The organism is Streptomyces sp. NPDC031049 (assembly GCF_055571015.1).
This window is the reverse complement of sequence record NZ_JBVIGC010000003.1, coordinates 277995-334604: the sequence shown is the minus strand read 5'-3', so window position 1 is coordinate 334604 and position 56610 is coordinate 277995. Positions and strand designations below refer to the sequence as shown.

Genomic DNA, 56610 nt, shown 5'->3' with positions numbered 1-56610 from the left:
CGGCACGGTCACCAGCGCGACCAGCGCCAGGATCCAGGAGACGTAGAACATCATCGCCAGCACGCCGATGATCGTCAGCACCGAGTTGATGAGCTGGCCCATCGACTGCTGGAGCGTCTGCCCGATGTTGTCGATGTCGTTCGTCGCCCGGGACAGCACCTCGCCGCGCTGCCGCTTGTCGAAGTACGACAGCGGCAGCCGCGACAGCTTCGTCTGCACGCCCTCGCGCAGCCGGAACATGGTCCGGTTGACCGCCCGGTTCACCAGCCGGGTGGCCACCGCCATCAGCAGTCCGGCCACCGCGAACGTGCCCAGTGCCAGCAGCAGGACGTGACCGACCGCGCCGAAGTCGATGCCCTCGCCCGGGACGAAGTCGGTGCTGCGCAGCATGTCGGCGACGTCCCCGTCACCGCGCTCCCGCATCGACTGGAGCACCTGCTCCTTCGTCGCACCGGCGGGCATGTCCCGTCCGACGATGCCCGCGAAGACCAGGTCGGTGGCGTGGCCGAGGATCTTCGGCCCGATCACGTTCAGCCCGACGCTGATCACCACGCACAGCAGGAGCAGCCCGATCGTCAGCCGCTCCGGCCGGAACTGGGCGATCAGCCGCTTGCCGGACCCGGTGAAGTCCATCGACCGCTGGTCCGGGCCGCCCCCGGCCATCATCCGCGCCGCGGGCCCGGCCATCAGGCAGCCTCCGCTTCCGTCAGCTGGGAGAGCACGATCTCCCGGTAGGTGTCGTTGCCCGCCATCAGCTCCTGGTGCCGGCCGGTGCCGACGACCCGGCCCTCGTCCAGGACCACGATCCGGTCGGCGTCCCGGATGGTCGCCACCCGCTGGGCGACGATGACGACGGTCGCCTCGGCGGTCTCCGCGGCGAGCGCCGCGCGCAGGGCGGCGTCGGTGGCGTAGTCGAGGGCGGAGAAGGAGTCGTCGAAGAGGTAGATCTCGGGGCGCTGCACCAGCGTCCGCGCGATCGCCAGTCGCTGCCGCTGGCCGCCGGAGACGTTCGTCCCGCCCTGCGCGACCGGCGCGTCGAGACCGCCGTCCAGCCGTTGTACGAAGTCCTTGGCCTGCGCCACCTCCAGCGCGTGCCACAGCTCCTCGTCCGTGGCGTCCGGGTTGCCGTAGCGCAGATTGGTGGCGACGGTGCCGGCGAAGAGGTACGGCTTCTGCGGCACCAGCCCGACGGTGCGCGCCAGCAGCCGCGGGTCCAGCGTCCGTACGTCCGTGCCGTCGACCAGCACCTCGCCGTCGGTGGCGTCGAACAGCCGGGGGACCAGCCCGAGCAGCGTGGACTTGCCGCTGCCGGTCGAGCCGATCACGGCGGTGGTCTCGCCGGGCCGTGCCACCAGGTCGATGTTCCGGAGCACCGGCTCCTCGGCGCCGGGGTAGCGGAACCCGGCGCCGCGGATCTCCAGATGCCCGTGCCGCCGCAGCTCCGTGACCGGCGCCACCGGCGGCACCACGCTGCTCTCGGTGTCCAGCACCTCCTGGATGCGCTCGGCGCACACCTCGGCGCGCGGCACCATCATGAACATGAAGGTGGCCATCATCACGGACATGACGATCTGCATCAGATAGGCGAGGAACGCGGTCAGGTCGCCGATCTGCATCCCGCCGCTCGCGATCCGGTGGGCGCCGAACCACACCACCGCGATCGACGACAGGTTCACCACCGTCATGACCACCGGGAACATCAGCGCCAGCAGGTTCCCGGCGCCCAGCGCCACCTCGGTCAGATCGGCGTTGGCCCTGCGGAACCGCTGCTGCTCGTACTCGTCGCGGACGAAGGCGCGGATGACGCGGTTGCCGGTGATCTGCTCGCGCAGCACCCGGTTCACCGTGTCCAGGCGCTCCTGCATGGCCCGGAACAGCGGGCGCAGCCGCCGCACGATCAGCGTCACGCACACGCCCAGCACGGGCACGACCGCGACCAGCACCCCGGACAGCGGCACGTCCAGGCCCAGCGCCAGCACCACGCCGCCGACGCACATGATGGGCGCCGACACCATCAGCGTGAACGTCATCAGCGCGAGCATCTGCACCTGCTGGACGTCGTTCGTGGTCCGCGTGATGAGCGAGGGGGCGCCGAAGTGTCCGACCTCACGCGCGGAGAAGGACTGCACCCGGTCGAAGACGGCGGCGCGCACGTCCCGGCCGAGCGCCGCCGCCGTACGGGCGCCGTAGTACACGGCCCCGACGTTGCAGACGACCTGGGCCAGCGAGATGACGATCATCAGGGCGCCGTGGCCCAGGATGTAGCCGGTGTCGCCGAGCACGACACCCCGGTCGATGATGTCCGCGTTCAGCGTCGGCAGGTAGAGGGTGGCGCAGGTCTGGAGGAACTGAAGCGCCACCACCAGGGCGATGGGTTTTCTGTAGGGCCCGAGATGGGCCCTCAGCAGTCGTATGAGCACACTGGTCTCTCGGGATCGGCGACAGGGGCGGGGACGGTTGGTTGCCCCTGGCCCCTATCGTCGGGCACTCCACCGGTGTTACCTCAACCGATTAACCCAACAGGGCCACCGCCCGGCCCCTACGGACGGAACGCCCCCGGATGGGTCTGCTCCCGCACCGACACGAACTGCTGGCGCACCGCCTGACCGACCGCCAGTTCCTCGCCCGGCTCCAGCACCTGCGCCACCGCGCCCTGCCAGGCCGGCGGAGTCCGCGCGTCGAGCGTGCCCTGCGACGCCCCGAGCGCCCACGCCGCCTGCCGGGCGGCACCGACCGCCGCGTAGTCCGCGGGCTGCGGTACGACCACCTGCACCCCGAACAGCGAGGGGGCCGCCGCCTGCACGGCCGGCAGTTCGGCCGCCGGGCCCAGCAGGAAGATCCGCCGCACCTCCACGCCCCGGCCGCGCAGCACGTCCAGGGCGTCGGCGAGCCCGCACAGCATGCCCTCGAACGCCGCCCGCGCCAGGTGCTCCGGCTTCATCGACTCCCGCCGCAGACCCGCCAGTGTCCCGGCGGTGTGCGGAAGGTGCGGGGTCCGCTCGCCCTCCAGATAGGGGAGCAGCACCAGCCCGTGCGCCCCCGGCGTCGACTTCATCGCCAGCTCGGACAGGCTCTCCAGATCCGGCACCCCGAGCAGCTCGGCGGTCCCGCGCAGGGCCCGTACGGCGTTCAGGGTGGTGACGACGGGCAGGTGCATGCCGGTGGCGTCGGCGAGGGAGGTGATCATGCCGGTGTGGTCGACGAGGGCCTCGGGATGCACGGCCATGACCGAACCCGAGGCGCCGAGCGACACCACCGCGTCGCCCAGCCCGATGCCCAGCCCGAACGCCGCGGCCTGGGTCTCGCCGGTCCCGGCGGAGATCAGCAGCCCCTCCGGTGTGGTGCCCGCCGCGTCGGCCGGGCCGATCACCTCCGGCAGCATCGCCTGGTGGCCGAGGGCCAGCTCCACCAGATCGGGCCGGTAGCCGCCGGTCGCCGCCGACCAGTACCCGGTCCCGGAGGCCCCGCCCCGGTCCGTGGTCCGCCTGACCGGCCGCCCGAGCAGCTGCCACACCAGCCAGTCGTGGGCCTGGAGCAGAACGGCCGTGCGCGCGGCGGCCTCCGGTTCGGTCCGCGCGAGCCAGCGCAGCTTGGTCACCGGCTGCGCGGCCTGCGGCACACAGCCCACGGCCTGCGCCCAGGCCTCGCGCCCGCCGAGCGCGTCGATCAGATCGGCGGCGGCGACCTGGGCCCGCTTGTCGGCGCCCACCATGGCGGGCCGCACGGTGCCGCCCTGGGTGTCCAGCGGCACGACCGCGCCGGACTGCGCCGACACGCCGATGGCCTGCACGCCCTCCAGCAGCCCGCCGCCGGCCGCCTCGCCCAGCGACAGCAGCCACGCCTGCGGGTCGACGTCGGAGGGGCGAGCGCCGGTTCCCTCCGGGGGGTGCGAAGGGTGCGGCGCGTAGCCCTGCCGCAATACGGCGCCCGTGTCCGAGTCACAGACGACGATGCGAGTGAAATCGGGTGAGCTGTCCAGCCCGGCGACTATCCCCATGGCGAAAATTCTGCCGTATCGCGGCGCCCGGCTCGGCCCGTGGGCGCCGCGGGGGTGCGGTCAGGTGTTGCTGGTGCCCCAGTCGTCGCTTCCGCTGCCGTTGGCGGAACGCTCGCGCAGGGTGCGGACGCGCTGGGCGACCGAGTCGGGCATGCGGTCGCCGACCTTGTCGCTGACCACGTGGTAGGCCTTGTCCGCGTAGTGGCGGCCCTGCTGGGCGGCGGACTCGGCGGTGTTGCGGACGGCCGGGTTCTGCGCCACCTGACGGGCGGCCTTCCGCAGCTGCTCGTAGCGCTCGCGCCCGGCCCTGGTGCCCAGGACGTATCCCACGGCGAGTCCGACGACGAACGTGAGCCGGTAACGCATGGCAGCCACCCTTCCCTTGCCTGTCTACGGTGCCGGGGAGGTACCGATTGGCGGAGCACCCCCCTGCTTGCGCTAATGTATGTGTCGCAGCGAGCGCGCGCCCCCTGGCGGATACCCAGGGAGGTACGTCCGATGCATCGAGACATTCCTCGGTAGCTCAATTGGCAGAGCAGCCGGCTGTTAACCGGCAGGTTACTGGTTCGAGTCCAGTCCGGGGAGCTCGGTCCTCCGTAGCTCAATTGGCAGAGCAGCCGGCTGTTAACCGGCAGGTTACTGGTTCGAGTCCAGTCGGGGGAGCATGCTGAACGAGGACCCTCCGGGGTCCTTTTTCATGTCCGGCCCGACCTGCGGGAACCGGACGGACCGCGGCGGAGTCCTCAAGGTCAGGAAGGTGCCGTGGAAGCCGACCATCCGAGGCAGGAGATCGTATGAGCGGCTATGCTGCGGCAGACGGCGCGCACACATGTACGCGACACGCCGCTATGGGGCGGTAGCTCAGCCGGTTAGAGCAGCGGACTCATAATCCGTCGGCCGTGGGTTCGAGTCCCACCCGCCCCACTCTCGTTCTTACGGGCAGAATCGATCTGACCTGCGTCGGGGTGATCGGCGTCGGGATCGGCACCGTGCCCGGGGCCGATCCTTCCCGCGGGGTGGTCACAGGTGCTCACGCGCGCCGGAAGATCGCTCGGACGGAGTCTTCCGAGCCGGGGGACGAGCGCCGCGGCCGGCTCCGCGACGGCACCGGGCCGCGGGGGCCATGCATCTCCTCTTCCGCGCGACCGGAGGGCGCCGGGACGAGGACGTCGCAGCCGACGGGCCGTCAGGAACCTTCGCGGCTAGCGTTCCGCCGGTTTTTCCAAGCCCAGCATGTCGAGGGCCGAGTCCATCTCCGCCTCGAACAGGAGCCGGGCGTTGGCCTGCGGGCCGAACTGGCCGTAGACCTCCAGTGCCACCGGCCCGTACATGCGGCTCCAGACGCGCAGTGAGGCCAGCAGTGCCTGCGGAGGCAGGTGCGGGAAGCACTCGCGGGCGAGGTCGGCGAGGGAGGGGACGAAGTCGCCCCACTCGGCCCCGGCCCGCTTGAGCCTGTCGGGCGCGGTCGGCCACGCGGCGTCGACCAGGCCGAGGAGGATCATGCAGCACCGGCGGGCGGCAGCGACGACGATGTCGGCGGTGGGGGCGTAGCCCGGGGAGCTGTCGCCGTAGGTGAGGCGGAACTCCGCCGGGTGTGTGCGGGCCCACTCGCGGAAGGTGTCGGCGACGGCGAGGAGCCGGGCGGCGGTGGCGTCCTCGGGGAGCGCGTCGCGGGCGGCCTCCTGCTGGTCGGCGAGACGGTTGTAGGTGTCGGCCGCGAGTGTGGCGAGCAGGTCGTCCCGGGTGTCGAAGTAGCCGTACAGGGCGGCGGCCGTCATGCCCATCTCGCGGGCGATGCCGCGCAGGGTGATCCCGGCGACGTCGCCGGCGGCGAGGAGTTCGAGGGCCACCTGCTTGATCTGGGCGGTGGTCTCCATCCGCAGGCGTTCGCGGCGCGACATGGTCGGCATTCGGGGGCTCCTCCTCCAGCACACGGCGAGTGGTCGTTTTCCCCCGCGGAAACACCGTTCACTTACCTTACCGTGTTGGGTATCCCGGTCGTCGCGGCCGCCGCCCTTCTGCCGTGCTTCAGCGCGCACGCCGCCAGGACCACGCCCAGGCTGCCCAGGCTCATCAGCAACTGCGGCCGGGTGTCCGCGGTGAACAGCATCGACAGCAGGACCGCCGTCAGCGCGAGGATGACGGACCAGGTCACGTACGGGAATCCCCACATCCGGAACGTCAGCCGTTCGGGCCCGGTGCGCTCGGCGCGGAGGCGCAGGACCAGTTGGGAGACGGCGATCCCGAGGTACATGAGGATCAGCACCGCGCCGGTCGAGTTGAGCAGGAAGGGGAAGACCCGCTCGGGGACGGCCGCCTGCGCGGCCACGGCGGCGCAGCCGGCCACCGTGCCGAGCAGGACGGCCGGCCGGGGGCGGGCGGCCCGGCGGGGCGCGTCACCGTGCGCGGCCAGGGTGGCGAGCATCCGTGAGGAGGCGTACAGCGTGGAGTTGAGCACCGACAGCAGGGCGGTGAGGATCACCACGCTCATCGCGGTACCGGCGAAGGGAACCCCGATCCGGGTCAGGGCGGTCACGTACGGGCTCTCGGCGCCGGAGACCGCCGGCCACGGCACGATCATCAGCACCAGCAGCACCGAGCCGAGGAAGAACACGAGGATGCGCCAGACGATCTGCCGGGTCGCCCGGGCCACGGCGCGTGCCGGGTCGGGGCACTCGGCGGCGGCGACGGCGACGATCTCGGTGCCGCCGAAGGCGAAGATCACCCCGACGGTGGCGGTGAGGACGGCTCCGAAGCCGTGGGGCGCGAAGCCGCCGTACGCGGTGAGGTTCGCCGGGCCCGACCGGTCCGGCCCGGGCGCGCCGCCACCGCCCAGCAGGTACGCCGTTCCCAGCGCGAGGAAGGCGACGATCGCCGCGATCTTGACGAGGGCGAACCAGAACTCCGCGTCGCCGAAGCACCGGGAGGAGTGCAGGTTCACGGCCGTCAGGGCGGCGAGCAGCACCAGGCTGAACAGCCAGGCGGGCGCCTGGGGCAGCAGGCCGTGCAGGATCTGCCCGCCGGCGATCGCCTCGATGGCGACGATCGCGACGAAGGCGTACCAGTACAGCCAGCCGACCGTGAAACCCGCCCAGTCGCCGAGCGCGAGCCGGGCGTAGTCGGCGAAGGACCCGGCCATCGGCCGGGCCGCGACCATCTCGCCGAGCATGCGCATGAGGAGCAGTACCAGCGCGCCGGCCAGGGCGTAGCTGATCAGCGCCGCCGGACCGGCTGCCCGGATGGTCTGCGCCGAACCGACGAACAGGCCGGTGCCGACCGCTCCGCCCATCGCCATCATGGTCAGGTGGCGGCTCTGGAGCGCCTGCATTCCCGTCCTCCCGTCAGGGCGTGAGCGATCGGCGCGTGGCGGCCGTCGGTGGTGGTGTGGAGGGCCGCCGGGACGCGGCCGGCCTCGGCGTACCCGCCGGGGTGGAGCGGGCGCGGCCCCGGGTGGCGCCCGTCCCGGAGGGCCCGGCCCGGTCGGGCGATCCCGGTCGCCGCGGTGGCGGTGGGAACCGTCCGGAGGCCCCGGCGGTCCTGGTGCGGTGCGGACATGTCGTCCTCCCTTGCGGGGTGCGGGGTGCGGGGTGCGGGGTGCGGGGTGCGGTGCGCTCGTGCGCCCGTGCGCCCGTACGCGGGGTGGGGTGTGCGGTACGCCGTACGCGGGGTCCGGTGGCCGGGGCGTCCCCGGCGGTCAGGGGCGGGCCGGCGTCAGGCGTTGGCGCCGCCGTCGACGGTCAGCGTGGTGCCGGTGACGAAGGACGCCTCCTCGCTCGCGAGGTACAGCACCGCACTCGCGATCTCGGGAGCGGTGCCGTAGCGGCCGAAGATGTTCTGGCCGCGCTGGAAGTCGGCGGACGGGCCGTCGGCCGGGTTCATCTCGGTGTCGATCGAGCCGGGCGCCACCTGGTTGACGGTGATGGAGCGCGGCCCCAGGTCGCGGGCGAGGCCGACGGTCAGGCCGTGGATCGCCGCCTTCGACATGGCGTACGGGGTGAAGCCGGGCGCCGGGACCTGGCTGGCCAGGCAGGAGCCGACGTTGATGACGCGTCCGCCTTCGGGCATGGCCGCGGTGGCGGCCTGGGCGGTGAGGAAGGCGCCGCGCACGTTGATGTCCAGCGTGCGGTCGAGGGTGTCCAGGGGCACGTCGGCCAGCGGCGGGCAGCTCATGTCCGCGTAACCGGCGTTGTTGACGAGGATCCGGATCGGGCCCAGCCGGCGTACGACCTGCTCGACGGCCGCGCGGATGGCGTCCGCGTCGGCGGCGTCGGCCTCGACGGTCAGCGCGCGCCGGCCGTGGGACCGGACCTGCTCGGCCACCGCCTCGGCCTCGTCCTTGCGGGAGCGGTAGGTGATGGCGACGTCGGCGCCGTGGGCCGCGAGGGTCCGGGCGATCTCGGCGCCGATGCCGCGCGAGCCGCCGGTGACCAGGGCCGGGCCGTGGAGAGTGGTCGTCACACTGTTTCCTGTTCTGTGCGGGGGGTGGGCGAGGGGCGCGCTCATACCGCGGCGTGCTGCTGACCGGGGGCGGCGGCGGGGGTGCTGTCCTTTCCGGCCCGCAGGTCGGGGAGGAGGGTGAAGATGCCGAGGAAGGCCATCACCACGCCGAGGATCAGCGGGGCGCGCAGTCCGTACGCGTTGATGCCGACGCCGCCGAGCCAGGAGCCGATGACGATGCCGAAGGTGATGAACGAGGAGTGCACGGTGTTCACCAGGGGGCGGGCGTTGGCGGTGCGCTGGACGCGGGTGATCATGCAGGGGTTCATGGTGACGCCGACGAGGCCGATGCCCATCATGAAGATCAGCGCGGGCACGGTGACCTCGGCGAAGAGGGCGAAGCCGGCCAGGAAGAGGACGTTGAGGCCGAGCCCGGCGAGCTGGGTGACGATGGTGTGCTTGTCGGCGAGCCGGCCCACGACGGAGTTGCCGACGACGGTCGCGGCGCCGTAGGCGACCAGCAGCCACGGCACGGCACCCTCGCTGAAGCCGGTGAGCTCGGTGAGGATCGGCGTGAAGTAGCTGAAGGCGGAGAAGGTGGCGCCGATGATCAGCGTGGAGGTGGAGAACACCAGCCACAGGCGCGGGTTCTTGAAGACGCGCATCTCCTCCTTGACGGAGGGGCCCGCATGACCCTCGGCCGCCCGGACGGAGGGGACGCCGACGACCGTCGTGAGGGCCGCGACCACGGTCAGCGCGGAGATCGCCCAGAAGGCGGCCCGCCAGCCGAACTGGCCGCCGACGAAGGTGGAGATCGGCAGGCCGAGCAGGGTGCCGAGCATCAAGCCGTTCATGGCGGCGCCGATGGCCTTGCCGCGCACCTCCGGCTTGGCGATCTCGGCGACGACCGAGAGCGAGACGCCGAAGAAGGCGGAGGAGGCCACACCGGTGATGACCCGTCCGAGGGCCATCGTCCAGTAGTCGGTCGACAGCGCCGCGAGGACGTTGCCGGACAGGAAGACGGCGAAGAGGACCATGAGGGCGCTCTTGTGGGGCAGCTTGAGCACGGCGGTGGCCAGGAACGGCCCGCCGAGGGCCATGGCCACGGCGAACGCGGTGATCAGGTAGCCGACCTGGGGAATGGTGGCGCCCAGGCCCTCGGAGATCTGGGGCATCAGACCGGCCACCACGAACTCGCTGGTGACCATGGCGAAGATGCCGAGGGCCAGGACGTACACGGCCTTGGGCACGGCCGTCACAACCTTTCTATAGGGGGGATCGCTCCGGAACGGAGGGCGCACGCGGCCCTCGGAGCGGGCGGGGCGACAGGGCGGGGGCGGCCGGCGCTCCGGCCCCGGGCGCAGTGCTCCGGCGGTGGGTCGGCCGGGGCTGTGGCCGGGCCGGCCGGCGCGCGCTCAGCCTTCTTCTTCGAAACTCGCCGGGGACACGCCGTACCGCGTGCCCACCTCCGCGACCCCCGGCGGGTCCTCCACCGGCACCGGCACGCCCGGGGTGGGAGCCACGCCGGCCTCCAGGAAGAAGTCCTCCACGCCGCCCGGCGTGAAGATGAGCAGCAGCTTCGCGGCGTGCAGCGAGTGATTGCGGAAGTGGTGCGCGACGCCGCGGGGTACGAAGACGAAGTCGCCCGTGGCCGCTTCGTACGTGCTGTCGCCGACGCGGATCGTCAGCTGTCCGTCGAGGACGTAGAACGCCTCGTCCTCGTTGGCGTGCCGGTGCGGCGGCGGGCCGCCCCCGGGCGGGACGGACGCCTCCAGCACGGCGATGGAGCCGCCGGTCTCGGCCGCGCCCGCCTTGACGCTGTAGACGTCACCGGACAGCCAGGTCGCCTTGCCGCCGCCGGCCGGGACGTGCAGGACCCGTCGTACCTCGGTGGGCACCTCGGCCTGCCGGGTGGCTTCGTAGAGGGACATCGCTCACCTCACCGCGATCGTTTCGCCCATGAGCGCGAAGGCCGGGTCCTCGACCGGCACCTCGCGTCCGCCGCACTCCACCGTGACCAGCCGCAGCCAGTCGCCGTCCCCGCAGGCCACGTACAGCCGCGTACCGCGGCGCACCAGCGTGCCGGGCGGTGCCTCGCCCGCCTCCGGGCGCCCGCCGTCCCCGAGGGCCGCCGACAGCACCCGCACCCGCCCGCCCCCGGGGGCGGTGAACCAGGCTCCGGGGCTGCGGTAGGCGGCGCGGACGTGGCGCTCCACGACGGCCGCCGGCAGGGCGAAGTCGAGCCGGTAGTCCTCGTCCCGGGGCCGCCCGTAGTAGGAGCGGCGGGTCATGTCCTGCGGGGTGCGCACCAGCGTGCCCTCGACCAGGTGCGGGATCAGCTCCAGCAGCATCAGGACGTTGGCGCGCTCCTGCATGGTGCGCAGTTCCAGGCCGGTCTCGTGTCCGGAGAGCGGGATCTGGTGCTGCATCAGCAGGTCGCCGTCGTCGAGTTCGTGGCCCATCTCGATGGCGGACACGGCACTGACGGGCGCCCCCTCGCGGACCATCCAGTAGAACGGGGCCAGGCCCGCGAACTCCGGGAGCGGGGAGGGGTGGAAGTTGACGGAGGTACGGCGCGGCAGGGCCAGCAGCGGCGGCCTGAGCAGTTGCTGGAAGTTGCCGACGAGGAAGTAGTCGGCCTCCAGGGCGGCCAGCGCCTCGACGTGGTCGGCGTCGTTGACCGACCGGGGCCGCAGCACGCGCACACCCAGGGCGTGGGCCTGCTCGGCGACGTCGACGCTCTCCTCGTCGCCGGTGAAGTAGGAGCACAGCTTCCCGTGCGGGGAGGTGACCACGGCGGCCAGTTCCACGTTCGGGTGGCCGTGCAGGATGCTCAGGAAGGGAGAACCCAGCTTGGAGTTGACTTCCGTGAACAGCACGACACGTATGGAATCCATGACGGTTGGACGCTTCTTCTCTCTGCGATGCTCTGCGGTGAACCGGTCGCGGTCCGCGGTCTAGAAGAACGGTGACGTGGAGCGACCGCCGAGCAGGACGTTGCCGGTCAGCTGGAGCACGGAGTCCTGCGCCACGGCGTGCTGGCACATCGTGTTGGCGTCGCGCAGCCAGCGGTCCAGCGGGTGCGGCTTGTAGACGGACGAGCCGCCGACCAGGTCGAACAGCTCGTGGACGATCGAGCGTGCGGTACGGAAGGCGTGGCGGCGGGCGATGGCCGTGGCCACCCGGGCGTCGTCACTCAGCTCGTCGCCGGAGACCAGGGCGTCCCACTGCACCCGGAGCGTGCTGTAGACCCCGGCCCGGGCGGCGATGAGCTCGCCTTCCAGGCGGGCGATGGCGGACTGGACGCGGTAGTCCTCCCGCCACGGCGTGCCGGTCTCGCGATCGGTGCGTACGGCGGCGAGTTCGCGTACGTGGTCCAGGGCGGCGCGTGCCATGCCGAGCGGGATGCCGGGCATCTTGCGCAGGATCGCGTCCGGGGCCGCGTGCAGGGGGCCGGGCCGCTTGGGCTCGGAGAAGGAGAAGGAGCGCTCCTCGGGCACGAAGAGGTCGGTGCAGGAGTAGTCGCGCGAGCCCGAGCCGGCCAGGCCGGTGGTGTGCCAGGTGTCGTGGAACTCGTACGCGGCGGGTTCGGCGATCATCACGCGCCAGTGCGGGCCGCTGCCGGTGACCGGGTCGGTCTCGACCTCGCCGTCCGGTCCGTACACGTGGACGCCCGCGCCCAGCCAGTCGCAGTGCGAGGAGCCGGAGCCGAACTTCCAGCGGCCGGTCACCCGGAAGCCGCCGGGCACCCGGACGGCCTTGCCCTGCGGGTAGATCCAGCCGGAGTTGGCCATGTCGAGCGAGGGCCACATCTCCCGGGCGACCTGGTCGTCGAGGTAGCCGGAGTAGATGCCCGAGTCCATGCCGATCATGGCGCACCAGCCCACGGAGGCGTCGCCGGTGGAGAGGATCTCGATCAGCTCGGCCTGCTCCATCGAGGTCATCTCCGGACCGCCCCAGGTCTTGGGCATGGCCGCGCGGAACACGCCGGCGGAGCGCAGGAGTTCGACGATGTCGTCGGGCAGGCGGCGCTCGGCCTCGATCCGGGGCGCGTTCTGCCGCAGGACGGGGACGAGTTCACGCGCGCGGTCCAGGATCGCCGCGGGCGTGTCGGGTGTGTGCTGGGTCATCACGTTCTCACCAGGGGTGCGGGAGGCGGGTGCGGAAGGGCGGGACGGGGTGGTGGTCATGCGTAGCGGCCGGCGGCGATGACCCGGTGCGGGTCGGTGGCGTCGCGCAGCGCGCGCTGGAGGGCGGTTTCAGCGCTGTCCGCGGCCCCGGCACCGGTACGGGCACGGGCGCGGGCGTGGTCCGCGTCGAGGCGGTACGGGCGGAACCCCGCCTCGCCGAACCAGGCGTGGGCGAGGTCCAGGGCCCGGTGGGCGGCGGGGGCCTGGGCGCCGTGATCGAAGGGGAAGGAGACGACGAGGTCGATCACGTCGGCGTCGAGGGCGTTCACCGTGGAGCCGGGGCGGATGCCGGTCGCCCGGTGGATGCGGTCGAGGATGTCGAGCGCGCGGACGACGCAGGCGCCGTCGAACGGCAGGAACGGCAGGAAGAACAGCCAGCCGTCGCCTTCGCCGTCCACGCGGTCCGCCGTCGTGCCGGTGGCCGAGGCGAGCATCCGCTCGTTGTGCGCCACGGAGCCGTTGTAGGCGGCGTGCACCACGTGGGCGACGACGTCCTCGTCGGCCGGGGGTGCCTCGTCGCTGGAGGCGACCGAGGTGAACAGGCCCGACTCGGCCATCTCGGCCAGCAGGACCTCCTTCAGGGCGGCGGCGGAACGCTCGGTGCCCTCCACGCACAGATGGGCGACGTACGTACCGGCGGTGTCGCCGCCTCCGTAGGTGGCGGTGGAGGCGGTGTCGTACACCTTGATCACGCCGGCGACGAGGCCGTTGGCCTTCCAGCCGCGCAGCGCGTCGACCGCCGGCGCGAGCACCTCGCGGTGGAACCCGGCGCGTACGGTCACCTGCCGCTGGGGACGGGGCACCAGCCGGACCACGGCGGCGGTGACGACGCCCAGGTCTGACTGGGTGAACAGGTGGAGCAGCGAGGGCCCGAGGCCGAGCGGGTTGAACGCCTCGCCCTTGCCGTGCGCGGCGTCGTCCGGCCACCAGCCGACGTGCGCGATCTCGCCGTCCGGCAGCACGACCTCCAGGCCGAGCAGGTCGTCGGTGCGCTGGCGGCGCAGGCCCACGCCGCGGTCCACGGCGTTGCCGAGGACGCTGGTGTGGCCGGAGGACGCGGTGACGTTCAGCAGCCGTCCCGTGCCGGCCAGCCGCTCGGACAGCTCCTTCTGCGTGACGCCGGGCTCGACGACGGCGTAGCCGGCGTCGGTGTCCAGGGCGCGCACCGCGTCGAGGCGGTCGAGTTCGAGGCGTACGACGGGGCCGGCGGCCGGTTCCTTGGAGCCGAGCCCCCAGTTGCGGCCGGTGGAGACGGGGTGCAGGCCGGGCAGTTCGGCGCCGGACGCGGCGGCGGTGCGGAAGGCGTCCACGACCTGGCGGACGTCCGCCACCGAGCCGGGGCGCACGACGGCGTGGGTGGCGCGCGGCGCGAAGGCGGAGACGTTGCGCGACGGCGGCAGGGGAGCGGCGGAGTCGTGGTGTACGGCGTCGGGTCCCAGGGCCGCCTGGAGTTCGTCCAGTACGGGCTTGAGATCCGGGAAGTGACTGTTCTCGGGCATGCCTCGACCTCGAAGGAGACGTGGGTGTGCGAAGAGGTGGGTGGTGGGGCGCTTCAGTGCCTCGGGTGCTCGGGTGCTCGGGTGCTCGGGTGCCTCAGGCGTTTGAAGCGGGGCGGTCGGGTGCGGCGTCCCCGAGGTAGACGGGTGAGAGCGGGCCGCGCGCCACGACGTGGGCCAGGACGCGTACGGTCCGGGCGGGCGCGCCGGCCCAGGCGGCGTCGGCCGCGCACAGCGCGGGTACGTCCCAGCCGTCCTCGCGCAGGGCGAGGGCGGGGGTGTCGCCGACGAGGTCCGGGCTGCTGGTGAAGAACAGGCTCACCACGTCGTCGCGGGTCAGCGCGTTGCGGCCGAGCAGCTCCCCGACGAGGTGCCGGGTGGCGGCGGCGATGTGCGCCGGGGTGTCCTCGGTGACCGTCGTGGCGCCGCGAACCGCCGACACGCGGGGGGTGGCGGCTCGGGTGGCGGCCGGGGGTGCCGCCACGCGGGAGGCCGGCCCGTGCGCACGCCCGGCGGTACCGCTCATTCGGCGGCCGCCGGCGCGGGGGTGAGCCGGCCCCGGTGGAACAGCAGCGCTCCGCCGGCGTCGTCCCCGGCCCGGACGTGTTCGACGCGGCCCAGGAAGAGCGTGTGGTCGCCGCCGGGGAACCGCTCCTCGGTCCGGCAGCAGAGGGTGGCGAGCGCACCGGGCAGGAACGGGTACGCGGCGTCGTCGTCGGTGGCGAAGTGCTCGCGCAGCCCGTGCCCGAACGGTTTGTCACGCGAGGCGAAGAGCCGTGCCAGGTCGCCCTGGCGGTCGGAGAGCAGGTGCACCTGGAACCGGCCCGTGGCGTCGATCACCGGATAGGTGCGGGAGGACCGCATCACGGAGACCAGAACCCGGGGCGGATCCAGAGAGACGGAGACGAACGAGTTGGCGGTCATCGCCGCGGCTTCCTCGCCCTGCCCCGACGACAGCACGGTGACGCCGGTCGGGAACAGGCGCATCACGGACCGGAGATCATCCGGAGCGGACGCGGGTGCGGGCATGGCAGTGCCCATGGTTGTGGCCACTTCCCCCTCCTCGGAGTTATCGGCAGAAGGAAACTTAACAGGGTTTAGACACCCTGGAAAGCAAGGTCATCAGGGCCACAACTTGCTCATTGCCAATACGAAACCCTCTCTTGACCTTTAACTTGAGGGCTCCTTGCGGTTGCGGTGCGCTGACAGGCCGGGCCCTCGGCGTCGCGGGGGACCGGCGCGGAGGACGCGGTGACGTGGTGCGGTCCGGCCCGTGAGGGCGGCGGTGGTCGTGGAGGTGGGGCGGGGGGACCCGCCGGCCGGTTCGACGGTGATGCCCACGGCCGAGGCGGCGTTCGCCGAGCCCTCCACGGCGAGGGCCTGGCCGGTGCGGTACGCGTCCAGCAGACCCGCCGGCCGCATACCGCCGTCGACCTGGTACCACGCCGGGTAGGCCTTGCCCGGCGGGGGAGCGGGCAGGTCCACCGGCAACACCGCCTGGTCACGGCGGTCGGAGACGACGACCGTGGCGCGTGAGCCGTCCTCCAGGCGAACCGTGCGGGTGCCGGCGTCCGGAGCGCCGAGCACGGCGATGGGCTCGTCCAACTGCCCGCGGGCCTGCCGGGCCTGGGCGGTGGCGTTCTCGGCGCGGTCGTGCTGCCACACGGCGATGCCGCCGAGCGCCGCCGCTGCCCGGCAGGCGGCCAGAACGGAAGCTCGATGCGCTCGACCGGCGCTCGCAGCGGTAGTGCGAGGGCCGGGAAGGCGAGGGCCGGTAGCGCGAGGGCCGGGAACGCGCGTGCGCGCCCGGTCCCTCGCCTGTCGAGGCCGGAGGGCGCCGCGGACGGAGCCGTCCGCGGCGCCCCGCCCGCGTATCCGGAGCGGTGAGCCGGACGCGGGCCCGGTCACGGTCCGCGGACTCGGTCCGCGGACCGGTCGCCCGGAGTCTCCTGCCGCTCACCGGTGCCACCGGATGTCCCTCCTCCGCGCGGACGCGGCTGTGCCAGCAGTACCGCGACGAGGATCACCAGGACGCCGGTCAGCTGCGGAAGCGACAGGGTCTCGTCTCTGAACACGTATCCGAGGAGCGTCGCGACCGCCGGGCTTCCCAGGGCGAGGAACGAGACCGCCGGGGCCGGCAGGCGTTCGATGCCGCGGAACCACACGGCGTAGCTCACGATGGCGCCCAGGCAGATCAGATGGGCGAACCCGGCGGCGTTCGCCGCGGTGAGGGTGCTCGGCAGTCCTTCGACGGCCGGTGTGAAGGGCAGCAGCACCAGTCCGCCCGCCGTGAGCTGCCAGCCGGTGAAGGGCAGCAGCCCCACTCCCGCGGGACGGCCCCACCGCTTGGTCAGGGTGATGCCGGCGGCCATGCAGGCCGCGCCGCCCAGCGCGGCCGACAGGCCCACGGCGTCCAGCTCCCGCGGCCCCTCCGTCACGAGCAGCAGCACACCGGCCGTGCCGAGGGCGCAGGCCAGCCCCTGCGTCCACCGGATCCGGTCCCCGAGGAACAGGGCCGCCAGGACCAGGACGAGCATCGGCTGCGCCGACATGATCACCGCGGCTGTGCCGCCCGGGAGGCGGTAGGCCGCGACGAACAACAGGTAGTTGAACGCACCGAGGTTGAGCGTTCCGAGCACCAGGGACCGCCACAGCCAGATCCCGGCCGGCAGCGTGCGGGTGAACGCCAGGAGGATCAGGCCCGCGGGCAGCGTGCGCGCGGTCGTGGCCAGCAGGGGGCGGTCGGGCGGCAGCAGCTCCGTCGCCACCAGGTAGGTGCTCCCCCAGATCGCCGGCGCCAGTGCCGTCACGCCCGCCGTGAGAAAGGGCCGGTCGTTGTTCCTCATGCCGTACCGCCTCCGTCCGCTCCGCGCCGGCCGGAAGGCCCGGCATCGAGGGAATCGGCGCACGCTCAGTCTCGGCGGGCCCTCAGCCATGAGTCCAACACATGCTTGTCACTTCATCCATCGCGATTCACGATGGATGCATGGAGCTCCAGCAGATGCGCTACGTCGTCGCCGTGGCGGAGACGAACAGCTTCACGCGGGCCGCCGAGCGCTGCCTGGTCGTCCAGTCCGCCCTCAGCCACCAGATCGCTCGCCTGGAACGCGAACTGGGCGCGCGGCTCTTCGAGCGCACCAGCCGCCGGGTCCGGCTCACCCAGGCCGGCGAGGCGTTCCTCCCGGCCGCCCGCCAGTGTCTGGAGGCGGCCGAGCGCGCCGTCAACGAGGTGGCGGCGGCCGTCGGCGAGGTGCGGGGGCGGCTCGCCGTGGGACTGATCCCCAGCGTCGCCGCGGTCGACATCCCGGGCGCGCTGCGCGACTTCCACCGGCGGTACCCGTCGGTGCGGATCGGTCTGAGCGTCGGCGCGAGCGACGAACTCGTGGAACAGGTCAGGCAGGGCGCCATCGAGGTCGCCTTCCTCGGCTTTCCGACCACGGCGCGGCCCCAGGGCGTCCACGCCCGGGAACTCGCCCGGGACCGGCTGGTCGCCGTGGTCTCGCCCGGCCATCCCCTCGCCGGAGAGACCGAGGTCAGCCTGCGGCGGCTCTCCTCGGAGGTGTTCGTCGACCTGCCGGCCAGGACGGCCGGGCGGGCCCAGTCCGACCTCGCCTTCGGCGCCGCCGGCCTCACCCGGAACGTCGCCTTCGAGGTGACCAACGCCGACTACCTGGCACGCCTGGTGGGGGAGGGGCTCGGCGTCGCCCTGCTGCCCTCCGCCTACGTGCCCCAGCTCACCGGCGTGACCACCATCGAGGTCACCGACGCGCCGGCCCGCGTGGAGTACGTCATCTGGAGCCGCGACACCCGTACGCCCGCGGCCACCGCCTTCCTGGAGCTGTTCGGCGTGCCCGTCACGCCCGGCGCCGGCTGAAGCGGTCCAGGGCGGTGCGCAGCGCCTTGCGTACGTCCTCGGGCGGGGCGGGCCCGTCGTCCACGGCGCCGGCGGTGACCACCGCGGCGACGGTGCGCAGCTTGGTGTTGGACAGCTGCGAGGCCTCCCGCAGGATGTGCCACGCCTCCTCGGACGTACAGGCGTGGACGGCCATCAGGACACCGCGCGCCTGGTCGATCACGGGGCGGGAGTCGATCGCCTGCCGGAGCTGGCGCACCTCCTCCCTGAGGTCCGTCAGATCCCGGGAGCGCTCCGGCGCCGGCGGGTCGGCGGCGCGGCGCAGCGGGTCGGCGGCGTCCAGGTCCGCCAGCCGAAGGGCCCGGTGCGGCTGGACGGTGAAGTTCGTCACGGCGACCGGCACCCCGTGCCGCAGCCCGTAGTCGCCCAGCAGGTCCAGGAACCGCAGCCCCGCCGTGTCCATGAAGGCGACGTCTCTCATGTCCACGTCGACGCGGGTGAGCCCGGCCGGCAGCCCGGCCAGGGTCTCGGCCAGGACGTCCACGCACCCGTGGACCAGTTCCCCCCGGGGAAGGAGCAGCGCCCGGTTCCCTTCCACCCGGCCCTCGATGACCAGCGCGGCCGGCCTCCCGCCCGGCCGTGGTGGTGCCGCTGAGGTCATGTCACCGCCCAGTCGCCTCACGTCCGCCGTCCCCCGGCGGACTCCGTCGATGCCGTACCCCCGTCGCCGCCCGTCGGGCCGCGCCGCACATGCGCCTGCCCGCCGGCATGCGGAGTACACCCGGCGTCCGGGAGTGAGGGGGGCCGGTCGGGGTAGAGACCCCTCGTCCGGGAGCATGGGAGACGAATCGTGGGCACTCGGGGCGAGGTGCCGGGCACAGCGGCCGGTGGAGCACCGGCGCTGACGGTGTCGCCGCTGGCCGGGCGCAGGGGCGTCAGGGCGGCGGGGGAAGTGGGACTGGCCACGCGCGAGACCTGGCAGCGCGTCCTGGAACAGGCGGTGAACGCGCACGGGGACGACGGGAAGGGCGACGAGGGTGAGGACGTGTACTACCTTGAGCTGTCAGCGGTGACGTTCGTCGACGTCGCCGGGGCCGGGGAGCTGGCGGTCGCCGCCCAGCGGCTGCCGGACGGCCGCCGGCTCGTGCTGAACCGGCCGCCGGCCACGCTGTGCCGGGCCCTGGAAATGCTCTGGCCCGACCTGCCGGCGATCGAGGTGTCGATGTCATGAGGACCGTGGGCGCACCGCCCCCCGAGGCCGCCGATCCCTTCGTCCATCCCGCGCTGTTCTACCGGGACGACGACGAGTACCTCGCCGGTACCGTGCCCTTCGTCCGGGACGGACTGGCGGGCGGCGAACCGGTCGCCGTGGCCGTGCCGGGGGAGCGGCTGGAGCTGCTGCGGGACGCCCTCGGGGACGACGCCCGTGCGGTGCGGCTGCTCGACATGCGGGAGGCCGGGCGCAACCCCGGGCGGATCATCCCCGGCGTGCTGCGGGCCTTCGCCGACGCCCAGGACCCCGGCCGGCGGGTGCGGATCATCGGCGAGCCCATCTGGGCCGGGCGCACCGACACCGAGTACCCGGCCTGCGCCCAGCACGAGGCGCTGATCAACGCGGCCTTCGCGGGGCGCACGGCGACCATCCTGTGCCCGTACGACGCAGTGCGCCTGGACGAGCGGGTCCTCGCCGACGCGCACGCCACCCACCCCACGGTCATCACCGACGGCTCCGCGACCGCGCGGGACAGCGCCGCCTACGACCCGTCCGGCGTCGTCGCCCGCTACAACGAGCCGCTGCCGCCCGCGCCGGGCGGGCTCGTCCTCGCCTTCGACCGGACGTCGCTCTCCGACGCCCGGCACGCCGCCACCGCCGAGGGCGCGCGGCTCGGTCTGAGCGGGGTCCGGCTGGACGACCTGGCGCTGGTCACCGCCGAACTGGCCACCAACAGCGTCGTGCACGGCAGCGGCAGCGGCGTGCTGCGGGTGTGGGACGAGGACGGCAGCGTGGTCTGCGAGGTCCACGACGGCGGGCGGCTCACCGACCCGCTGGCCGGACGCCGGCCCGCCCCCCGCGACCGGCGCGGCGGACGCGGGCTGCTGCTGGTCAACCTGGTCTGCGACCTGGTGAGGATCCACACCTCGGCGAACGGCACGACCGTACGCTGCTGGCTCGCCCTCTGACGCCGGGTCACCGCCGGCCGGCCCTCTTACGGCCGGTCACCGCACCCGCACCGGCGCGCACGGCGCGGCGGCCGTACCCCTCACAGAGGCGACTGCCACGTCACCGTCGTGTCCGGGCCGCCGTCGTCGGTCACCGTCAGCCGCACCGCGGCCCGCCCGTCCGGCAGGGTCGCCGTCACGTCGACCCCGACCTCGACGCGGGACACGGCGGGGCGGCGGGCCGCCCCGGCCAGCGCCCGGCGCAGCGCCGTGAGCAGCCGGTCCGCGACCCGCTCCGGTACGCGGCTGTCGACGGCGCCCGTGAAGTGCACCGCCGGCGGGGACCCCAGCCGCGCGGCGGCCGTCGCCGTCTCCCGCAGCACCCTGCCGCGTAGCCCGGCCGGCCGCTCCGCCGGCGGCTGCTGGAGCGCGATGATCGCCGTGCGGACGTCCTGCACCGTCGACCGGAGTTCGTCCACCGCCTGCCCGAGGATCTCGCGGACGTCGTCCGCGCCGGGGCGGCGCCGCGTGGACTCCAGCGTCATCCCGGTGGCGAACAGCCGCTGCACCACCAGGTCGTGCAGGTCCCGGGCGATCCGGTCGCGGTCCTCGTAGACCGCCAGCCGCCCGCGGCGGCGCTGCGCGTCGGCGAGGACCAGGGCGAGTGCCGCCTGGGAGGCGAACTGCGCCGCCAGCAGCCGCTCGACGTCGGTGTACGCGCGGTCGCCGCGGCGGCGCGGCAGGGCCAGGGTGCCGATCAGCCGGCCGCTCGCCTGAAGCGGCAGCATCATGCTCGGCCCGAACCGGTGGCGCACCTCGGTGGTCATCCGCGGATCGGTCGCCGAGTCGTCGACGAACACCGGCTCGCCGCCGAGCAGGTGCTCGAGGACCGGGCTGCCCGGCGCGATCGTGGCGCCGACCAGGCCGCCGGGTTCGCCGGGTGCCGACGCGGCCACGATCGCCATGCCGCCCTCGGCGGTGGGTTCCAGGACGACGCCCGCCGAGGCGCCGGCCAGCAGCCGGGCCCGTTCGGCGACCGTCAGCAGCGCGTCACCGGCGGCGCGCCCGGTCAGCAGCGCGGTGGTGACGGCGGCGGCGCCCTCGATCCAGCGCTCGCGCTGCCGGGCCGTCTCGTACAGCCGGGCGTTGCCGATCGCGATGCCGGCCTGGGCGGCCAGGACCCGCACCAGCTGCTCGTCCTCGGCACCGAACGGGCCGCCGCCGGGCCGGCCGGTGAGCCGCAGCTCGCCGAACTCCTCGTCCCCCACCAGGACCGGCACCCGCAACCGGTGGGCCGTCGGCCCCGGCCCGGACGACGGCCCGGCGCCGGTCCCGGTCACCGGCGCGGCGGTGGCGCGGATCTCGGTGAGGCCGTCCGGGCCGGGCGCGGCCGTGGTCAGGACGGCGTGGGCCGCGCCGGTCAGTTCCACGGCGCCGTCCACCAGGTGCCGCAGCGTGCTGCGCAGGTCCAGGTCGGCGGAGACGCCGAGGACCGCCTCGAGCAGCCGGGTCAGCCGGCGGGCGTTGCCGGGCGGAGGGCCGGTCATGCCGTCGGGGCGCACCGGCGCCGGGTCAGTCGGCCGACGTCGGGTTCAGCGCCAGCGGCTCGACCTTGCCCTCCAGCATCGTGCCCAGGCCCTGGACGGCGCAGATGTCGGGCCGTTCGGCGATGTGCACCGGCATGCCGGTGGCCTCCCGCAGCATCTGGTCGAAGCCGGGCAGCAGCGCACTGCCGCCGACCATCATGATCCCGCGGTCGGCGAGGTCGGCGACCAGGTCCGGCGGGCAGTCCCGCAGCACCTTGCCGATCCCGTCCAGCACGGCCGTCAGCGGCGTCTGGATCGCGTCCCGCACGGCGGCGGTGTCCACCTGCACGCTGCGGGCCAGTCCGGTGGCCACGTCCCGCCCGTGGATCTCCGTGGACGCCGGTCCCTGCGGGGTGAGCCCGTTGCCGGACAGGGCGAGCTGGAGCGGCCGTACCGACTGGCTGGGCAGGACCAGCTCGTGCTGGTGGCGCAGGTGCTGCACGATCGCGTGGTCCACGGCCTCGCCGCCCACCGGGATCCGCTCGGCGGTGACGATCGAGCCGAGCGAGAGCACCGCGACCTGCGTGGCGTGCGCACCGCACACCATGATCATGGTGGCCTCGGGCTGCTCCACGGGAAGCCCGCAGCCCACCGCGGCGGCGATGAGGGTGTCGACCAGCTCGACGCGGCGCGCCCCGAGCCCGACGAGCGTCTCGATCGCCGCGCGCTGGGCCAGCGGATCGGCGTCGTGCGGGGTGCAGGCGGCGGCGCGCAGCCGGGGCTTGCGGCGCAGCGCCCGGCGGATCTTGTCGCCGAGCAGGTGCCGCAGCATCCGCTGCGCCATCTCGATGTCGACGACCGTGCCGCCGTGCACCGGCCGGACGACGCGGATGTAGCCGGGGGTGCGGCCGGTCATCTTCTCCGCGAACTCGCCGACCGCGATGAGCGCGCCGGTACGGGTGTTGACGGCGGCGGCGGACGGCTGGTCGACGACGAGACCGGCGCCCTTGACGTACACACGGGTGCGTGCCGCCCCCAGGTCGACGGCGAAATGGCAGCGCCGCAGCTGTTCCAGACTGGCGGTCATGCAGATCCTCCCGAGAGCGCGGACCGAGCGGGCCGCCGGGTGGCCGGCCTCCCTCGCATCGTGCGGGCGGCCGGGGGCCCGGCGCCCGCTGGAGGGGGCCGGGAGGGGGGCCGCTGAATGGGGGGTGCCGGGCGGTCAGCGGTTCTCGGCGGCGGTGACCAGCGGACCCAGGTCCGGTACGAGCAGCACGTCGGCGTCGGCGGCGCGCAGCCGGCGCAGGGTGCCCTCCCCCTGCCCGTGGCCGATGAACGGCATCCCCGCGGCACGGGCGGCGGACAGCTCGGCTACGGAGGAACCGATCAGCACGCACTCGCCCGCGTCGGCGCCGAGCCGGTCCAGGGCCCGGCGCAGCACGTGCGGTTCGGGCATGAGGTGCGCGAGGCCGGCGTCCCGGCCGTGGACGCCGCCCGTCACATAGGCCAGCAGCTCCTGCCGCCACAGGCAGGTCTCCACCGGCACCGCCGCCCGGTCGGTCACCACGGCGAGGGGCACCCCGTGCCCGTGCAGGCCGCGCATCAGCCGGCGGACGAGGGGAACGGGCCGTGCCGTGCGCGCCGCCCGCTCCTCGTGCCGGTCGAGCAGCCGGCCCACCTCACCGGCGAGCCGGTGCCCGGTCAGCGCCCGGGCCAGGTCCAGCGTGCCGGTGCCCGCGTCCGGGGTGACCCGTGGCACCGGCACCCCCGACAGCGCCTCCTCGGGGCTGCGCTCCTCGGCCAGGAACCGCATGACGTCCCGCAGCACCTCCCGCTCCGCTCCGGGCAGGTACAGTCGCGCCACCACGTCGTCGAAGCCGAGGAGGACACAGCGGGCGTCCCGCAGCACCTCCTGCGCCGTGCGCCCCCGGCCCTGCCCCGCCGGAGCGGCCCGGCCGGCTCCGGACCCGTCCCCGGCCGGCTGCACCCGGTGGTACCAGCCCGACTCGTCGGCCAGGGGCCGGAACTGCCCCCGCGGGCAGGCGCCGGCGTCCTCGACCTCGTCGTAGTAGACGGCGTCCGACACGACGACGACCGCCGGTGCCCGCGTGGCCCGCACGGCGGCGTCGACCGCCTCGGCGCCGGCCCGGAGGATCTGCTCCTCGCTTCCGTCCGGCCAGAACTCCACCTGCCAGAACTCCGCCAGCAGCCGTCGGCCGTCCAGCCGCGCGAGCCGCTCGGGCAGCCCCTCCACGGTCGCCCGGAGCAGTCCGGCAGCCGGCACCCGCGGCTCCAGGGCGACCAGGACGCCGGTGTCGTCCGCCAGCAGTTCGTCCTCGCCCCACGGCCGGCCGTCCGTCAGCAGTTCGCCGACCAGTGCGCGCAGCGCCGCCCGCGGCTCGTCGCCGTGCGGACCGTCGAGGAGGGTGAAGCGGGCGACGGTGCGGTAGTCGGTGTCGGGCTCCCCCTCGACGTCGTCGAGGTCCCCGAACTCCGCCAGGTCGTCCAGGCCCTCCGGCTCCTCCCTCTCCTCCAGGTCTTCCCAGTCCTCCGGGTCCTCCCAGTCCTCCGGGTCCTCCGGGTCCTCCGGTTCGTCGTCGGGGACGCGCAGCGGGCCGCCCTCGTCGCCGCCCGGTGGGTAGCCCCACGCGGCCGCGTACGCCGGACCCTCCTCCGGTGTCTCCTCCTCGTCCGCCAACAGCGGCGTCCACAGCTCGTCCTCCGTCGGGAACGGGCCCTCCGGCAGCTCGTCCGGGGCGGACAGGAGGTCCGGGTGGAGCGGCTCGGCGGGGGTGCCGCCGTCGCCGGGGTCGTCCACCGGGTCGCGGTGGTCCGCGCGCAGCTCCCGTCCGAAGGCCAGCAGCTCCGGGCTGCGCCCGCCGGACAGCTCGTACTCCTCGTACACCTCCAGGGCCTCCTCCACGCGCCCCAGGCGGCGCAGCGCGATCAGGTACAGGCGGCGGAAGTCGTTGCGGAACGGGTGCGCGCCGAGCAGAGCGGACAGATCCGTGGCCGCGCGGTCGGCGTCGCCCAGCGCGAGGTCGAGTCCGGCGCGTCTGGTGTGCAGGGCGAGGCGCAACTGCACCAGGCGGTTGCGGGCGGTGCGGGCCGCCGGGCCCGGCACGTCGGCGAGGGGGTCGCCCGGGAGCCACAGCGCCAGCGCCTCGTCGACGTGCCGGCGGGCGTCGGCGTACGCGCCCGCCGCCACGGCCGCGTCGGCGCGTCGCACCAGTTCCTCGCAGTCCACCACGTCCACCCGGTCGGCGCTGGTGTGCAGCGCGTAGCCGTGGGACGGCGTCGCCAGCACGCCGGGGCCCAGCGCCTGGGCCAGCCGGGTCGCCATGGCGCGCAGCTCGGCCCGCGCATCGCGCGGTTCGTCGCCGGGGTCCCACAGGCCCCACCGCAGCTCCTCGTGGCTGACGGTGCGGCCGTGCTTGAGCAGGAGCATGGCGAGCAGTGCCCGCTCGCGCGGCCGGAGGTGCTCGGCGGAGTCCGGCGGTTCCACCAGGAGCAGGGGACTCAGCACCCGGTAGACGCGCCGGTCGTACGCCGCGCGCGCACGCCCGACGAAGTCGGGGTCGGTCAGCAGGTCCCGGCCCCGGGTCTGGGCGTCCAGAGCCGGGGACATCAGCAGGTCGAGGGCGTGTGCGTACGGGACCCGCAGGTCCTCGGGCAGATGCGTGAGCCGCCGGGAGTCGATCGGCACCGTCAGGTGCGAGGTGCCCGACGTCAGGTGCAGCAGCACCTCGCACAGCGCCCGCAGATCCTCGGACCGGCCCCCGGGGCGGGGGGACCGGCCCGGCGAGAAGAGGCTGAGCTTGGCCCTCCCGTCCGGCAGCAGCACCACCCGGGACGTCTCCAGCGCGCCGTGCGTGACGCCGGCCTCGTGCAGGGCGGTGAGCGCACGGGCCAGCTGCGCCCCGACCGACACCGTCAGCGGCGCCGGCAGCCGGTGGCCGTGGGGCCGGGCGAGGACGTTGAGGGCGATGCCGTCGAGGTGCTCCATCACGACGTACGGGGTGTCGTCCTCGATGCCCGCGTCCAGGACCGCCGCCACGTTGGGGTGGTCGATGCCGCCGAGCAGCCGCGCGTCCCGCAGGAACGCCCTTCGCCGGGCGCGGTCGGTGAGCGCGTCGTACAGCCGGACCGCCACCGTCCGGTCGCTGTCGGGGTCCTCCGCCAGCCACATCCTGCCGGTCGGATGCAGCCGCTGCACCAGCCGGTACCTGCCGCCCAGCCCCGCAGGGAACGGCGTCCTGCCGGACCCCGGCCGCGCTGCCGCCGGAGCGGACCGCTGTGCCCCCGCGGCCGAGCGGTCGGCCGCCGGGGCCGGCCGGGGTCGTGTTTGCGGGGGCGGTGGGAGTGGCGTGGCCGACGGCGGGGCCGGTGTCGCGGTCGGCGGTGGTGGGGGCGTCGCCGGCGGCGGTTCCGTGGCGGACAGCCGACGCGCGGTCTCGGGGCTGATCACGGCGATCGGATCGTCCGTCGCGCCGGTCTCGGTGCCGTCCGGGGCCGGGGTCAGCGCGCGGAAGTCGCCCGGGGCCCGGCCCGCGCGTTCGTCGATCAGTCCGCCGGTGCGCAGCAGCAGGTCGTGGGTGCGGGCCCGGGCGGAGCGGGGCAGCCCCCGCAGCAGTACCTCGGGCACGCCGGGACGGAAGGCGTACGAGCCGGGCGGCCCGGCGACGGAGGTGAGCATCCCGCTGAGGATCACCTCGGCCAGGTGCTGCGGACGCGGGCGCGGTTCGACGGCGGCCTGGACCAGCCGCATCACCGGCAGGTCGGGGCGGCCCAGCGCCAGATGCCCGGCCAGCCGGAACGCCTCCGCGGAGGCGGTCGCACGGAACCGCAGCACCAGCTCCTCGGGGGACAGCCGCGCCACGTCCGTGCGGTCGCCGGCGTCCGCGGGCAGCGGACGGTCCAGCATCGCCGCCGCGCCGGGATACGCGCCGCCGCCGGGGCTCGCGACCAGCGCGGCCCAGTTCGCCAGCCACTCGGGGCCCGGCTCCAGCACCGGCACGGGCACCGCGCCCACGGGGGCGGGCGCCTCACCGGTGTCGTACGGGGTGAAGGCGAGCGCCGTGCAGGGCGCGGCCCGGTGCGGGGCGGAGAGCCGGCCGGCGACCGGCGGCAGCGCCGTGTCCCGCCACAGGTGCTCCGGCAGCGGCTGCACGACGGCCAGCGGCATCCGGCCGGCCCAGCGGCGCAGGGTGGCGAACCAGCGGGTGCCGGCGGGACCGGCGCGCCACTGCGGGCCCATGCAGTCGCTGACCAGCAGGGTGACGGTCCGGCCGTCGGCGGGGGCGTACCCGGCGGCGCCGCTCACCGTGCCGTCGTCCGCTGCGCGGTGCACGGTGACGGTGCGGAAGACGCCCGACTGGGCGAGGGCGGTGTGCAGTTCGTGGACCAGTGGGCGCCAGACCGGCATCGTGGGCCCGGCGTCGTACACCAGGTTCAGCCGCAGCCAGCGCTCGCGCACCGGGCGCATGACCGGCAGCCACCACGCGGGGTCGGCCACGCCGAGCCGGGCGATGCGGTCGGCGGTCGCCGCCTCGTCCACCTCCTGACCGGCGGGGGCCTCCGTACGGCGCTTCAGCGGGCGCAGGGACCGCTGGAGCGCCAGCGGGTGACGCAGCATCGGCGGCGCGGGGGCCAGCAGCGCGGCGTACGGCGCGGCCGACGACCGCTGTGGGCCGGTGCCGGTGCCGGTGCCTCGGCCGGGGCCGGGGGCGGTGGGGGCGGGCGGCAGGTGCAGCGGGGTGCGGTCAGGGGCGGGCGAGGGAGGCGGGTCCTCGTGCCGGGGGCACCGGTCGGGCGCCGGGCGGCCCGACGGGGGCGCGGGGGTGCCGGGGGCGGTCGCGGGCGGTGGCGGCGCGGGGGCGTCCCGGTCGCCGGGGGCCAGGTGGCCGGCCAGCCACAGCAGTTCCGCCAGCTCCCGCGGGGTCGGGCGCGCGCCGGAGGCCGCCCGGGCCAGGACGTCGGCCAGGCGGGACAGCGGCTCCCGTGCCTCCGGGGGGTCAGAAGGCATCGGGCTGCGGGGACCGGCCCAGGTACGGCATGAGCTGCTCCGCCAGCTCGTCCAGGGAGCCGGCGTCCAGTCCGGAGGTGCGGGCGAGGTAGATGGCGTTCAGCAGCTGGTCCGTGGCCAGTTCACCGCTGTCGATCCGGGACAGGAAGCGGGAGATGAGCCGTTCGGCGTAGGCGTCGGTCTCGCCCAGGTGGGCGCGGACGATCCCGGCGAGCTGCCGGTCGTCGGGCTGCCGCAGCCGCAGGGTGACGCAGCGGCGCAGGAAGGCGGGCGGGAACTCGCGCTCGCCGTTGCTGGTGAGGACGACGAACGGGAAGGCCCGGCAGCGGACCCTGCCGCGCTCCACCGGCACCCGCCGGTCGGTGCCGTCGATCATCACCTCGGCCCGGCCGTCCGCGCTGTCCCGGGCGGCCCGGACCAGTTCGGGGATCTCGTACTGGCCCTCCTCCAGGACGTTGAGCAGGTCGTTGGGCAGGTCGAGGTCGCTCTTGTCGATCTCGTCGACGAGCAGCGCGCGCGGGCGGGAGTACGGCAGGAGCGCGGTGCCGAGCGGGCCGAGCCGCAGGTGGTGCTCGATGCCCGTGGCGGCGCCGTCCGCCTGGCGCGCCGCGTACAGCCGGGACAGCGGGTCGTAGGTGTACAGGCCGTCGTGGAGCGTGCTGCGGCTGGTGATGTTCCACCTCAGGACCGGGCCGAGGCGCAGTTCGCGGGCGACTGCGTAGGCGAGGGACGACTTGCCGGTGCCGGGCGGGCCGGTGACCAGCAGCGGGCGGCGCAGGTACAGGGCGGCGTTGACGAGCTGCACGGTCTGCTCGGTGGCCCGGTAGGTCGCGGCCCGGTGGGTGCGGTCGGGGGAGGCGGCGGCCGCGTCCTCGCCCGGGTCCGGCGGGTCGAGCACGGGCCGGCCGTCGAAGTCGCGCCAGGGCGGGGGCGGCGGGAGCCGCGTGATGCCGTCGTGCGGTTCGTTCGCGCCGGTGTAGACGGGCCACAAGGGCATGGGTGTTCTCTCCGGGTGGTTCTCGTGCCGCTCAGGGAGCGCACGGCTGCGGACGGCTTTCAGTCGACGGGCGAACGGAGGCTGGCGGCGGGCTCGGGGAAGCAGCGGGGGTCGTCCCACAGCAGCTGGACGTCGTGCGCCCAGTGCTGCCCGGGGACCTCGGCCGCCGCAGCCTCCAGCCGGAGGTCCATCACCAGCCGGGGGAGTTCGGACGGAGGGACGCCGGCCACGGACACGGCCAGCTCGTCGAGGAACGCCGAGCCCCGGCACGGGCCGCCGTGGCTGTCGTCGGGGCAGCCCTCGCGCGGCCACAGCAGGACCGGCACGGGCACGGTGAGCCCGATCTCGAAGTGCTCCCACGCCCTGTCGGGCGAGGCGGCGTACCCGGTCAGCTCGGCGTCGTCGCGCAGCCGCACGCGCAGCCCCGCGGGACGCTCCCGGGTGCCGCAGTCGACGCGGTGCAGCGTCGCACCGGAACCGGCGTCCAGCTTGCGCCACTTCTTGCGCAGCTGGTGGCGGAGCCGGCCGCCGCGGTGCCGGGAACGGTCGGTCACCACCAGCGGGTAGGCGCAGCCGAGCGGCGTCCGGTCCTCCGGGCCGCACTCCCACTGCGCCACGGCAGAGTTGAGCAGGTCGCGCGGCAGGACGAACGTCAGCAGCTCCTCGGCGCCCGGATCGAGCCGGGCGCACGCCTCGTCGATGCGCTGCTGCACGTACGACCGCACCGCGGCGCGCGGCAGCCGGCGGGCGCCCACGGGCCGGCGCTGCCCGTCCCGGTAGGCGGAGACCTCGACGGTGACCTGGTCGGCGCCGGCGCCGCTGTGGTCGATCTCCACGACGATGGGCGACCAGGCCGCCGGGCGCGGCGGCGGGGTGTCCAGCAGCTCCTGGAGCCGGTCGGCGAACCGGGCCACGGCCCCCGGGTCCGGCACCTCCCACTGCACGTACGCGGCGGCGGCCCACAGCGAGGCGAACCCCCGCTCGGGCGGCGGCGGGGCGAAGGCGTCCACGGCCGACGCGTACAGCCGGTGGGGGTCGCAGGCCAGGCCCTCCTCCTCGGCCCGGCGGACCAGCGCGTACAGCCGTCGCAGGGCGTCCGCGCGGTGGCCCGGGGTGGGCACCAGCTCGCCGAGCCCGCGCCAGTAGCGGGCCATCACCTCGACCGGCAGCATCCGGCCGACCCGTACGTCCCTGGCGCCCGCGACGGTCAGGACCATGCCGACCACCGCGCCGTCGGGCAGGGTCACCGCCGCGCCGCTGAACCCGGCGGCCAGCGGCTGCCCGTGCGCGGTGAGCGCCTCCAACTGGACCCACTCGTCGGCGATGAGCGGGCCGGGCAGCGCCCGGTAGGAGGCGAGCATGCCCTCGTCGTAGCCCTCGGGGAACCCGTAGGCGACCAGTTCGGCGCCCTGTTCCGCGCCGGGCGGGGCGAACACGGCCGGGGCGACGGGCACCTCGCGGTCCAGTTCCAGCACGGCGAGGTCGCCGGGGTCGGTGGCGCCGCCCCGCCAGCCGCCGTGGACGGCGACGGTGGCGGTCAGCGCGCCCAGGCCGGCGCGGCCCGGGAAGGTCACGGAGATGTCCGCCCGGTCGCTGAAGCGCACCACGTGGGCACAGGTCAGCACCTGGCGGGCGGAGACCAGGAAGCCGGCGCCGACCTCCCTGCCGCACGCGATCCGGGCGTGCCAGGCGGTGCCGCTCATGACCGGCGGGCGGCCTCCCCGTCCGCCGGGGCGGCCGGCGCACCACCGGGCGACCAGGTCAGCTTCACCACCAGATGACCCTCCGCCGTGCCCTTGGCGATGATCGCCCCGGCCTCGGCGCTCAGCCGGACCCCGAACTCCAGCTCCACGCTGTCCGGCCGCAGCGAGCCGTCCCGGAAGACCCGCAGCGCGGACTCGGCCGCCGCCCGTACGCCGTCCAGCGCGCCCTCGAAGGTGCGGGCCGCCTGCGCCGGGCCGTCGCCGCGCGAGACCAGCCGGGCGCCGGTCTCCTCGTCGACGGCCTCCACCACCACCTGGGCGCCGTCCTCGGTCTTGAACTCCACCAGCCTGTCCATGGCGCCGCTCGATCCCCGTCTTCCGCTGTCCGGTGTTCCGCTTCCAGTCGTGAACACCATTGTGACGGACGGGGCTTGACGGTGTACCGGTATATGTCGGCCGTCCTCCCGGCGGCTGGCGCAAACCCTGGGGCGCCGGGGAGCGGACGGCGGGCGGACATGCGGACGGCGCCGCCTCCCTGGGACGGGGAGGCGGCGCCGCCGGGCTTCCGGACCGTCAGACCAGCCAGCCGACGAAGTGGACGAGGCCGGCGAGGATGTCGGTGAGAAGGTTCATGATCGTGCCGCTCCTTGCGGTGTTGCCTGTGATGTGGGACCTGTGCGTCGCCTACGGTCTGCAGCCCGTTGCCCGCACACCGTCAGTCTCGTTGGTCCCAGGAGTCGCAGGCGTGCTTATGAGCGGGGATCACCTGTTCCAGGGAACACCTGATCCCCTGTTCGGATCCGGATCACGCCCAGCTCCGCCAAGTCGCCCGGCGCCAGCCGGAGTTGGCCGGCCGTCTCCTCCACGTCCGTCGCGGGGCGCTTGAGGATGGCCGCGGCCAGTTCGGGGGCGATGACGGAGAAGTAGCTGTCGGGCGTGGCCCAGGTGCTGCCGGGCGCGGCCAGCGCCAGCGCGCCCCCCGAACCGCCCTCGCCGATCACCAGCGTGGTGACGGGCGTGCGCGCCTCGGCGACGGCGCCGAACAGCTCGGCGATCGCGGGCCCCGCCCCCTGCCGCTCCGCCGCCGCGTCGTTGGCGGCGCCCGGGGTGTCCACCAGCGTCAGCACCGGGATGCCGAGCCGGTCCGCGAGCCGGATCAGCCGGGCGGCGGTGCGGTACCCGGCGGGGCGGGTCGGGGCGCCGGTCTGGGCGGCGTAGGCGATCGTCCGCCCGGCGTGCTCGCCGAACCCGCACAGCATGCCGTCGGGGTCCCTGCCGCCGCAGCGGTCGCCGGACAGGGCCACCCGGTCGGTGAAGTAGGCGTCCAGGTAGGCCCGAGCGCGGGGGCGTTCGGGCGCGCGGGCCCGCCGCACCGCCTCCCACCCCGTGGCGGGCGGCCGTACCGCGCCGAGCGGCTCGGGCACCGGCGCCGGGGCGCCGGACGGCGCCGTCAGCAGCCGCAGCCACCGGCCCAGGGTGCCGCGCAGCTCACCGGGCGGCACGACGGCGTCCGCGGAGCCGGCGGCTACCTGTGCCTCGGCCGTGTACGCCGCCGGGTCGGCGTCCGGCGGCCGGACCCGCGAGCCGGCGAAGCCGACCTGGGCGCCGGGCAGCGCCAGCACCACGTCGGACCCCGCGCCGAGGGTGGCCCAGCCGCCCCCGGTCGCCGGGTCCCGCACCACGGCGATCTGCGCCAGGCCCGCCCGGCGGGTCAGCGCCGACTGCCGGGCCACCCGCTGCAACTGGGTGAGCGCGAGCATGCCCTCCTGCATCCGGCTGCCGCCGGTGGCGACGAGCGGCACCACCGGCAGCCGGTGGGCGCGGGCGTGCTCGTACGCCGCTTCCAGCCGGTCGCCGGTGCGCTGCCCGAGCGAGCCGCCGAGGAAGGAGAACTCGAAGGCGATCAGCACCGCTCGGGTGCCGTCCACGGTGCCGGTCCCGCACACCACGGACTCGCTCTCGCCGGTGCGCTCGGCGGCGCGGGCCAGGGCGGCGTCGTAGCCGCTCCAGCCGAGCGGGCCGTCGGGCGGGGAGTGCCTCTCGGGGGCGGCGAGTTCGGCGAAGTCGTCGGTGACGAGGGCGAGGACGTCCCGGGCGGAGAGCCGCTGTGCCGGGTGTGCCGGGTCAGCCATGGGTCAGCGCCCGCTTCATGATCTTCCCCATGTCGTTGCGCGGGAGGGCGTCGAGATGGTGGACGACGCGGGGCCGCTTGTGCGGTGCCAGGCGGCTCGCGACGTGGTCGGCCAGTGCGTCCAGGGCGGGCGGCGCCTGCGGGTCGGCGGGCACGATCCACGCCACGATCCGCTCGCCGAGGTCGGCGTCCGGCTCCCCGGTCACGGCGGCCTCCCGCACCCCCGGGTGCTCCAGCAGCGCGTTCTCGATCTCCCCGGCGCCGATCTTGTACCCGCCGCTCTTGATCAGGTCGGTGGCCTTGCGGCCGACGATGCGGACGTAGCCGTCCCGGTCGCGCACCGCCATGTCGCCGGTGCGGAAGAAGCCGTCGGCGGTGAACGCGGCGGCGGTGGCGTCGGGCCGGTTGAGGTACTCGGTGAACAGGTTGGCGCCGCGTACCTCGATCTCGCCGACGGTCTCCCCGTCGTGGCCGGTGATCGGCGTGCCGTCCTCGGCGACCAGCCGCAGCTCCACCCCCGGCAGGGGCACGCCCACCGTCCCCGGGCGCGGCTCGCCGTCGGCGCGGACGCTCGTGTTCATCAGCGTCTCCGTCATGCCGTACCGCTCGACGACCCGCCGTCCCGTCGCGGCGGCGATCCGCTCGTGGTCGTGCACGGGCAGCGCGGCGGAGCCGGACACCAGCAGCCGTGCCCCGGCCAGCGCCCCGGCCAGCCCGGGTTCCTCGGGGAGGGCCTCGGCGATGCGGTGGTACATCGTGGGGACGCCGAACAGCATCGTGGCGCCGGAGTTCAGCTCGCGGGCGACGCCCTCGGTGCCGAACCGGCCGAGGTGCCGGACGGACCCGCCGCGCCGGAGCGGGCCCAGGATGCCGAGCACCAGCCCGTGCACGTGGAACAGCGGCAGCCCGTGCACCAGCACGTCCTCGCCGGTCCATCGCCAGGCGTCGGCGAGCGCGTCCAGCGTGGCGGCCAGGGCCCGCCGGGGCAGGACGGCGCCCTTGGGCGGGCCGGTGGTGCCGGAGGTGTAGACGACCAGTGCGGGAGCCTCCGCGTCGAGGTCCCGGTCGTCGGGCACCGGACCGGTGGCGCGCACGTCGACGTCCACGCGCGGCAGGCCGGCGAGCGGCGCGGGCAGGTCGGCGCCGGGCGCGGTGAGGACGAGCGACGGCGCGCTGTCGGACAGGATGTGCCGCAGCTCCTTCTCCCCGGACCTGGGGTTGAGCGGTACGGCGGGGACCCCGGCGAGCAGCGCCGCCACGACGGCGACCGCGGTCTCCATCGCCGGCGCCGCCCAGACGGCGACCCGCCCGGCGCCGCCGAGGCGCCCGGCCGTGGCGCCGGCCGCCGCGGCCAGTTCCGCGTAGGTCAGGAAGCGGTCGCCGAACCGCAGTGCTGCCTGCTCGCCCGGGGTGCCCGTCAGGGCGGGGAAGAGGGAGGGCACAGGGACTCCTCGTCGTACGTGCGTGCCGGTGTGGGACAACTCTGCCGGTTCCTACCCCGGGAGCCGGGGTGATCCGCGGCCGGCGAGGTTGATCCCCGTCACGCCGCCGGGCGCCCCGTCACGCCGCTGGAGGGCGCCCCGGCTCGCCCCCGGGTGCTCCGGCTCGCCGCCGAGCGCTCCGGCCCGCCGCCGGGCACCCGGCCCCGCCACCGGGCGCCCCGCCGCGTCAGGCCGCCGCCTCCACGACGTCCGCCACCACGCAGCTGACGTTGTCCGGGCCGCCGGCCTCGTTCGCCGCGTCGACCAGATGGCGCACCGCCGTGTCCGGGGCGGCCGTGGTGTCGGCGAGCACGCGGTGCAGGCGCTCTTCCGCCAGGACGGCGGACAGGCCGTCGGAGCACAGCAGATACCGGTCGCCGGGCAGGGCGTCGTGCAGGCGCAGATCGGGGGAGGCGGCGGAGCCGTCGCCGGTGAGCGCCTTCAGCAGCAGGGCGCGCTGCGGGTGGGAGGCGGCCTCGTCCGCCGTCAGCCGGCCCGCGTCGACCATCGACTGGACCAGGGTGTGGTCGTGCGTGATCCGGAACAGCTCGCCGCCGCGCAGCAGATACGCGCGCGAGTCGCCGATGTGCACCAGCGCCAGCCGCGATCCCGTCCACAGCAGGGCGGTCAGCGTGGTGCCGTTGTCCCCGGCGCCGCCGCCCGCGTCCCGCACCGCCTCGGCGGCGCCCTGCACGGCGTCCTCCAGCAGGTTCAGCACCCCGCCCGCCGGCACCTCCGCGGTGTCGAGGAACCGCAGTGCCTCCACGGCCGCGCTGCTCGCGGGAGCGCCCGCCGGGCCGAAGCCGTCGGCCACGGCCAGCAGCCGGGCGCCCGCGTAGGCGGTGTCCTGGTTGACGGGCCGGACCCGGCCGGCGTCGGAGTGGGCGAAGTAGCGCAGTTCGAGCATGGTGGGTTCCTCCACGGGTCCGGCCGACAGCTGGTCGATGAGGAACGCGGCGAGTTCCCGCCGGGCCGCCGTCTCCCGTTCGACGCGCGCCCAGTAGGCGCGGATCTCGCGGGCGGCGGCCGAGGGCCGGTCGAGGGCGCACACCTGGCGTATCTCCGCCAGCGGCATGCCCAGCCGCCGCAGCCAGGCCACCAGCCGCGCCCGCTCGAGCTGGCCGGTCGCGTAGTAGCGGTAGCCGGTGTCCGGGTCCACCCGGGCCGGGCGCAGCAGCCCCAGCTCGTCGTAGAGGCGCAGCGCCTTCGGCGACAGCCGGCAGGCCCTGGCGAACGCGCCGATCGTGAGCATGCCCTCGTCCATGACAATCCCCTCCGTTCCGCCACCGATGCTGGGGCTTCACCGAAGGGGAAGGTCAAGCGCGGTCCCGGGGTTGCTCCGCCGGCCCCGTCTCCTCGCCCACCGCCGTCCGTTGCAGCAGCCCCCAGGTGAACTCCGCGACCACCTCGCGCCGCACCCCGTCGGCGTCCGGCGCCGTGAAGGCCAGCCCCCAACGGGTCGGGGCCGAGCCCTGGAGGGGGCGGGCCGGGGAGAAGGCGCGGGCGGCCTCGTCGATGGTGCAGGACCAGGGCGTGAGGTCGGACAGGGTGCGCAGCCGTGGGGACGCGGCTCCCGGGGCGCGGACCAGCCACTCCGTGAAGACCGCGCCGTTCGCCGCGACGAGGACCTCGAAGCGCAGGTCCGGCCAGAGGGGCAGGGGCCACAGGCGGGCCTCGCAGTCCAGGTCGCCGATGCGGCGGGGTGCCACCGACTCCGGCTCGCCCAGGACGGAGCGGTAGCGCGAGGCGGCCGAGCGGGCGCGGGGGGAGCGGAGCATCGCCTGCCAGCGCTTGTTGGCCTCGCGCATCCGCGCGACCGACGCGCCCAGCTCACGCCGGGCGTCCTCCACCAGGTCCGGGTTGTGGTCGGCCATCCGGCGCAGGAGCACCAGCTGGAAGTCGAGCCGGGTGAAGGGGTCAGCGGGGCGTTTCTCGGGCGGCATGGGTGCCATCGTCGCCCATCGGGCGCGCTCCCGGGCGGCGGCCGTCCGGCAGGAACAGCACCGAGTTGACGTAGCGGGGGCCCGCGCGGAAGGGCAGGACGCGGGGGAGCAGACCGCGTTCGACCACCCAGGACGCGGCGGCCTGGTGGGACTGGAGCGGGAAGGAGGCCAGCGGCACCCAGGCGGCGCCGGGCAGCACCCAGCCGTCGTAGCCCAGCATGGACAGGTACGTCACCACCGGGGCGATCGGCTGGATGCGGGACTCCAGCTCCACGAAGAGGGCCGGGCGGTCGCGGGCCAGCAGTCCCGTCGCCCCGCGCAGCACCGCGGCCTCGCTGCCGTCGACGTCGACCTTCAGGAAACCGACGTCCGTCAGGCCCAGGTCGTCCAGGGCGACGCACGGCACGTCCAGGGCGCGCGCGTGGATGTCCCTGCGGACCAGCGAGGACACGCCCCGGTCGCCGGGGTCGTCCGGCGGCAGCCACAGCCGGGCGATGCCGGGGCGGTCGGAGGCGGCGGCACGCACCACGCGCACGTTCGCCGGGGTGCCGGCGGCCAGCAGACGGGCCAGGTGGGGGACGGGTTCGACGGCGACCACCTCGCGGGCGCGGCGGGCCAGCCGGTGGGTCCAGGGGCCGTACCAGCCGCCCACGTCGACGGCCGTGCCGCAGCCGGGCGGGCACATCTCCGCCAGCCGCGCCAGCTCCGGCTCGAAGCGCGGGTAGACCGCCCGGGCCGTCGCCGCGACCAGGCGCCGGGGCAGCAGCGGCGCCAGCCGGGCGGCCAGGGTGCGCGGACGGGCCCCGGGTGGGCCGCTCTCCCGGTCCGCGGGCCGCGTCACGGCGTCATCCGCTTCAGCAGCTCCTCGTGCTCGTCCTCCGGCACCTGCTCCCCGGAGGACGGCAGCAGCTGCGGTATGCCGTCGACGATCGGATAGCGGCGGCGCAGCCGGGGGTTGTACAGCGACTCCGCCTGGCCGGAGCCGGCGTGCGGTGCGAGCAGGTGCAGCGGGCCCTTGTCGAGCGGGCAGGCCAGGATCTTCAGCAACGGGTCGTCGGGCTTCATGGGGGGGGGTCAGCTCCTTGGCACCGAGGGAGGGGGCGGGGGCGGCGTCGTGCTTGGGCATGCCCAGCAGCACCGCCAGGGCGAGCAGCGTGCCCGTGACGCGCAGCGCCAGCCGGGCGGGGTCCTCGGGCAGCGCCTCGCCGAACGAGAGTGTGCCGAGCACCGCCGTGTACAGGCAGGTCACGGTCGTGCACACCGGCACGATCAGGGAGGCCCGGCAGCGTTGCAGCGCGGCCTGCGACATGACCAGGCCGAACGCGCCGGTGAACAGCAGCAGGTAGGGGTACGGGGAGCGCAGGAGGTCCAGCAGGGCGCCGCCGGGTCCGTCGGCCGACAGACGGCCCGACACCCCCTTGATCGCCAGCGAGCTGACGCCGTAGAGCAGGCCGACCGCCACGCCGTACTCGACGCCGGTCGTCGGCAGCCGGTGCCGGCGGCCGGCCCGGCGCTCCGCCGACCGGTACAGCCACACCCCGGCGGCCAGCGAGGGCACGCTCACCAGCAGCACCAGCGCGTACGGCGCCGACCGGCCCACCGTCTCCGCGCCCTCGCGCAGCGACAGCACCACCATCAGCAGCGCCACGAGGATCGCGGCGAGCGCGTACCGCTCCCGGCCGCTGGTCCGCTCGCCCAGCAGCCGGGCCGACAGCAGCACCAGCAGCACCAGGCCGGAGACGAACAGGCCCTGCGCGGCGGCGATCGGCAGCGTGCGGTAGACGACCAGTTGCGCGGCGAACCCGGAGGCCAGCGCGAGAGAGCCGCCGATCCACAGCGGGCTGCCCAGCACCAGCCGCAGCAGCCGGGCGGGCCGGCGCACGCTCACCTCCGGCAGGGCGGCCAGCGCCCGCTTCTCCAGGACGAACCCGGTGCTGTACAGGACGTTCGCCAGCAAGGCCGCGGCCACTCCCCACCACATGAGAGAACGTCCCCCTACGTCCGGCGCGCGTGCAGCAACAGGATCGACGCCAGCGCCGGCCGGGCACACGCCAGCCGGTCCAGCGGTCGCAGCGGGCGCGGCACGCCGTGGAACGGGGCCCCGGCCAGGCGTACGACGTCGAAGCCCGCCGCCGTCACGAACTCCCGCAGCGCGCGGGCGGTGTACAGCCGCAGATGACCGACCACCTCCGAGCCGGGGCGGCCGTGGATCGCGCGCAGGCTCACCTCGGAGAACACCGGCTGCACCCCGGCCAGCAGCAGGGCCCGGTTGTACCAGGCGGCCAGATTCGGGGTGGACAGCATCAGATGACCGCCGGGCCGCAGCACCCGGCGGATCTCGTCCAGGGCGGCGTCCGGGTCCACCAGGTGCTCGACGACCTCGCTGAACAGCACGGCGTCGGCCGTGGCGGCGCCGAACGGCAGGCCGTCGCCGGTGAGTTCGCCGCGCACCGCGTACGGCAGCCGGGTGCGGGCGCGGCGCAGCGCGTCCTGGGACCAGTCGACGCCGACGACGCGGTGCCCGGCGAGGTGGGGGGCGGCCGTCGCGGCGGCGGTGCCGTCGCCGCAGCCGATGTCCAGGACGGTCTGCGGGCGGGCCTCGCCCGTCAGCGCCGCCGCCAGCATCCGGGCCTGACGGACGCTGCGGGGGGTGCCGGAGGCGACGGGGACGGCGGGGTTCTCGTAGAAGTCCCGCAGCTGCGGGGGGCGGGCGGGGGCCGAGGTCACGAGGTCACCTCCGTGGCGTGCAGGTGGTGCTCGAACAGGTCCCGCAGCCGGGCGCCGTCGCCGTGCCCGAGCAGGGACCGCGACCAGCGCAGGACGAGGTGGAGGCGGCCGGCGGTGGAGGCGGTGGTGACGGTGAGGCCGCGGGGCATCCGGGCCGGTGCCGAGAACCACACCGCGTGCGCCCGCCCGGCCTCCTCGCCGAAGTCCAGCGGGTAGGGGATGCGGCCGATGTTGCTGAGCAGGGTCGTCGACGTCCACGGCGCGGCGGCCCGGCGCAGGGCGCGGGTCAGGGCGGCGCGGGCGGCGACCGGGGCCCAGGGGGAGGTCAGCAGGGCGGCGCCGTGGCCGAGCTGCGGACGCGGCAGCGCCTTCAGGGCGCGGGTGCGGGTGGCCGTGTGCCGCAGCAGCGCCGCCGGGTCGGCGGTGTCCAGCTCCTCGGGGGAGAAGGGGACCTCGACCAGCCGGGTGCCGTTGCCGATGGGCATGCCCGCGTCCCGGGGCCGGTCGTCGACCGGCATGGTGATGCGCAGCGGGCGCGGGCGGGCACCGTGCTCCCGGTTCCAGTCGGCGACGGTGCGCGCCGTGGCGACCATCAGCTGGTCGTTGACGGTGTAGGCGGCGCCCTTGGGGCGGTGCGGCAGGGCGAGTTCGACGACCAGCATGCCGTTGCCGGGGGAGGGCTCGGGGGAGCCCGGGGCCACCCGGGCCGGGCGGGACCACGGGGACGGGCCGGCGACGGCGGGCGGTGCCTCGCCCGTGGTGCGGACGGGCGGTGCCGCGGGGGAGTTGTCCCGGCCGCCGTACAGCTCCGCGGCGGTGGCCAGCACCCGCAGACAGGCGGGCCCGTCGAGGGCGGTGTGGTTGACGGTGAGCAGCAGGACCGTTTCCCCGCCGCCCGGTGTCTCCCGGCCCGCGCCCCGCACCACCTCCAGCCGGATCGGCGGCGCGGCGGACAGCGGGGGCGCCTCGGCCAGTGCCCGGGTGCGCGCGTCCCGCAGCGCTCCGCGCCCCGGCGGCGCCGCGCTCACCACGTCCAGATCGGGCCCCGGGGTCAGCTCCCACTCGTAACGGCGGCGGTACCACGGCCCCGGCGCCTCCCGCATCAGGATGCGCGGGTGGCGCAGCAGGGCCTCGGCGACGGCCGTGCGCAGCCGGGCCACGTCGATGCGGCCGGGCAGGTGGACCTCGATGTGGACGGTCTCCGGCTCCTCCTCCTGGAGGCAGTGCCGCGCCACCTCGTCCACCACCGGGAACGGGATGCGCACCGGCGCCGTGGCCGTGCCGGCCCGTGCGGTCGTCATGGCCGCCCGCCCCTCTCCCCGGCGACGCCGGGCAGCGGCCGGGTGGGCGCCTCCGGGTCGTTCACGAAAGGCGCCGGGGAGCCGGCGGCGGGCTCCGGGGGACCGGCGGCGGGCTCGGCGGAACCGGCGGCGGGCTCCGGCCGGCCCCAGCTCACCAGTGCCGCGAACAGCCCGGCCAGCGCCAGCAGTTGCGCGACGTGACCGAAGGCTCCCGCGCCCGCCCCGGGCGGCTCCCCGGCCCCGGACGCGGCGGCGATCCCCGCCCCCGCGAGGGCCGCGAACGCCACCGGCGCCAGCAGCGCCGCACGCCGCCACGCCAGTACCGCCAGCGCCGGCACCAGCAGCGCCCACCACCCGGCGATCACCACGCCCACCAGCGTCACCGCCACCGTCCCCAGCCAGAGACCGGGCGCCGGGGCCGGCGGCTGCGGGCTGTCCGGGCCGGGCTCGCGCCGCCGCCACAGCGCCAGACCGATCAGCGCGGCGATGCCCACGCCGGAGCCGATCAGCGCGGCGTCGTACGTCGTCGCCGGCTCGTACGACAGCTTCACGGAGCCGCCCGTGCCCTCGGGGACGCGCCAGCCCTGCTGCCAGCCGTCCAGCCGCACCGGCGTCAGCTCCTCGCCGTTCAGCGTGGCCTTCCAGCCGTCGTTGAAGTTCTCGTACATGGTCAGGTACGAGGCGGCGCCCGAGCCGACGGTCAGCTCGCGGCGGTCGCCCAGCCAGTCCCGGACCTCCAGCTCCCGCCCGGCGGCGGGGGCGTCGCCGAGCGAGCCGCGGGTCAGGGTCACGCCGGTCAGCGTCAGGGGGCCCGCGTCGCCGCCCTCCAGCCGGTGCGCACCGGCGGACAGCTCCACCCCGGCGTCCTCCCGCCCCTCCTGACACAGCGTCACCTGGACCGGCCGCCGGTCGACCAGGTCGCCCACCGTGCCCTCGACGGACGTCTGGTACAGCTCGCCGTCCAGCGCGACGTCGGGGCCCCTGCCGCAGGGCAGCGTGAACTCCCGGCCGGCGTCCGGCCGCGGGGTGCGCAGCTGCTCCAGCGCCGGGACGTAGGCCTCGGTCAGGCCCACCGGCAGCTGGAGCTTCTCGTCGGCGACCGGGTTGTGCAGGGTCAGCGGCGCGGTCTCGGTGACGGTGATGTCCAGGCTGTCGGTGGTGATCGGCTCGAAGCGGACCCAGCCGTTCTCGTCGACCCCGGCGATCACCGCGCCGTCCGGGGAGCTGATGTGCACCTGCGTGGGCCGGGTGGACAGCCCGCCCGCCGCGGCCAGCACCAGCCGGTCCACCGCCACCTTGCCCTCCCAGCGCAGGTGGATCGTGGGCCGGTCGCCCGCGATCCACGCCGTCGTCAGATCGCCGTCGGTGAGGTTGCGCGCCGAAAGGCCCGCCCCGAGCCGCGCCGTCGAGTCGGCGGTGGCGGTGATCCGCGCCCGCTGCGAAGGCGCCACCTCGTACAGCAGCCGGTCGAGTTCCGCCCCCGGCACCGGCACCGCGCTCGCCCGCACCTCGAAGGTGCCGTCCGCCGCCGTGGTGAAGCGGCGGTGCAGCCCCGCCTCGGTGCCGGTCGGGGACAGGCCCGTCGGGTCGGCCGCGCGGTGCAGGGAGACGATCTCGGTGGCGGCGTCGGAGCGCGCCGCGTCGGTGGGCAGCCGCAGCATGCGGGTGACCTGGATGTCCGGCAGGCCGATCTCGGTGAAGCCCGCACCGGTCAGCCCGGCCCGGCGGGCGGTGGAGTCGGTGATCGTCAGCTTCATCCAGTCCGTGGCCCCCGCGGGCGCCCGGACGCGCTGGGTGCTGCCGTCCGCCCGCAGGAAGCTGGTCCGCGATCCCTTCTCGGTCTCCACCCGCACCCGGGTGGCCGCCGCCCGCACCCCGTCCTGCGGCAGCGGCGTCACCTCGAAGGAGCCCGGCATGTCGTAGGCGCCGTCGAAGCCGATGCGCAGCCACTGCCCGTCGGGCGAGCCGGGCACGCCCTCCGTCCAGGCGGTGTCCGGGTTGCCGTCGAAGGCGTTGACCGGGTCGTACTGCGGCAGGTGGAACAGCCAGTTGCCGTAGGAGGAGGCGGTCACGGAGCGGGCGCCGCGCAGTTCGGCCACGGTCTGGTGGTCCAGGCCCTCGGTGGGCAGGATCTGGTGCGGCCGCTCGCCCGGGTTCTGCACGGCGTCCGGCGCGTTGCGCTCCTCGCGGGTGTACGTGTACGAGGTGTTGGCGTTGACCAGCCCGAACCGCGTGTCGGCGCGGCGCAGCCCGTCGCCGGTCACCTGCACCTGGGGGTCGGTGAGGCCGGGGTGGCGGTCGCCGGTCAGGACGGTGGGCCGGCCGCGCAGTCCGGCCGCCAGCGGCAGCAGCGCCTCCGGGCCGCCGGAGACCACGGCCGTGCCGGCGACCGGGGCCAGACCCGCCTGTCCGGGCCGGGGCACGTCCGCGTCCGTCGGCCGGTAGATCTCCACCGCCCGGTGCCGCGGATACAGCCCCTCGACCTGGAGCGGCGCGTCCTCGGCGATCACCCCGCCGGTCGTCACCGGGCCGAGCCCGGTCACCCGCTCGTACCCGGACTGCTCCAGCGCCCGCTTGACCGTGGTCGTGGGTACCTGGCCGATCTGGTCCGGGTCGAGGTCGTTGCGGACGACGACGTAGTGGATCCCGGCGCGGCTCAGGAAGTCGGCCAGGCCCGGTATCTCCCCGCCGGTCATCAGGGCCTGCTCGACGGCGTCCATCGCACGCCGGTTGCCGGGGGTGCCGAACGGGACGTAGTCGCGCTGCGCCCAGCGGGAGTCCGCGACCACGTCGAGGGGCTGGTCGATGGTCGAGCCCCAGGTGTGGATGCCGTGCGCCGTCGCCGGGACGACCAGGGCGCGGGAGTCGGGGGAGTACTTCTCCAGCCAGTCGGCCGTGGCCTGCCAGTAGTCGGGGACCTTCTGGAACGAACCCGGGCCGAGGATCGAGCCGTTGAGGTACGGCCACACCAGCCCGGGCAGGACCAGGACGGCCGCCGCCAGCGGCAGGAACCGGCGCCCGGGCCGCCGGGCCCGGCGCGGTGCCGAGGCCACGGCCGTCACATGGGCCAGGCCCAGCACCAGCGCCAGCGCCAGGCCGGTCTGGAACTTGTAGATGTTGCGGAACGGCGCCAGCCAGCCGTCCAGCCAGTCCTGCACCAGCCCGTGGAACGGGGCGCCGAACGCGCCGCCGTATCCGGCGAGCAGCACCAGCGCCGCGACCAGCACCGTCAGCACCAGCCAGCGCCGTTCCGGCATGTCCCGCCGGGCCAGCCCGGCCAGGCCCAGCCCGGCCGCCAGCGCCGAGCAGACGACGACGAGGACCGAGGACGCCACCGTCCAGCCCGCCGGCAGCCAGGCCTCGCCGAAGTGCAGATAGGCCACCCAGTTGCCGGCGCCGCGCAGCGCCTCCGTCGCCGACATGGTGGACGTGGTGGTCTCGGCGGTCTCGATGTACGGCAGGAAGTTCTCCCCGTACGCGCCGAGCAGCAGCAGCGGGATCCACCACCACGCCGTCACCACGACCACCGCCGGCGTCCACCAGGCGATCAGCCGCCACTTGCGGGGACCGGGCGGCCGGGACAGCAGGTACAGGCCGACCGGCAGCAGGGAGGCCAGCGTGGAGGCCGCGTTCACCCCGCCCATGAACGGCACCAGCAGCGCCGAGCGCAGCGCCGCCACGCGGGCGGCGTACCGCTCGTCGGCCAGCGGCAGCAGCACCCACGGCAGGAACGCGCCGGGCAGCGCGGCGGCCGAGGTGGAGCCGACGACGGTGGTGAACACCGGCCACAGGGCGTACGCCGCCGCCGCGAGCAGTCTGCCGGCGCCGCTGCCGACGCCGAGCCGTTCGGCCAGGCGCAGCGCGCCCCAGAAGGCGACGGAGACGATCAGCGACATCCACAGCCGCTCCGCCAGCCACACCGGCAGCTGGACCAGGTCCGCCACCCAGTAGAAGGGGAGCATCGGCCACAGGTAGCCGACGTACTGGTCCTGGATGCCGCCGAAGGAGTTCTGGTCGTGCCAGAGCTGGCCGAGGCCGCCGAGGAACCGGCCCGGGTCGACCGTCACGCCCAGCTTGGTGTCGAAGGTCTGCCGCCCCGGCCGCACGGCCAGGAACAGCACGAACGCCACGGCCCAGAACCCCAGCAGCCAGCGCCGTGAGCGCGGGCCGTCCGGCGGGCCCGCGTGGGCCGCGGGGGTGGGGACGGCTGCCGGAGGAGGGGCCTGGACCGTGGTCGTCATGAAGGACACCGCCGGAGGATGAGGAGGAGGTTCCAGGTGGCGAACTCGCGGATGCCGGGCGCCTTGACGACGGCCTCCGCGAGGAAGGGCCAGTAGCGGGAGCGGGCGGCGACGATCCGTACGTCGTCGCGGGCGCGCACCTGCCGCAGGGTGCTGCCGATGTGCACCGGGAAGAGGTTCTCGCCGAGGGTGTGCTTGGCGTCCCGGCCGGTACGGCGCCGGTAGCGGGCGCGGGCCCGCTCGGCACCGAGGTAGTGCCACGGGGCCCACTCGTGCCCGCCCCACGGTGACAGCCAGTTGGTGAAGGACACGTAGATCAGCCCGCCGGGCCGGGTCACCCGCGCCAGTTCGCTCAGGAACGTCTGCGGGTCCGCCACGTGCTCCAGCACGTTGGAGGAGAACGTGACGTCGGCGGCCCCGTCGGGCAGCGGCAGCAGATAGCCGTCGGCGATCACCGTGTTCTCGGGCGGTTTCTCGCCCAGCTCCCGCGCGTCGGGCTCGCACAGCAGGGCCTGGGCCCCGCGGCGCCGGAACTCGGCGGTGAAGTGCCCGCGGCCCCCGCCGACGTCGACGACGACGCGCCCGGCGAGCGGACCGTCGTAGCGCTCCAGCTGGTCGGCGGCGTCCCGGGCGAGCAGGGAGTAGCAGGCGTCGGGGTCGTCCTGCTCGTGAAGAAAGGCCCGGAGGAGGGCGAGCGACCGTCGGAGGGACGGATCTTCGACTCGCCGGGACGGAGACGCCGGCAAGGGGCGCGGGGCTGTGTCGGGTGCGGCTCCGCCGCGTGGGCGCGACAGGCCACGACGAACCCGCAGCCGCCCGGCGATCTTGCCCACACGGCGATCAGGCGTCACCGTCCCCCACCCCTCACCGCCTCCGCGGCGACGGCCCGGAACTGCCGCACCGTCCGCTCCCAGCGATACCCCGCCGCTCGCTCCTGCGCCGCCTTCCCCATCAGCTCCCGGCGTCGCGCGGACAGCGCCAGCGCGCACCAGGCCGCCGCGAAGGAAGACTCGCCGTGCGCCAGCACCCCCGTCTCGCCGTCCACCACGGAGTCGCGCAGACCGGGCACGTCGAAGGCGACCGCGGGGGTCCGGCGGGCCGCGGCCTCGGTCACCACCAGCCCCCAGCCCTCCACCGCCGACGGATGCAGCAGCAGCCAGGCCGCGCACAGCAGCCGGTGCTTCTCCGCCTCGGTGACATGACCGGTGAACTCCACGCCGGGACCGGCGAGTTGCTCCAGCCGTTCCCGCTCGGGGCCGTCGCCGACGATCAGCAGCCGGCCGCCGGTGACCGGGCGGACCCGTTCCCACAGCCGCAGCAGCAGGTCGATCCGCTTGTACTCGACCAGCCGGCCCACCGCCACGAACAGGGGGTCCGGGGAGCGGTCGGCGCTCGGGCCGGGTTCCTCGACGCCGTTGTGCACGACCCGGATGCGGTCCCGTTCGACGCCGATGGCGCGCAGGGCGTGGGCGGTGGACGGGGAGACGGCGACCAGCAGTCCGCGCCGCCGGGCACCGGTCAGCGCCCAGTGCTCCAGCCTTCGGCCGAGCCGTGCGGCCGGGGCCAGCGGGCCGCCGAACCGCATCCGCCACAGATCGGTGTGCACATGGTTGACCAGGCACAGCGTGGGGCCGCGGTGCCACAGCGGGGCCAGATAGGGCATGCCGTTGCACACCTCGACGAGCAGGTCGGTCTCGCCGACCTGGCGGGCGAAGGCGGAGCGGGCGCGCAGGTAGTGGCCGTAGGCGCCGCCCGCGGACACCACGCGGTAGTCGCGGTAGGACGCGGGCCCGCCGCACAGCAGGGTGACCTGGTGGCCGAGCCGGGTCAGGCCGTCGGCGAGCCGGTCGACCAGCAGTTCGGAGCCGCCGGCCGACGGGTTGCCCAGGTCTCGGTGGGCGAGGAAGGTGATCCGGCGCGGATGTGGGGGGAGCGCCGGAGGGTGCTGCGGCACGCTGGGGAACGCGGTGCGCAGCGAGGAGGGCACGTGCTGGGGCATCGGTGCTCCAACTCGTCTCGGAGTGCGGAACTCGGCGTGGGGAAGAAGGGGGCGCGGACCGCTGCGGTCGCGCCCCGGCGTGCGGTGCTGCGGGGTTCCTGAGCCGTTCCTGGGAGGGGGTGTGGACGGGGCGTGCTCGGGTGGGATGGGACAGTTTTCGCCGAGCCGTTCCCCACGGCTACTCACGTGCGTGACAATTTCCGGCTTTGTTAGAGCTGATGTCACATCACTTCGTGAGGGCGGGCTCCGCCGATCCGGGCATTTCGGGCTCCGTGCGGGGGCGACGGCCGCGCGCCACCAGCACGCCCCCGGTGACCGCGAGGACGAGTCCCACCGCGGCGGCACCGATCGGCAGGGTCCGGCCCACCAGGCGCAGCTGACCGCTGTCCTTCTTCGCCTGGTCGACGGCGAACTTCTGGGTCTCCTCGGTGAACGACAGCTTCCGGCTGTCCAGCAGAACCGCGGCGTCCTGGTCGGCGCCCGGGGCGCGCAGGGTCTGCCGCGGGCCGGTCTGCGCGTAGACCACCCGGCCCGTGGCCTGGTCGACGACCAGCTCGATGCCGTGGTTGGCGTACCACTCCTCGGCCAGCACCTGCGGCCGCTCCGGCTGGTCCACGAGGCTGCCGGGGACCAGCCGGGTGCCGGTCTTCGTGGCCGGCACCTCGGCGGTGAAGCGGAGGCCCTCGTACCCGCGGATCTTCTTGCGGCCCTCGTAGTGCAGGACCACCGTCGAACCCAGGGTGTTGTCCCACCAGCGGTAGGAACGTTCCTGCACGTCGAAGGGGAACTTCAGGTACGCCTCGCCCTCGATGTACGGCTTCTCGCCGCAGCAGTGCACCGGCCGGTTGGAGTCGCGGTCGCTGACCCAGCGGTGCGGGGTGAAGTCCAGCGCGTCGTGCGGGTCGGCGGCGGGCAGCGACTTCTCGGTGTCGACCGAGGTGATCACGTCCCAGACCGCGGCGCCGCTGCGCTCGCTCTCGGCCACGTCGCCGCGGACCCGCTGGGTGACGGTGATCTTCTGGTCGGGCACGGTCTCGACGCGGTCCAGGTCGAAGACGCTGCCGGTGCCGGTGTAGACGGCGGTGGTGTCGATGTCGATCGGGTTCACCGCGGCACGCGGCTTGACGTACCAGGCGAGCAGCGGGGCCAGGACCAGCAGGAACGTGCCGAGACCCAGCATGATCAGGGAAAACGGGGAAGCAGTGCGGCGCATCCGGGCGCTCCAGGAAGTGGAGGAACGTGACGGGAACGTGCGCGTTCGGTATGGGCCGGGAACCGTAGGCGCCTCTTGACGCGGTGTCAATGCTTGTCGACACTGGCCCCGACAGGCAGGGGCGGGACGCCCGGGTGGGGCATGACCGCGCACCGAATCCGGACGGATCCGGACAGAGAGGCTGACCCTGCGATGTCCAGACTGCTCGCCGCCGCGCTGACCGTCGCGCTCGCCGCCGCCCTCGCCGTGGGCGCCGCGCTCGGTGTCGTCGCGCTGCTCCAGGCCACGCCCGACCAGCCCAACAACCCCATGATCACCTACGAGCACGCCGGTCAGGGGGACTGACCCGTGCCGGCCGCCCGCCCGGGAACCGTCGCCGCCCGATCGGCCTGGCAGGACGTGCCCCGCTACCAGGTCCGCCAGTTCGCCGCGGTCGCCCTGGCCGAGGCGCCCTCGCTGGCCGAGCAGATCCTGCGCGAGATCCGGCGCGAGTACCCCCATCTGCCCCTCGTCCTCGACGACTCCGGCGAACCGATGGCACTGGTCGGGATCCGCCGCGCCATCGAGGCGTTCGTCAAGCACCTGGAGCACGCGGCCGACTCGGACGGCCGCCCGACCGTCCCGCCCGACGTCTTCCAGGAGTTCGGCCGCGGCGAGGGCCTCAACGGCCGTTCGCTGGACTCGCTCCAGGCGATCTACCGCATGGGCGTACGGCTGGCCTGGCGGCGCTTCGCCGACATCGGCCAGCGCGTCGAGATCCCGCCGCCGGCCATGTACGAACTGGTCGACGCGGGCTACGAGTACCTCGACGGCCTGGTCGACCAGTCCGTGCGCGGCTACGCCGAGGCCGCCGCCCGGCAGGCCGGGGAGCGGCTGCGCCTCCAGCGCCGCCTGATGGAGCTGCTGTTCGCCGAGCAGCACCGGGGCGACGCCGCCGAGGTGCTGGCCGAACGGGCCGCCCGGATCGGCTGGCCGCTGCCGAGGAAGGTCGCCGTCGGTGTCCTGCTGCGCCCGGCGCGGGAGGCGGTCGCGCCCGCCGTCGGCCAGGGCGTGCTGCTCGACATGGAGTACGAGCAGCCCCGTATGGTCGTGCCCGAACCGGACGCCGCCGGCCGCCCCGAGCTGCTGAGCCGCGCCCTGACCGGCTGGGCCGGCGCCATCGGCCCGCCCGTCGCGCTCGCCGACGCCGCCAAGTCGCTGCGCTGGGCCGAGGCCGCCGTACGCCTGATGGAACGGCGGCTGCTGCCCGCCGGGGAGGTGCTGCACTGCACCGAGCACACCGAGGCGCTCGTGCTGCTCCAGCCCGAGGAGCTGATCGACGACCTGGCCGTGCGGTGTCTGGCGCCGCTGGCGCACTGCGGGCCGACGCACGGGCGCCGGCTCGCCCAGACGCTCCTGGCCTGGCTGGAGACGCGGGGCGGGGCGCCGGAGGTGGCGGCGCGGCTCGGGGTCCATCCGCAGACGGTCCGGTACCGGCTGCGGCAGATCCGGGAGCTGTGGGGGGACGAGATCGACGATCCCGACCGGCGGTTCGAACTGGAGCTGGTGCTGCGGGCGCGGCGCTTGCGGGGGGAGCTGGGGGCGCCTCCACTCGGGGGGTAGCCGTCGTCGGACGGGTGCGGGTTTGCTGTGGCTGGTCGCGCCCACGCGGCGGAGCCGCACATCGGCACAGCCCGGCGCCCCTTGGCAGCGTTGCCCGCCCGCCCCCCGAGAGCGACAGGGGCGTCGTCGTGCCGTATACCGGCGTCGCTGGACCGTTGCCTTCGATGGTGAGGCGTGACTAGCCTTTGTTCGTCATGCCGATCGCCTGTTGGTATTTCGAACGCAGGCTGGGACTCAGGAAGGGGGCCGGACCGTGGGACGCCTCGTACCTGCCGTGACCCGGGCTCTCGACATTCTGGAGCTCTTCCTCGACGGGGACGGCACGCTCTCCGCCCCGGACATCGTGCGCAAGCTCCAACTGCCGCGCACCACCGTGCACGAGCTGGTCACCACGCTCGCCGCGCGCAAGTACATCGTCCCGGTGCCCGGCCAGCCCGGACGCTACCGCCTCGGCGTGCGGCCGTACCAGCTCGGCGCCCGCTACGCCGAGCACCTGGACCTCGCCGCCGAGGGCCAGCAGGTCGCCCGGTCCGTCGCCGAGACCTGCGACGAGACCGTGCACGTGGCGATCCTCGAGGACACCGACGTCATCTACATCGCCAAGGTCGACTCCACGCACGCCGTGCGCATGGTGTCGGCGGCCGGGCGCCGGCTGCCCGCGCACTGCACCTCCGTCGGCAAGATGCTGCTGGCCTCGCTGCCCGAGCGGGAGCTGGCCGCCCGTGTCCCCGACGGCGCGGAGCTGGCCGCGATGACCCCGAACAGCATCACCGACCCGGCCCTGCTGCGCGAGGCGCTGGCGGAGATCCGGCAGCGGGGCATCGCCGTCGAGAGCCGCGAGTCCAACCCGGACGTCAGCTGCGTGGCCGCCCCGGTCCGCGACCGCACCGGTCAGGTGGTCGCCGCCCTGTCCATCTCGGTGCCGATGATCCGCTGGAGCGACGAACGCCGCGCCGAGCTGGAGGAACTGGCCGTCAAGGGCGCCGCCGACCTGTCCGAGCGTCTCGGCCACCGGAGCGCGGCATGACGGGGTACGAGGTGGCGGTACGCGCCGAGGCCGCGCTCGGCGAGGGACCGACCTGGGACCCGGACACGGGCCGGCTGATCTGGGTGGACATCCTCGGCTGCCGGGTGCACACCTACGACCCGGCCACCGGCCGCCGGACGCTGCGCACCACCGAGCAGCACGTGGGCGCCGCCAAACCGCGCGCCGGCGGCGGTCTGGTCCTCAACCTCCGCGACGGCATCGGCCTGGTCGACCCCGACGGCACCTTCCGCCGGCTGCTGCACGACCCGGTCCCGGGCCGCCGCGGCAACGACGCCGCCGTCGCGCCCGACGGCAGCCTGTGGGCGGGGACCATGCGCTACGACGAGGCGCCCGGCGGCGGCACGCTCAGCCGGGTCACCGGCGACGGCACCGCCCGCGTGATGCTGGACGACGTGGCGGTCAGCAACGGCACCGGCTGGAGCCCCGACGGCCGGCTGATGTACTACATCGACTCGCCGACGCGCCGCGTCGACGTCTTCGACCACGACGCCGACGACGGCCGGGTCACCGGGCGCCGCCCCCTGGCCGCGATCGAGGAGGGCGCGGGATTCCCGGACGGCCTCACCGTGGACGCCGACGGCTGTGTGTGGGTCGCCCTGTGGGACGGCGCGGCGGTCCGCCGCTACACCCCCGACGGGCGGCTCGACCGGGTGATCGAACTGCCGGTCCCCCGGGTCACGGCCTGCGCCTTCGGCGGCGCGGACCTGACCGACCTGTACGTCACCACCGCCCGCACGGGCCTGACCGCCCCGCACCCGGTGGCGGGCAGCCTGCTGGTGGTACCGGACGCCGGCAAGGGCCTGCCACAGCCCGCCTTCAGGGGCTGACCCCGGCCCTCCGGGGAACGCGGCCCGGAGATCCCGGGTCCCGGCGGTCCCGGGCGGGCGGGCGTCCGGGGGGCGACGGGCGTTGTCCAGTGGGTGAGCCCGGGGGCGGCGTCCGGGGCGCCGGGTGTCGACCGGTCGGTGAGCCGTGGCGGCCGGCGGCCCCTCCGCCACGGACGGGCCCCGCCGCTGCCGGGCCGCCGGGCCCGCGGCAGGGGCGGGCCTCAGTGGCCGGGACGGGCCCCGGCCCGTTCCAGTGTGTGCAGGATCTGCCGTTCCCCGCGGGTCAGGGGCGGTTCGGCGGCCGGGGGCAGGGCGGGGCCGGTCAGCGTGGCCAGCAGGGCGTCCGGGCGCAGCACCCGCGCCGGGCCCGAGAGGATGCTGGTGACGTCCCACAGCGCGGCGGCGGCCGGGTAGGAGCCGGTCGCCGCCTTCGTCAGCCGGCGGGTGAACGCGGCGGCGAGACGGTCCGCCGGACCGGGCCGGCCGCCCCGCACCCGCGGGTACAGCACGTCCTGGCCGACGGCCGTCGCCCAGGCCCCGTCCACCGACCGGGCGGCCCCGCGCTGCACCCGGCGCGCGAGACCGGGCGCGGCCGGACCGGCGCGGCGCACCTCCCGGGCGAGGACCCGCGCGCCGAGCGCGGCCACCGACATGCCCTGCCCGTAGGCCGGGTTGAAGGTGGCCAGCGCGTCCCCGAGCACGACGAACCCCTCGGGCCACTGCCGGGCCCTCTCCGCGTACCGCCGCACATTGCTCGTGCTGCGGCTGACGTGGACGTCGGTGAGCGGCTCCGCACCCAAGATCAGCCGGCCCACGATCGGGTGCGGCAGCCGCAGCGTGTAGCGCAGGAAGCCGTCGGGGTCGGCCGGCGGCTCCGCGCCCCGGGTGCCGGCCAGGCTCACCATCCAGCGGCCGTCCTCGATCGGCAGCACCATGCCGCTGCGACCCGGCCGGCCCGCGTACGGATCGGGCTGGACGACCGTCAGCGGAAAGCTTTCAGCACCCTCGGGCACGCGGTAGATGCGGGTGGCGTTGACCAGACCGGAGTCCACGCCGCGCTCCCGGATGCCGGACACCCCCAGCTCCCCGAGCCAGCCGAGGAAGCGGGAGCCGCGCCCGCTCGCGTCCACGACGAGCGCGGCGCCGAGCACCTCCTCGCCGGAGCCGGAGCCGGAGCCGGAGCGCGAGCCCGAGCCGGTTCCGGTTCCGGTTCCCGAGCCGGTTCCGGCCCCGGCGCCGACGGCGGTCCTGACCCCGGTGACCCGGTCCGCCCCGCCGGCCAGCCCCACGGCGCCGGCCCGGCGTATGCGGACCCCGGGAAGGGCCTCGACGGCCTCCCGCACCACCCAGTCCAGCAGCGCCCGGCTGCACGTCACCATGGCGGGCCCCGGATGCCGCCAGCGCCGGAACCAGCCGTCCGGGGTGAGCACCACCATCCCCTGGCCGAGGGAGACTTCATGGGCGCCGGCGGCCAGCAGCCGCTTGCGCAGGCTCACTCCCGGCAGGAGTTCCTCCATGGCGTCCATGCCGCCGGCCATCAGCAGGTGCGCGTGGCGGCCCTGCGGCACGCCCCGGCGGTGCTGGGGGCCGTCCGGCAGGTCGTCGCGCTCGAGCACGATCACCTCGTCGACGGCGCTGGACAGCGCCGCCGCGGCCAGCAGGCCGGCCAGGCCGGCACCGATGACGACAGCTCTGACGGGCATGGGACTCCTCGGGGTTCGCCGGTGCCCGCGGTCAGCCGTGGTTCCACCCGTGGGCGGCCCTCACCGTACCTTCACGAACGGCGCTCGCGGCAGGTGATGCGGCCAGCGCCTCCGCCAGCTCCACCAGCCCGCTGGTCCCAGAGACCTCCGTGGCGTGCAGCCGGTGGGTGCTCGGCGTGCGCAGCGGCTCCTCCCGGGCGGCGACGCGGCGCGCGGCGTCGGCGAGCATCGCCGCCTCCGCGGCCAGCCGGGCCTGGTGGTCGGAGTGGCCCGCGCGCAGCGCCGCCTGACGGGCCCGCTCGCGCACCCGGTCGTCGAAGTACGGGGCGAGCGCCAGCAGGGCGTCGTGGATGGAGACCTCGCGCCACTGCAACCGCTCCCGCGGCAGCTGCCACCAGGCGGCCGGCGGTGTCGGCGCGGCCTGGACGAAGCGCAGCAGCGCCCACAGCGGACCGAGCCGCCGGTAGTCGTCCAGGCCACGCCAGTGGGCCAGGGCCGCGGGCAGCAGCCGGGGCAGCACGAAGCCGGCGGAGCAGGTGAGCGCGCCGAGCGAGGCCATCGGCGGGGCGACGGACGTGGACAGGAAGTCCAGGTCATGGCCGGCCAGTCGGGCCACGACCGCCGTGTACTTGGCCAGCTGGAAGCCCACCAGGTCCATCAGGCACCCGGCCGTGATCAGGTGCAGCCCGGTCCGCAGCAGCCCCGTGACCTCCCGGGCCCACTTGACGCACACCGCGCACATGATCAGCATGGCCGCGCTGTGCCCGGCCAGGTAGAGCAGGATCATCTCCCGCAGGAACGGCGCGTCGGCGTAGTAGGTGTCGAGGTCGGTCAGCCGCTCGGTGTGCGCGTCCCCCAGCGCGAACAGCACGACGAGGGCGACGATCAGCAGCGCGTAGGCGGCCATGGTGCGCAGCACCCGGCGGCGGACCCGCTCCCGGGGCCCGCCACGCCAGTTGATCAGCAGCACCACCAGCGAGCAGCTGTACGCCGAGAGCATCCCGTAGGTCAGCGGCGCGCCGAAGTTCGGTACGCCGGTGACATCGTTGACGGCGGCCAGGGTGAGCGGTGCCGAGCAGACGAAGACGAGGGCGCCCAGCAGGATCGCCGCGCAGGTGGACACGGTCAGCGGATCGCGGAGCGCCACGCTCGGCCGGCGCAGCAGCACCACCGAGGACAGGGCGAAGACCAGGGCCGCCAGATACACGACGAGGCTCATGCCCGTGACCTCCGTCCGGTCCGCGCCCGGTTCATACGGTGCCCGTGGCGGTGGCGGCGTCCTGCCGGGCGGCGGGGCGCTCCGCGCCGGTCAGCGCGTCGGCGACCATGGCGAGCACCCCGGGTCCGGGCACCGGCAGCGCCGGCCGCTCGTCCGTCCCGTGCGGCGGCGGGAGGGCGGCCGGGTCCGGGTCCGCCGGTTCCCGGACGGCGGTGGCGACGACCGCCGCCCAGGCGGCGGCCTCGGCCCGCTCCGGGTCGCCGGCCTTGTCGAGCACCGTCTGCCGGGTCCGCTCGTACAGGGAGCGGTCCAGACGGACGTCCAGGTGGCTGAGGGCGTTGTGGATGCTGGTCTGACGCCACATCAGCCGGGTGGTGGGGGAGGCGAACCGGGGCCGGGGCAGTTGCAGCGACCGGGCCGCGAGGACCCCGGACAGCTCCCGCTCCAGCGGTTCCAGGCGCGTGTACATCCGCCGGGCCCGCCGCCAGTCCGCCAGCTGCGGCCCCACCAGCGGGATGAGCACGCCGGTGACGGTCACCAGGGCGCCCAGCCCGGCGGCGGCCGGGGAGACGCCGGTGGCCAGCACCGACCAGTCCCGGCCGCTCCAGTGGGCGGCGACGGCGACGAACTTGGCGACGCTGTACCCGGCGTTGCACAGCGTGCCGACGCCGAGGACGGTCAGGCCGACCCGCAGCGGGCCGCTCACCTGCCGGGCCCAGCGCAGCGCCGAGACGGTGGTGACGCCGACGGCCGCGAGATGGCCGGTCAGGTACAGCACGATCATGTGGCCGATGTAGGGCGTGGTCGCGTAGTAGGTGTCGAAGTCGGTGCGCCGCTCCTCGGGGGCGTCGCCGAGGGCGAAGGCGGTGGCGATGCCGAGGACCACGCAGGCGTAGGCGGCGATCCAGCGGCGGGCGGTCCGGCGCACGTGCGGCCCGCCCCTCCAGTAGACGATGAGCACCTGGCTGGCGGCGCTGTAGGCGGTGATCGAGGCGTACGTCACCGGTGCCGCCAGGTTGGGGGCGCCGCCGAGGCGGTTGACGGCGCCGACGGTCGGCGGGGCGCCGAGGAAGAAGCACAGCCCGGCCAGGCCCAGCACGGCGCAGATGGCCCGCAGATAGGGGTCGGAGCGGTGCCGTATCAGGTCCGGTGCCTTCACCAGCAGGCCGAGCCACAGCACGGCGCAGCTGATGTAGTTCACCAGGCCGCTCATCCGCGCGTCCCGCGGTAGTTGAGCGCGGCCCCGATGCGGCCGGCCAGGCCCTGGGTGTCGCTGCCCCGCGCGGCGTACACCGAGTCCTCCGACGCCTCCAGCCAGGTGCGCAGCCGACGCCCCATCAGCATGCCGAAACGGTCGGCCTCCTGTTCCTCGGCGAGGCTGAAGTCGGTGCGGGCGGCGACCGCCTGCGGGGCGCCGGCCGGGGCTCCGCCGGGCCGGGCGTCGTCCTGACGGCGGCTCATGTGCCACACCTCGTGGCACAGGATCACGATCTGGTGCCAGACCGCGGCCCGCCGGTCGACCACGACCACGTCCTGGTGCTCGCCCTCCAGCCAGAGCCCGCTGGCGGTGTGCGGCGGGAAGGTCTCGCGGCGCACCACCAGGTCCCGGCCCCGCCAGGCGGCGACGGATTCCACCAGCGCCTCGAACAGGACCTCGGGGTCGGCGGGGATCGGGACCCGGATGGGGTCGATGAGAGCGTCAGCGAGGCGACGCATCTGCCTGCTCGTCCGCACCGTTCACCCCTTGCTCGCCTGGTTGCGCGGTCACCTGTGCAATATGCCAAGACATACGTGCTCCCAGCCAGCTACCGGTCAGTCGGCGACCGGAACGTTGCCTTCCTGAGCGGCCGCACGGGCGCGCACGGCCCGGAGGTCGTCGGGGCGGCGCAGGGCCCGCGACACCGCGCCGATCTCCCGCAGCAGTTCGGTGGTGTCGCGGTCGTCACCGGCCTGTGCCGGGCGGGGACGGGCGTCCACGGCGTCCAGCACGGCGACCGCCGCGGCCAGCGCCCTCGCCCGTTCCGGCGGGAAGCCGAGGCCGCGGGCGGCGGCGTAGCAGCGGTGGCGCAGCTCCTCGTCCATGGCGCGGGCCAGCGGCAACAGGGTGTCGCGGATGAACGTCTCACGTCGGGTCAGGCGCAGTTCGGGGCTGGAGCGCAGCTCGAAGGGCACGCCGCCGCCGTGCACGGTGCGCATCAGGGCGTACAGCGGGCGCAGTTCGTGGTGGGCGAGCCGCAACCGCCAGCGTTCGTGGAGGTACTGGCCGGCGTGCGGGAGGATGAAGCCGACCGCGATGAGAATGGCCGACAGACAGGCCACCGGCGGTGCGACGTCGGTGTTCAGCCGGTCCAGGTCGCCGCCCGTCCAGCGGGCGGCGACGGCGGTGAGCTTGGCGGCGTCGAAGACCAGGTTCATCGCGTAGCCGAGGCCGAGGAACTTCAGGCCCCAGCGCAGCCAGGCGTCGAGGCCGTCGGTGCGGATCCAGTTCCAGATCAGCTTGGACGTCACGAGCGCGGCCGTGGTGTGCGCGAGCAGGTACAGCAGGATCAGCTCGCGCATGTACGGCGTGGTGGCGTAGTACGTGTCCAGGTCCTGGAGCCGTTCCTCGGACGCGTCGGCGAGGGCGAACAGCACCCACAGGGCGACGATGACGCCGCCGTAGACGGAGACGACCCAGCGCCGGGCGCGGCGGGTGGCCGAGGACCGGTCGGACAGGCCGTTGCGCCAGGCGATGATCAGCAGCAGACAGGACCCGCAGAAGGCGGTCAGCAGGGAGTACACCCAGGGCGCC

General features: G+C 74.9%; 47 protein-coding genes, 3 tRNA genes and 1 pseudogene (2 of these 51 running past the window's edge). 10 read left to right on the top strand and 41 right to left on the bottom strand.

The features are described from left to right. From ACZ45Q_RS07190 to ACZ45Q_RS07175, 4 genes are all read right to left on the bottom strand, one after another. On the bottom strand, nucleotides 1-687 hold the 5' portion of the coding sequence (locus ACZ45Q_RS07190; RefSeq protein WP_468256148.1) for an ABC transporter ATP-binding protein. Its footprint begins 1242 nt before the window's first position; the window shows 687 of its 1929 coding nt (coding positions 1-687); the start codon lies at nucleotides 685-687; its stop codon lies off the left edge, out of view. After that, nucleotides 687-2420 (bottom strand): ABC transporter ATP-binding protein, encoded by a 1734-nt coding sequence (locus tag ACZ45Q_RS07185; protein ID WP_468256145.1) that lies wholly within the window; start codon nucleotides 2418-2420, stop codon nucleotides 687-689. The genes ACZ45Q_RS07190 and ACZ45Q_RS07185 overlap by 1 nt, the downstream gene beginning before the upstream one ends. Nucleotides 2421-2539: 119 nt before the next feature. Beyond that, the gene (locus ACZ45Q_RS07180; protein ID WP_468256142.1) at nucleotides 2540-3997 is read right to left on the bottom strand and encodes a xylulokinase; all 1458 of its coding nucleotides are present in this window, start codon (nucleotides 3995-3997) and stop codon (nucleotides 2540-2542) included. 60 nt (nucleotides 3998-4057) lie between these two features. Beyond that, on the bottom strand, nucleotides 4058-4363 hold the full coding sequence (locus ACZ45Q_RS07175; RefSeq protein ID WP_468256139.1) for a YtxH domain-containing protein: 306 nt from the start codon (nucleotides 4361-4363) through the stop codon (nucleotides 4058-4060). 146 nt (nucleotides 4364-4509) lie between these two features. Between ACZ45Q_RS07175 and ACZ45Q_RS07170 the strand changes: the two genes are divergently transcribed. The 3 genes from ACZ45Q_RS07170 (at nucleotide 4510) to ACZ45Q_RS07160 (ending at nucleotide 4921) form a co-directional block, all read left to right on the top strand. Continuing rightward, nucleotides 4510-4582 (top strand) — tRNA-Asn (locus ACZ45Q_RS07170). A 5-nt stretch (nucleotides 4583-4587) separates the two neighbouring features. After that, a tRNA-Asn gene (locus ACZ45Q_RS07165) sits at nucleotides 4588-4660 on the top strand. Between the two features lie 187 nt (nucleotides 4661-4847). Next, nucleotides 4848-4921 (top strand) — tRNA-Ile (locus tag ACZ45Q_RS07160). Nucleotides 4922-5199: 278 nt separating this feature from the next. On the opposite strand, the gene ACZ45Q_RS07155 is transcribed toward ACZ45Q_RS07160, so the two are convergent. From ACZ45Q_RS07155 to ACZ45Q_RS07100, 12 genes are all read right to left on the bottom strand, one after another. Continuing rightward, the gene (locus ACZ45Q_RS07155; protein WP_468256136.1) at nucleotides 5200-5907 is read right to left on the bottom strand and encodes a TetR/AcrR family transcriptional regulator; all 708 of its coding nucleotides are present in this window, start codon (nucleotides 5905-5907) and stop codon (nucleotides 5200-5202) included. 62 nt (nucleotides 5908-5969) lie between these two features. After that, nucleotides 5970-7325 (bottom strand): amino acid permease, encoded by a 1356-nt coding sequence (locus ACZ45Q_RS07150; RefSeq protein ID WP_468256133.1) that lies wholly within the window; start codon nucleotides 7323-7325, stop codon nucleotides 5970-5972. A gap of 383 nt (nucleotides 7326-7708) precedes the next feature. Continuing rightward, nucleotides 7709-8455: an SDR family NAD(P)-dependent oxidoreductase gene (locus tag ACZ45Q_RS07145; RefSeq protein WP_468256130.1), complete on the bottom strand. Its 747-nt coding sequence runs from the start codon at nucleotides 8453-8455 to the stop codon at nucleotides 7709-7711. A 41-nt stretch (nucleotides 8456-8496) separates the two neighbouring features. Beyond that, nucleotides 8497-9684 carry an MFS transporter gene (locus tag ACZ45Q_RS07140; RefSeq protein WP_468256483.1) on the bottom strand — a complete coding sequence of 396 codons (1188 nt, stop codon included), beginning with the start codon at nucleotides 9682-9684 and terminating at the stop codon, nucleotides 8497-8499. 165 nt (nucleotides 9685-9849) lie between these two features. Beyond that, nucleotides 9850-10365 carry a cupin domain-containing protein gene (locus tag ACZ45Q_RS07135; RefSeq protein WP_468256127.1) on the bottom strand — a complete coding sequence of 172 codons (516 nt, stop codon included), beginning with the start codon at nucleotides 10363-10365 and terminating at the stop codon, nucleotides 9850-9852. Between the two features lie 3 nt (nucleotides 10366-10368). Next, nucleotides 10369-11331: a methionyl-tRNA formyltransferase gene (locus ACZ45Q_RS07130; protein WP_468256124.1), complete on the bottom strand. Its 963-nt coding sequence runs from the start codon at nucleotides 11329-11331 to the stop codon at nucleotides 10369-10371. A 60-nt stretch (nucleotides 11332-11391) separates the two neighbouring features. Continuing rightward, a complete protein-coding gene (locus ACZ45Q_RS07125) occupies nucleotides 11392-12564 on the bottom strand; it encodes an acyl-CoA dehydrogenase family protein (RefSeq protein WP_468256121.1) in 1173 nt (390 codons plus the stop codon). A gap of 56 nt (nucleotides 12565-12620) precedes the next feature. After that, nucleotides 12621-14123: an FAD-binding oxidoreductase gene (locus tag ACZ45Q_RS07120; RefSeq protein ID WP_468256118.1), complete on the bottom strand. Its 1503-nt coding sequence runs from the start codon at nucleotides 14121-14123 to the stop codon at nucleotides 12621-12623. A gap of 94 nt (nucleotides 14124-14217) precedes the next feature. Beyond that, on the bottom strand, nucleotides 14218-14562 hold the full coding sequence (locus ACZ45Q_RS07115) for a chorismate mutase (RefSeq protein ID WP_468256115.1): 345 nt from the start codon (nucleotides 14560-14562) through the stop codon (nucleotides 14218-14220). An 80-nt stretch (nucleotides 14563-14642) separates the two neighbouring features. Further along, nucleotides 14643-15173 carry a flavin reductase family protein gene (locus ACZ45Q_RS07110; RefSeq protein WP_468256112.1) on the bottom strand — a complete coding sequence of 177 codons (531 nt, stop codon included), beginning with the start codon at nucleotides 15171-15173 and terminating at the stop codon, nucleotides 14643-14645. A 117-nt stretch (nucleotides 15174-15290) separates the two neighbouring features. Then, nucleotides 15291-16028 (bottom strand): anti-sigma factor, encoded by a 738-nt coding sequence (locus ACZ45Q_RS07105; protein ID WP_468256109.1) that lies wholly within the window; start codon nucleotides 16026-16028, stop codon nucleotides 15291-15293. Then, nucleotides 16025-16966 carry an EamA family transporter gene (locus ACZ45Q_RS07100; protein WP_468256106.1) on the bottom strand — a complete coding sequence of 314 codons (942 nt, stop codon included), beginning with the start codon at nucleotides 16964-16966 and terminating at the stop codon, nucleotides 16025-16027. The genes ACZ45Q_RS07105 and ACZ45Q_RS07100 overlap by 4 nt, the downstream gene beginning before the upstream one ends. 140 nt (nucleotides 16967-17106) lie before the next feature. On the opposite strand from ACZ45Q_RS07100, the gene ACZ45Q_RS07095 reads away from it, so the two are divergent. Continuing rightward, a complete protein-coding gene (locus tag ACZ45Q_RS07095; RefSeq protein WP_468256103.1) occupies nucleotides 17107-17994 on the top strand; it encodes a LysR family transcriptional regulator in 888 nt (295 codons plus the stop codon). On the opposite strand, the gene ACZ45Q_RS07090 is transcribed toward ACZ45Q_RS07095, so the two are convergent. After that, nucleotides 17975-18634, bottom strand: a complete 660-nt coding sequence (locus tag ACZ45Q_RS07090) for an ANTAR domain-containing protein (protein ID WP_468256100.1) — start codon at nucleotides 18632-18634, stop codon at nucleotides 17975-17977. The genes ACZ45Q_RS07095 and ACZ45Q_RS07090 overlap by 20 nt on opposite strands. Before the next feature lie 186 nt (nucleotides 18635-18820). On the opposite strand from ACZ45Q_RS07090, the gene ACZ45Q_RS07085 reads away from it, so the two are divergent. Then, nucleotides 18821-19204, top strand: coding sequence for an STAS domain-containing protein (locus tag ACZ45Q_RS07085; protein ID WP_468256481.1), 384 nt, complete (start codon nucleotides 18821-18823; stop codon nucleotides 19202-19204). After that, nucleotides 19201-20154, top strand: a complete 954-nt coding sequence (locus ACZ45Q_RS07080) for an anti-sigma factor RsbA family regulatory protein (protein ID WP_468256097.1) — start codon at nucleotides 19201-19203, stop codon at nucleotides 20152-20154. The genes ACZ45Q_RS07085 and ACZ45Q_RS07080 overlap by 4 nt, the downstream gene beginning before the upstream one ends. A gap of 80 nt (nucleotides 20155-20234) precedes the next feature. Here the strand turns inward: ACZ45Q_RS07080 and ACZ45Q_RS07075 are convergent, their stop codons facing one another. The 19 genes and pseudogenes from ACZ45Q_RS07075 to pgfA form a co-directional block, all read right to left on the bottom strand. Next, nucleotides 20235-21680: a GAF domain-containing protein gene (locus ACZ45Q_RS07075; protein ID WP_468256094.1), complete on the bottom strand. Its 1446-nt coding sequence runs from the start codon at nucleotides 21678-21680 to the stop codon at nucleotides 20235-20237. 25 nt (nucleotides 21681-21705) lie between these two features. Continuing rightward, nucleotides 21706-22746, bottom strand: a complete 1041-nt coding sequence (locus ACZ45Q_RS07070) for a rod shape-determining protein (protein ID WP_468256091.1) — start codon at nucleotides 22744-22746, stop codon at nucleotides 21706-21708. Between the two features lie 135 nt (nucleotides 22747-22881). Further along, complete coding sequence (locus ACZ45Q_RS07065; protein ID WP_468256088.1) at nucleotides 22882-27684, bottom strand: SAV_2336 N-terminal domain-related protein; 4803 nt, start codon at nucleotides 27682-27684, stop codon at nucleotides 22882-22884. Beyond that, complete coding sequence (locus ACZ45Q_RS07060; RefSeq protein ID WP_468256085.1) at nucleotides 27674-28681, bottom strand: AAA family ATPase; 1008 nt, start codon at nucleotides 28679-28681, stop codon at nucleotides 27674-27676. Before ACZ45Q_RS07060 ends, ACZ45Q_RS07065 begins: the two co-directional genes overlap by 11 nt. 59 nt (nucleotides 28682-28740) lie before the next feature. Continuing rightward, a complete protein-coding gene (locus ACZ45Q_RS07055; protein ID WP_468256081.1) occupies nucleotides 28741-30384 on the bottom strand; it encodes a VMAP-C domain-containing protein in 1644 nt (547 codons plus the stop codon). Beyond that, on the bottom strand, nucleotides 30381-30740 hold the full coding sequence (locus ACZ45Q_RS07050) for a CU044_2847 family protein (protein ID WP_468256078.1): 360 nt from the start codon (nucleotides 30738-30740) through the stop codon (nucleotides 30381-30383). Before ACZ45Q_RS07050 ends, ACZ45Q_RS07055 begins: the two co-directional genes overlap by 4 nt. A 393-nt stretch (nucleotides 30741-31133) precedes the next feature. Continuing rightward, nucleotides 31134-32516: a carboxyl transferase domain-containing protein gene (locus ACZ45Q_RS07045; RefSeq protein WP_468256075.1), complete on the bottom strand. Its 1383-nt coding sequence runs from the start codon at nucleotides 32514-32516 to the stop codon at nucleotides 31134-31136. Next, complete coding sequence (locus tag ACZ45Q_RS07040; RefSeq protein ID WP_468256072.1) at nucleotides 32509-33957, bottom strand: acyl-CoA synthetase; 1449 nt, start codon at nucleotides 33955-33957, stop codon at nucleotides 32509-32511. The genes ACZ45Q_RS07045 and ACZ45Q_RS07040 overlap by 8 nt, the downstream gene beginning before the upstream one ends. Nucleotides 33958-34183: 226 nt before the next feature. Continuing rightward, a complete protein-coding gene (locus tag ACZ45Q_RS07035) occupies nucleotides 34184-35260 on the bottom strand; it encodes a MerR family transcriptional regulator (protein WP_468256070.1) in 1077 nt (358 codons plus the stop codon). Between the two features lie 52 nt (nucleotides 35261-35312). Further along, entirely contained in the window at nucleotides 35313-35939 is a 627-nt protein-coding gene (locus ACZ45Q_RS07030; RefSeq protein WP_468256068.1) for a hypothetical protein, read from the bottom strand. Next, complete coding sequence (locus ACZ45Q_RS07025) at nucleotides 35914-36714, bottom strand: FkbM family methyltransferase (protein WP_468256478.1); 801 nt, start codon at nucleotides 36712-36714, stop codon at nucleotides 35914-35916. The genes ACZ45Q_RS07030 and ACZ45Q_RS07025 overlap by 26 nt, the downstream gene beginning before the upstream one ends. Nucleotides 36715-36776: 62 nt before the next feature. Then, entirely contained in the window at nucleotides 36777-37004 is a 228-nt protein-coding gene (locus ACZ45Q_RS07020) for a Trm112 family protein (protein ID WP_468256475.1), read from the bottom strand. 1 nt (nucleotide 37005) lies between these two features. Further along, a pseudogene (locus tag ACZ45Q_RS07015) lies at nucleotides 37006-37920 on the bottom strand (DMT family transporter); the annotation flags it as partial. A 14-nt stretch (nucleotides 37921-37934) separates the two neighbouring features. Then, nucleotides 37935-38666: a class I SAM-dependent methyltransferase gene (locus ACZ45Q_RS07010; RefSeq protein ID WP_468256065.1), complete on the bottom strand. Its 732-nt coding sequence runs from the start codon at nucleotides 38664-38666 to the stop codon at nucleotides 37935-37937. Then, nucleotides 38663-39967, bottom strand: coding sequence for a condensation protein (locus ACZ45Q_RS07005; protein WP_468256062.1), 1305 nt, complete (start codon nucleotides 39965-39967; stop codon nucleotides 38663-38665). Before ACZ45Q_RS07005 ends, ACZ45Q_RS07010 begins: the two co-directional genes overlap by 4 nt. Beyond that, nucleotides 39964-44208 carry an alpha-(1->3)-arabinofuranosyltransferase domain-containing protein gene (locus ACZ45Q_RS07000; protein ID WP_468256059.1) on the bottom strand — a complete coding sequence of 1415 codons (4245 nt, stop codon included), beginning with the start codon at nucleotides 44206-44208 and terminating at the stop codon, nucleotides 39964-39966. The genes ACZ45Q_RS07005 and ACZ45Q_RS07000 overlap by 4 nt, the downstream gene beginning before the upstream one ends. Further along, a complete protein-coding gene (locus tag ACZ45Q_RS06995) occupies nucleotides 44205-44954 on the bottom strand; it encodes a class I SAM-dependent methyltransferase (RefSeq protein WP_468256056.1) in 750 nt (249 codons plus the stop codon). Before ACZ45Q_RS06995 ends, ACZ45Q_RS07000 begins: the two co-directional genes overlap by 4 nt. A gap of 101 nt (nucleotides 44955-45055) precedes the next feature. Continuing rightward, nucleotides 45056-46207, bottom strand: coding sequence for a glycosyltransferase family 4 protein (locus ACZ45Q_RS06990; protein WP_468256053.1), 1152 nt, complete (start codon nucleotides 46205-46207; stop codon nucleotides 45056-45058). Between the two features lie 226 nt (nucleotides 46208-46433). After that, nucleotides 46434-47420 (bottom strand): cell envelope lipid trafficking protein PgfA, encoded by a 987-nt coding sequence (gene pgfA / locus ACZ45Q_RS06985; protein WP_468256050.1) that lies wholly within the window; start codon nucleotides 47418-47420, stop codon nucleotides 46434-46436. Between the two features lie 192 nt (nucleotides 47421-47612). Here pgfA and ACZ45Q_RS06980 point away from each other — a divergent pair, with 192 nt between their 5' ends. The 4 genes from ACZ45Q_RS06980 to ACZ45Q_RS06965 all read left to right on the top strand — a co-directional run bounded on the left by ACZ45Q_RS06980 (nucleotide 47613) and on the right by ACZ45Q_RS06965 (nucleotide 50897). Then, nucleotides 47613-47765, top strand: coding sequence for a hypothetical protein (locus ACZ45Q_RS06980; RefSeq protein ID WP_468256047.1), 153 nt, complete (start codon nucleotides 47613-47615; stop codon nucleotides 47763-47765). 3 nt (nucleotides 47766-47768) lie between these two features. After that, the gene (locus ACZ45Q_RS06975; RefSeq protein WP_468256044.1) at nucleotides 47769-49022 is read left to right on the top strand and encodes a PucR family transcriptional regulator; all 1254 of its coding nucleotides are present in this window, start codon (nucleotides 47769-47771) and stop codon (nucleotides 49020-49022) included. A gap of 253 nt (nucleotides 49023-49275) precedes the next feature. Continuing rightward, nucleotides 49276-50049 (top strand): IclR family transcriptional regulator, encoded by a 774-nt coding sequence (locus ACZ45Q_RS06970; RefSeq protein ID WP_468256042.1) that lies wholly within the window; start codon nucleotides 49276-49278, stop codon nucleotides 50047-50049. Further along, nucleotides 50046-50897, top strand: coding sequence for an SMP-30/gluconolactonase/LRE family protein (locus ACZ45Q_RS06965; RefSeq protein WP_468256039.1), 852 nt, complete (start codon nucleotides 50046-50048; stop codon nucleotides 50895-50897). The genes ACZ45Q_RS06970 and ACZ45Q_RS06965 overlap by 4 nt, the downstream gene beginning before the upstream one ends. A gap of 221 nt (nucleotides 50898-51118) precedes the next feature. Here the strand turns inward: ACZ45Q_RS06965 and ACZ45Q_RS06960 are convergent, their stop codons facing one another. The 5 genes from ACZ45Q_RS06960 to ACZ45Q_RS06940 form a co-directional block, all read right to left on the bottom strand. Continuing rightward, nucleotides 51119-52600: an NAD(P)/FAD-dependent oxidoreductase gene (locus ACZ45Q_RS06960; protein WP_468256036.1), complete on the bottom strand. Its 1482-nt coding sequence runs from the start codon at nucleotides 52598-52600 to the stop codon at nucleotides 51119-51121. 31 nt (nucleotides 52601-52631) lie between these two features. Next, on the bottom strand, nucleotides 52632-53819 hold the full coding sequence (locus tag ACZ45Q_RS06955; protein WP_468256033.1) for an MAB_1171c family putative transporter: 1188 nt from the start codon (nucleotides 53817-53819) through the stop codon (nucleotides 52632-52634). Between the two features lie 31 nt (nucleotides 53820-53850). Continuing rightward, the gene (locus ACZ45Q_RS06950; RefSeq protein ID WP_468256030.1) at nucleotides 53851-55032 is read right to left on the bottom strand and encodes an MAB_1171c family putative transporter; all 1182 of its coding nucleotides are present in this window, start codon (nucleotides 55030-55032) and stop codon (nucleotides 53851-53853) included. Beyond that, nucleotides 55029-55535, bottom strand: coding sequence for a toxin (locus ACZ45Q_RS06945; protein WP_468256027.1), 507 nt, complete (start codon nucleotides 55533-55535; stop codon nucleotides 55029-55031). The genes ACZ45Q_RS06950 and ACZ45Q_RS06945 overlap by 4 nt, the downstream gene beginning before the upstream one ends. A gap of 96 nt (nucleotides 55536-55631) precedes the next feature. Continuing rightward, nucleotides 55632-56610, bottom strand: partial view of an MAB_1171c family putative transporter gene (locus ACZ45Q_RS06940; RefSeq protein WP_468256024.1) — the 3' portion only. It continues 224 nt past the right edge of the window; the window shows 979 of its 1203 coding nt (coding positions 225-1203); its start codon lies beyond the right edge, outside the window; its stop codon occupies nucleotides 55632-55634.

Excerpts from the sequence above, each read along its gene's own strand:
- ACZ45Q_RS07180 (WP_468256142.1), bottom strand. The coding sequence starts at position 3,997 with ATGGGGATAGTCGCCGGGCTGGACAGCTCACCCGATTTCACTCGCATC.
- ACZ45Q_RS07175 (WP_468256139.1), bottom strand. The coding sequence starts at position 4,363 with ATGCGTTACCGGCTCACGTTCGTCGTCGGACTCGCCGTGGGATACGTC.
- ACZ45Q_RS07155 (WP_468256136.1), bottom strand. The coding sequence starts at position 5,907 with ATGCCGACCATGTCGCGCCGCGAACGCCTGCGGATGGAGACCACCGCC.
- ACZ45Q_RS07150 (WP_468256133.1), bottom strand. The coding sequence starts at position 7,325 with ATGCAGGCGCTCCAGAGCCGCCACCTGACCATGATGGCGATGGGCGGA.
- ACZ45Q_RS07135 (WP_468256127.1), bottom strand. The coding sequence starts at position 10,365 with ATGTCCCTCTACGAAGCCACCCGGCAGGCCGAGGTGCCCACCGAGGTA.
- ACZ45Q_RS07130 (WP_468256124.1), bottom strand. The coding sequence starts at position 11,331 with ATGGATTCCATACGTGTCGTGCTGTTCACGGAAGTCAACTCCAAGCTG.
- ACZ45Q_RS07125 (WP_468256121.1), bottom strand. The coding sequence starts at position 12,564 with ATGACCCAGCACACACCCGACACGCCCGCGGCGATCCTGGACCGCGCG.
- ACZ45Q_RS07120 (WP_468256118.1), bottom strand. The coding sequence starts at position 14,123 with ATGCCCGAGAACAGTCACTTCCCGGATCTCAAGCCCGTACTGGACGAA.
- ACZ45Q_RS07100 (WP_468256106.1), bottom strand. The coding sequence starts at position 16,966 with ATGAGGAACAACGACCGGCCCTTTCTCACGGCGGGCGTGACGGCACTG.
- ACZ45Q_RS07095 (WP_468256103.1), top strand. The coding sequence starts at position 17,107 with ATGGAGCTCCAGCAGATGCGCTACGTCGTCGCCGTGGCGGAGACGAAC.
- ACZ45Q_RS07090 (WP_468256100.1), bottom strand. The coding sequence starts at position 18,634 with ATGACCTCAGCGGCACCACCACGGCCGGGCGGGAGGCCGGCCGCGCTG.
- ACZ45Q_RS07080 (WP_468256097.1), top strand. The coding sequence starts at position 19,201 with ATGAGGACCGTGGGCGCACCGCCCCCCGAGGCCGCCGATCCCTTCGTC.
- ACZ45Q_RS07075 (WP_468256094.1), bottom strand. The coding sequence starts at position 21,680 with ATGACCGGCCCTCCGCCCGGCAACGCCCGCCGGCTGACCCGGCTGCTC.
- ACZ45Q_RS07070 (WP_468256091.1), bottom strand. The coding sequence starts at position 22,746 with ATGACCGCCAGTCTGGAACAGCTGCGGCGCTGCCATTTCGCCGTCGAC.
- ACZ45Q_RS07065 (WP_468256088.1), bottom strand. The coding sequence starts at position 27,684 with ATGCCTTCTGACCCCCCGGAGGCACGGGAGCCGCTGTCCCGCCTGGCC.
- ACZ45Q_RS07060 (WP_468256085.1), bottom strand. The coding sequence starts at position 28,681 with ATGCCCTTGTGGCCCGTCTACACCGGCGCGAACGAACCGCACGACGGC.
- ACZ45Q_RS07055 (WP_468256081.1), bottom strand. The coding sequence starts at position 30,384 with ATGAGCGGCACCGCCTGGCACGCCCGGATCGCGTGCGGCAGGGAGGTC.
- ACZ45Q_RS07050 (WP_468256078.1), bottom strand. The coding sequence starts at position 30,740 with ATGGACAGGCTGGTGGAGTTCAAGACCGAGGACGGCGCCCAGGTGGTG.
- ACZ45Q_RS07045 (WP_468256075.1), bottom strand. The coding sequence starts at position 32,516 with ATGGCTGACCCGGCACACCCGGCACAGCGGCTCTCCGCCCGGGACGTC.
- ACZ45Q_RS07035 (WP_468256070.1), bottom strand. The coding sequence starts at position 35,260 with ATGGACGAGGGCATGCTCACGATCGGCGCGTTCGCCAGGGCCTGCCGG.
- ACZ45Q_RS07030 (WP_468256068.1), bottom strand. The coding sequence starts at position 35,939 with ATGCCGCCCGAGAAACGCCCCGCTGACCCCTTCACCCGGCTCGACTTC.
- ACZ45Q_RS07020 (WP_468256475.1), bottom strand. The coding sequence starts at position 37,004 with ATGAAGCCCGACGACCCGTTGCTGAAGATCCTGGCCTGCCCGCTCGAC.
- ACZ45Q_RS07005 (WP_468256062.1), bottom strand. The coding sequence starts at position 39,967 with ATGACGACCGCACGGGCCGGCACGGCCACGGCGCCGGTGCGCATCCCG.
- ACZ45Q_RS07000 (WP_468256059.1), bottom strand. The coding sequence starts at position 44,208 with ATGACGACCACGGTCCAGGCCCCTCCTCCGGCAGCCGTCCCCACCCCC.
- ACZ45Q_RS06990 (WP_468256053.1), bottom strand. The coding sequence starts at position 46,207 with ATGCCCCAGCACGTGCCCTCCTCGCTGCGCACCGCGTTCCCCAGCGTG.
- pgfA (WP_468256050.1), bottom strand. The coding sequence starts at position 47,420 with ATGCGCCGCACTGCTTCCCCGTTTTCCCTGATCATGCTGGGTCTCGGC.
- ACZ45Q_RS06980 (WP_468256047.1), top strand. The coding sequence starts at position 47,613 with ATGTCCAGACTGCTCGCCGCCGCGCTGACCGTCGCGCTCGCCGCCGCC.
- ACZ45Q_RS06965 (WP_468256039.1), top strand. The coding sequence starts at position 50,046 with ATGACGGGGTACGAGGTGGCGGTACGCGCCGAGGCCGCGCTCGGCGAG.
- ACZ45Q_RS06960 (WP_468256036.1), bottom strand. The coding sequence starts at position 52,600 with ATGCCCGTCAGAGCTGTCGTCATCGGTGCCGGCCTGGCCGGCCTGCTG.
- ACZ45Q_RS06955 (WP_468256033.1), bottom strand. The coding sequence starts at position 53,819 with ATGAGCCTCGTCGTGTATCTGGCGGCCCTGGTCTTCGCCCTGTCCTCG.
- ACZ45Q_RS06950 (WP_468256030.1), bottom strand. The coding sequence starts at position 55,032 with ATGAGCGGCCTGGTGAACTACATCAGCTGCGCCGTGCTGTGGCTCGGC.
- ACZ45Q_RS06945 (WP_468256027.1), bottom strand. The coding sequence starts at position 55,535 with ATGCGTCGCCTCGCTGACGCTCTCATCGACCCCATCCGGGTCCCGATC.